Source organism: Caulobacter sp. GW456-12-1-14-TSB4 (assembly GCF_059424195.1).
Genome location: NZ_JBWKZF010000005.1, coordinates 108,548 through 161,307, shown reverse-complemented (window position 1 = coordinate 161,307; position 52,760 = coordinate 108,548). Strand labels below are relative to the sequence as shown.

Annotated in this window: 60 protein-coding genes, 1 tRNA gene and 1 pseudogene (1 of these 62 cut by a window edge); 34 read left to right on the top strand and 28 right to left on the bottom strand. The window is 68.1% G+C overall.

The window, feature by feature from the left end:
• Window positions 1-74 precede the first annotated feature (74 nt).
• The 10 genes from AC07YH_RS06800 (at window position 75) to AC07YH_RS06755 (ending at window position 10,341) form a co-directional block, all read left to right on the top strand.
• Complete coding sequence (locus AC07YH_RS06800) at window positions 75-2,309, top strand: TonB-dependent receptor (RefSeq protein WP_494746234.1); 2,235 nt, start codon at window positions 75-77, stop codon at window positions 2,307-2,309.
• Entirely contained in the window at window positions 2,309-3,106 is a 798-nt protein-coding gene (locus tag AC07YH_RS06795) for a DUF1868 domain-containing protein (RefSeq protein ID WP_494746233.1), read from the top strand. The genes AC07YH_RS06800 and AC07YH_RS06795 overlap by 1 nt, the downstream gene beginning before the upstream one ends.
• 59 nt (window positions 3,107-3,165) lie before the next feature.
• Complete coding sequence (locus AC07YH_RS06790) at window positions 3,166-3,660, top strand: GAF domain-containing protein (RefSeq protein WP_494746232.1); 495 nt, start codon at window positions 3,166-3,168, stop codon at window positions 3,658-3,660.
• Window positions 3,661-3,757: 97 nt separating this feature from the next.
• Window positions 3,758-4,909: a GNAT family N-acetyltransferase gene (locus tag AC07YH_RS06785; RefSeq protein ID WP_494746330.1), complete on the top strand. Its 1,152-nt coding sequence runs from the start codon at window positions 3,758-3,760 to the stop codon at window positions 4,907-4,909.
• The gene (locus tag AC07YH_RS06780) at window positions 4,909-5,832 is read left to right on the top strand and encodes a glycosyltransferase family 2 protein (protein WP_494746231.1); all 924 of its coding nucleotides are present in this window, start codon (window positions 4,909-4,911) and stop codon (window positions 5,830-5,832) included. Before AC07YH_RS06785 ends, AC07YH_RS06780 begins: the two co-directional genes overlap by 1 nt.
• Window positions 5,715-6,752, top strand: coding sequence for a hypothetical protein (locus AC07YH_RS06775; protein ID WP_494746230.1), 1,038 nt, complete (start codon window positions 5,715-5,717; stop codon window positions 6,750-6,752). The genes AC07YH_RS06780 and AC07YH_RS06775 overlap by 118 nt, the downstream gene beginning before the upstream one ends.
• Window positions 6,753-6,791: 39 nt before the next feature.
• Window positions 6,792-7,316, top strand: coding sequence for a flavin reductase family protein (locus AC07YH_RS06770; RefSeq protein WP_494746229.1), 525 nt, complete (start codon window positions 6,792-6,794; stop codon window positions 7,314-7,316).
• A gap of 66 nt (window positions 7,317-7,382) precedes the next feature.
• Window positions 7,383-8,879, top strand: coding sequence for a CoA-acylating methylmalonate-semialdehyde dehydrogenase (locus tag AC07YH_RS06765; RefSeq protein ID WP_494746228.1), 1,497 nt, complete (start codon window positions 7,383-7,385; stop codon window positions 8,877-8,879).
• A 16-nt stretch (window positions 8,880-8,895) separates the two neighbouring features.
• The gene (locus tag AC07YH_RS06760) at window positions 8,896-9,867 is read left to right on the top strand and encodes a M15 family metallopeptidase (protein ID WP_494746227.1); all 972 of its coding nucleotides are present in this window, start codon (window positions 8,896-8,898) and stop codon (window positions 9,865-9,867) included.
• A 3-nt stretch (window positions 9,868-9,870) separates the two neighbouring features.
• The gene (locus tag AC07YH_RS06755) at window positions 9,871-10,341 is read left to right on the top strand and encodes a hypothetical protein (protein WP_494746226.1); all 471 of its coding nucleotides are present in this window, start codon (window positions 9,871-9,873) and stop codon (window positions 10,339-10,341) included.
• Here AC07YH_RS06755 and AC07YH_RS06750 read toward each other — a convergent pair.
• From AC07YH_RS06750 to AC07YH_RS06730, 5 genes and pseudogenes are all read right to left on the bottom strand, one after another.
• Entirely contained in the window at window positions 10,338-10,751 is a 414-nt protein-coding gene (locus tag AC07YH_RS06750) for a Cif family virulence factor (RefSeq protein ID WP_494746225.1), read from the bottom strand. The two genes, AC07YH_RS06755 and AC07YH_RS06750, sit on opposite strands and share 4 nt — an antisense overlap.
• 27 nt (window positions 10,752-10,778) lie before the next feature.
• Window positions 10,779-10,871: pseudogene (locus AC07YH_RS06745) on the bottom strand (hypothetical protein); the annotation flags it as partial.
• Entirely contained in the window at window positions 10,852-11,565 is a 714-nt protein-coding gene (locus tag AC07YH_RS06740) for a DUF72 domain-containing protein (RefSeq protein ID WP_494746224.1), read from the bottom strand. The pseudogene AC07YH_RS06745 and the gene AC07YH_RS06740, both read right to left, overlap by 20 nt.
• A gap of 31 nt (window positions 11,566-11,596) precedes the next feature.
• Window positions 11,597-12,322 carry an endonuclease III domain-containing protein gene (locus AC07YH_RS06735; RefSeq protein ID WP_494746223.1) on the bottom strand — a complete coding sequence of 242 codons (726 nt, stop codon included), beginning with the start codon at window positions 12,320-12,322 and terminating at the stop codon, window positions 11,597-11,599.
• Window positions 12,323-12,393: 71 nt separating this feature from the next.
• Window positions 12,394-12,960, bottom strand: coding sequence for an NUDIX hydrolase (locus AC07YH_RS06730; protein WP_494746222.1), 567 nt, complete (start codon window positions 12,958-12,960; stop codon window positions 12,394-12,396).
• Window positions 12,961-13,248: 288 nt separating this feature from the next.
• Here AC07YH_RS06730 and upp point away from each other — a divergent pair, with 288 nt between their 5' ends.
• Window positions 13,249-13,878 (top strand): uracil phosphoribosyltransferase, encoded by a 630-nt coding sequence (gene upp, locus AC07YH_RS06725; RefSeq protein WP_494746221.1) that lies wholly within the window; start codon window positions 13,249-13,251, stop codon window positions 13,876-13,878.
• On the opposite strand, the gene AC07YH_RS06720 is transcribed toward upp, so the two are convergent.
• Together AC07YH_RS06720 and AC07YH_RS06715 are read right to left on the bottom strand one after the other, a co-directional pair.
• Complete coding sequence (locus AC07YH_RS06720; protein WP_494746220.1) at window positions 13,875-15,071, bottom strand: tetratricopeptide repeat protein; 1,197 nt, start codon at window positions 15,069-15,071, stop codon at window positions 13,875-13,877. The two genes, upp and AC07YH_RS06720, sit on opposite strands and share 4 nt — an antisense overlap.
• Window positions 15,072-15,085: 14 nt before the next feature.
• The gene (locus AC07YH_RS06715) at window positions 15,086-15,988 is read right to left on the bottom strand and encodes a 5'-methylthioadenosine/S-adenosylhomocysteine nucleosidase (protein ID WP_494746219.1); all 903 of its coding nucleotides are present in this window, start codon (window positions 15,986-15,988) and stop codon (window positions 15,086-15,088) included.
• A gap of 121 nt (window positions 15,989-16,109) precedes the next feature.
• On the opposite strand from AC07YH_RS06715, the gene AC07YH_RS06710 reads away from it, so the two are divergent.
• Window positions 16,110-16,487, top strand: coding sequence for a response regulator (locus AC07YH_RS06710; protein WP_494746218.1), 378 nt, complete (start codon window positions 16,110-16,112; stop codon window positions 16,485-16,487).
• On the opposite strand, the gene AC07YH_RS06705 is transcribed toward AC07YH_RS06710, so the two are convergent.
• Genes AC07YH_RS06705 through AC07YH_RS06695 form a run of 3 tightly spaced genes read right to left on the bottom strand, consistent with a single transcriptional unit; the run spans window position 16,484 to window position 18,887 of the window.
• Window positions 16,484-17,113 carry a hypothetical protein gene (locus tag AC07YH_RS06705; protein WP_494746217.1) on the bottom strand — a complete coding sequence of 210 codons (630 nt, stop codon included), beginning with the start codon at window positions 17,111-17,113 and terminating at the stop codon, window positions 16,484-16,486. The two genes, AC07YH_RS06710 and AC07YH_RS06705, sit on opposite strands and share 4 nt — an antisense overlap.
• Window positions 17,113-18,390 (bottom strand): metal-dependent hydrolase family protein, encoded by a 1,278-nt coding sequence (locus AC07YH_RS06700; protein ID WP_494746216.1) that lies wholly within the window; start codon window positions 18,388-18,390, stop codon window positions 17,113-17,115. Before AC07YH_RS06700 ends, AC07YH_RS06705 begins: the two co-directional genes overlap by 1 nt.
• A gap of 59 nt (window positions 18,391-18,449) precedes the next feature.
• Window positions 18,450-18,887 (bottom strand): acetyltransferase, encoded by a 438-nt coding sequence (locus tag AC07YH_RS06695; RefSeq protein ID WP_494746215.1) that lies wholly within the window; start codon window positions 18,885-18,887, stop codon window positions 18,450-18,452.
• A 142-nt stretch (window positions 18,888-19,029) separates the two neighbouring features.
• On the opposite strand from AC07YH_RS06695, the gene AC07YH_RS06690 reads away from it, so the two are divergent.
• A complete protein-coding gene (locus AC07YH_RS06690) occupies window positions 19,030-20,376 on the top strand; it encodes an alpha/beta hydrolase family protein (RefSeq protein ID WP_494746214.1) in 1,347 nt (448 codons plus the stop codon).
• A 57-nt stretch (window positions 20,377-20,433) separates the two neighbouring features.
• Here AC07YH_RS06690 and AC07YH_RS06685 read toward each other — a convergent pair whose 3' ends face one another.
• Genes AC07YH_RS06685 through AC07YH_RS06675 form a run of 3 tightly spaced genes read right to left on the bottom strand, consistent with a single transcriptional unit; the run spans window position 20,434 to window position 23,162 of the window.
• Window positions 20,434-21,930, bottom strand: a complete 1,497-nt coding sequence (locus tag AC07YH_RS06685) for a phosphomannomutase/phosphoglucomutase (protein WP_494746213.1) — start codon at window positions 21,928-21,930, stop codon at window positions 20,434-20,436.
• 27 nt (window positions 21,931-21,957) lie between these two features.
• Complete coding sequence (locus AC07YH_RS06680; RefSeq protein ID WP_494746212.1) at window positions 21,958-22,914, bottom strand: KpsF/GutQ family sugar-phosphate isomerase; 957 nt, start codon at window positions 22,912-22,914, stop codon at window positions 21,958-21,960.
• On the bottom strand, window positions 22,911-23,162 hold the full coding sequence (locus AC07YH_RS06675; protein ID WP_494746329.1) for a hypothetical protein: 252 nt from the start codon (window positions 23,160-23,162) through the stop codon (window positions 22,911-22,913). Before AC07YH_RS06675 ends, AC07YH_RS06680 begins: the two co-directional genes overlap by 4 nt.
• A gap of 152 nt (window positions 23,163-23,314) precedes the next feature.
• Here AC07YH_RS06675 and gpmA point away from each other — a divergent pair, with 152 nt between their 5' ends.
• The 3 genes from gpmA to AC07YH_RS06660 all read left to right on the top strand — a co-directional run bounded on the left by gpmA (window position 23,315) and on the right by AC07YH_RS06660 (window position 26,743).
• The gene (gene gpmA, locus AC07YH_RS06670; RefSeq protein WP_494746211.1) at window positions 23,315-24,028 is read left to right on the top strand and encodes a 2,3-diphosphoglycerate-dependent phosphoglycerate mutase; all 714 of its coding nucleotides are present in this window, start codon (window positions 23,315-23,317) and stop codon (window positions 24,026-24,028) included.
• A gap of 91 nt (window positions 24,029-24,119) precedes the next feature.
• Complete coding sequence (locus tag AC07YH_RS06665) at window positions 24,120-25,379, top strand: pentapeptide repeat-containing protein (RefSeq protein WP_494746210.1); 1,260 nt, start codon at window positions 24,120-24,122, stop codon at window positions 25,377-25,379.
• Window positions 25,380-25,480: 101 nt separating this feature from the next.
• Entirely contained in the window at window positions 25,481-26,743 is a 1,263-nt protein-coding gene (locus AC07YH_RS06660; protein ID WP_494746209.1) for a pentapeptide repeat-containing protein, read from the top strand.
• Window positions 26,744-26,821: 78 nt separating this feature from the next.
• Here AC07YH_RS06660 and AC07YH_RS06655 read toward each other — a convergent pair whose 3' ends face one another.
• Window positions 26,822-27,283 carry an Hsp20 family protein gene (locus AC07YH_RS06655; RefSeq protein WP_492919905.1) on the bottom strand — a complete coding sequence of 154 codons (462 nt, stop codon included), beginning with the start codon at window positions 27,281-27,283 and terminating at the stop codon, window positions 26,822-26,824.
• Between the two features lie 234 nt (window positions 27,284-27,517).
• Between AC07YH_RS06655 and AC07YH_RS06650 the strand changes: the two genes are divergently transcribed.
• The 5 genes from AC07YH_RS06650 to AC07YH_RS06630 all read left to right on the top strand — a co-directional run bounded on the left by AC07YH_RS06650 (window position 27,518) and on the right by AC07YH_RS06630 (window position 31,336).
• Window positions 27,518-28,360, top strand: coding sequence for a class I SAM-dependent methyltransferase (locus AC07YH_RS06650; RefSeq protein WP_494746208.1), 843 nt, complete (start codon window positions 27,518-27,520; stop codon window positions 28,358-28,360).
• A 59-nt stretch (window positions 28,361-28,419) separates the two neighbouring features.
• Window positions 28,420-29,316, top strand: a complete 897-nt coding sequence (locus AC07YH_RS06645; RefSeq protein WP_494746207.1) for a class I SAM-dependent methyltransferase — start codon at window positions 28,420-28,422, stop codon at window positions 29,314-29,316.
• Window positions 29,313-29,963 (top strand): DUF2987 domain-containing protein, encoded by a 651-nt coding sequence (locus AC07YH_RS06640; RefSeq protein ID WP_494746206.1) that lies wholly within the window; start codon window positions 29,313-29,315, stop codon window positions 29,961-29,963. Before AC07YH_RS06645 ends, AC07YH_RS06640 begins: the two co-directional genes overlap by 4 nt.
• Window positions 29,964-30,053: 90 nt before the next feature.
• Complete coding sequence (locus tag AC07YH_RS06635) at window positions 30,054-30,362, top strand: SCP2 sterol-binding domain-containing protein (RefSeq protein ID WP_125158677.1); 309 nt, start codon at window positions 30,054-30,056, stop codon at window positions 30,360-30,362.
• Between the two features lie 5 nt (window positions 30,363-30,367).
• Window positions 30,368-31,336 carry an alpha/beta fold hydrolase gene (locus AC07YH_RS06630; protein ID WP_494746205.1) on the top strand — a complete coding sequence of 323 codons (969 nt, stop codon included), beginning with the start codon at window positions 30,368-30,370 and terminating at the stop codon, window positions 31,334-31,336.
• A 70-nt stretch (window positions 31,337-31,406) separates the two neighbouring features.
• On the opposite strand, the gene hisN is transcribed toward AC07YH_RS06630, so the two are convergent.
• Together hisN and AC07YH_RS06620 are read right to left on the bottom strand one after the other, a co-directional pair.
• Window positions 31,407-32,243 (bottom strand): histidinol-phosphatase, encoded by an 837-nt coding sequence (gene hisN, locus AC07YH_RS06625; protein WP_494746204.1) that lies wholly within the window; start codon window positions 32,241-32,243, stop codon window positions 31,407-31,409.
• Between the two features lie 42 nt (window positions 32,244-32,285).
• Window positions 32,286-32,684 (bottom strand): helix-turn-helix domain-containing protein, encoded by a 399-nt coding sequence (locus AC07YH_RS06620; RefSeq protein ID WP_494746203.1) that lies wholly within the window; start codon window positions 32,682-32,684, stop codon window positions 32,286-32,288.
• Window positions 32,685-32,885: 201 nt separating this feature from the next.
• Here AC07YH_RS06620 and AC07YH_RS06615 point away from each other — a divergent pair, with 201 nt between their 5' ends.
• The gene (locus AC07YH_RS06615; protein ID WP_494746202.1) at window positions 32,886-33,833 is read left to right on the top strand and encodes a lysophospholipid acyltransferase family protein; all 948 of its coding nucleotides are present in this window, start codon (window positions 32,886-32,888) and stop codon (window positions 33,831-33,833) included.
• On the opposite strand, the gene AC07YH_RS06610 is transcribed toward AC07YH_RS06615, so the two are convergent.
• The 5 genes from AC07YH_RS06610 to gcrA all read right to left on the bottom strand — a co-directional run bounded on the left by AC07YH_RS06610 (window position 33,830) and on the right by gcrA (window position 37,709).
• Entirely contained in the window at window positions 33,830-34,357 is a 528-nt protein-coding gene (locus AC07YH_RS06610) for a response regulator (protein ID WP_494746201.1), read from the bottom strand. The genes AC07YH_RS06615 and AC07YH_RS06610 overlap by 4 nt on opposite strands.
• Before the next feature lie 135 nt (window positions 34,358-34,492).
• The gene (locus AC07YH_RS06605; RefSeq protein ID WP_494746200.1) at window positions 34,493-35,341 is read right to left on the bottom strand and encodes a M23 family metallopeptidase; all 849 of its coding nucleotides are present in this window, start codon (window positions 35,339-35,341) and stop codon (window positions 34,493-34,495) included.
• Entirely contained in the window at window positions 35,326-35,538 is a 213-nt protein-coding gene (locus AC07YH_RS06600) for a DUF2093 domain-containing protein (protein ID WP_494615484.1), read from the bottom strand. Before AC07YH_RS06600 ends, AC07YH_RS06605 begins: the two co-directional genes overlap by 16 nt.
• A 27-nt stretch (window positions 35,539-35,565) precedes the next feature.
• Entirely contained in the window at window positions 35,566-37,092 is a 1,527-nt protein-coding gene (gene xseA / locus AC07YH_RS06595; protein ID WP_494746199.1) for an exodeoxyribonuclease VII large subunit, read from the bottom strand.
• A gap of 92 nt (window positions 37,093-37,184) precedes the next feature.
• Window positions 37,185-37,709 (bottom strand): cell cycle sigma 70 cofactor GcrA, encoded by a 525-nt coding sequence (gene gcrA / locus AC07YH_RS06590; protein ID WP_494615492.1) that lies wholly within the window; start codon window positions 37,707-37,709, stop codon window positions 37,185-37,187.
• Window positions 37,710-37,948: 239 nt separating this feature from the next.
• On the opposite strand from gcrA, the gene AC07YH_RS06585 reads away from it, so the two are divergent.
• The 4 genes from AC07YH_RS06585 to AC07YH_RS06570 all read left to right on the top strand — a co-directional run bounded on the left by AC07YH_RS06585 (window position 37,949) and on the right by AC07YH_RS06570 (window position 42,124).
• Window positions 37,949-38,770 (top strand): ABC transporter permease, encoded by an 822-nt coding sequence (locus AC07YH_RS06585; RefSeq protein WP_494746198.1) that lies wholly within the window; start codon window positions 37,949-37,951, stop codon window positions 38,768-38,770.
• Window positions 38,771-38,925: 155 nt separating this feature from the next.
• Window positions 38,926-40,140 carry an aspartate aminotransferase family protein gene (locus AC07YH_RS06580; protein ID WP_494746197.1) on the top strand — a complete coding sequence of 405 codons (1,215 nt, stop codon included), beginning with the start codon at window positions 38,926-38,928 and terminating at the stop codon, window positions 40,138-40,140.
• Between the two features lie 69 nt (window positions 40,141-40,209).
• A complete protein-coding gene (gene argF, locus AC07YH_RS06575) occupies window positions 40,210-41,145 on the top strand; it encodes an ornithine carbamoyltransferase (protein WP_494746196.1) in 936 nt (311 codons plus the stop codon).
• Window positions 41,146-41,200: 55 nt separating this feature from the next.
• Entirely contained in the window at window positions 41,201-42,124 is a 924-nt protein-coding gene (locus tag AC07YH_RS06570) for an Hsp33 family molecular chaperone (protein ID WP_494746195.1), read from the top strand.
• 21 nt (window positions 42,125-42,145) lie between these two features.
• On the opposite strand, the gene AC07YH_RS06565 is transcribed toward AC07YH_RS06570, so the two are convergent.
• The 3 genes from AC07YH_RS06565 to metZ form a co-directional block, all read right to left on the bottom strand.
• Window positions 42,146-42,781 (bottom strand): RhiA family protein, encoded by a 636-nt coding sequence (locus AC07YH_RS06565; protein WP_494746194.1) that lies wholly within the window; start codon window positions 42,779-42,781, stop codon window positions 42,146-42,148.
• 150 nt (window positions 42,782-42,931) lie between these two features.
• A complete protein-coding gene (apaG, locus tag AC07YH_RS06560; protein ID WP_494746193.1) occupies window positions 42,932-43,396 on the bottom strand; it encodes a Co2+/Mg2+ efflux facilitator ApaG/CorD in 465 nt (154 codons plus the stop codon).
• Window positions 43,377-44,561, bottom strand: a complete 1,185-nt coding sequence (metZ, locus tag AC07YH_RS06555) for an O-succinylhomoserine sulfhydrylase (protein WP_494746192.1) — start codon at window positions 44,559-44,561, stop codon at window positions 43,377-43,379. The genes apaG and metZ overlap by 20 nt, the downstream gene beginning before the upstream one ends.
• Window positions 44,562-44,740: 179 nt before the next feature.
• On the opposite strand from metZ, the gene AC07YH_RS06550 reads away from it, so the two are divergent.
• The 7 genes from AC07YH_RS06550 to AC07YH_RS06520 all read left to right on the top strand — a co-directional run bounded on the left by AC07YH_RS06550 (window position 44,741) and on the right by AC07YH_RS06520 (window position 50,030).
• A complete protein-coding gene (locus tag AC07YH_RS06550; RefSeq protein ID WP_494746191.1) occupies window positions 44,741-45,766 on the top strand; it encodes a 2'-deoxycytidine 5'-triphosphate deaminase in 1,026 nt (341 codons plus the stop codon).
• Window positions 45,767-45,882: 116 nt separating this feature from the next.
• Window positions 45,883-46,758 (top strand): TraB/GumN family protein, encoded by an 876-nt coding sequence (locus AC07YH_RS06545; RefSeq protein WP_494746190.1) that lies wholly within the window; start codon window positions 45,883-45,885, stop codon window positions 46,756-46,758.
• Between the two features lie 152 nt (window positions 46,759-46,910).
• On the top strand, window positions 46,911-47,213 hold the full coding sequence (locus tag AC07YH_RS06540; RefSeq protein WP_494746189.1) for a hypothetical protein: 303 nt from the start codon (window positions 46,911-46,913) through the stop codon (window positions 47,211-47,213).
• A 128-nt stretch (window positions 47,214-47,341) separates the two neighbouring features.
• Window positions 47,342-47,938 (top strand): hypothetical protein, encoded by a 597-nt coding sequence (locus AC07YH_RS06535; protein ID WP_494746188.1) that lies wholly within the window; start codon window positions 47,342-47,344, stop codon window positions 47,936-47,938.
• The gene (locus AC07YH_RS06530; protein WP_494746187.1) at window positions 47,935-48,129 is read left to right on the top strand and encodes a helix-turn-helix transcriptional regulator; all 195 of its coding nucleotides are present in this window, start codon (window positions 47,935-47,937) and stop codon (window positions 48,127-48,129) included. Before AC07YH_RS06535 ends, AC07YH_RS06530 begins: the two co-directional genes overlap by 4 nt.
• 84 nt (window positions 48,130-48,213) lie before the next feature.
• Window positions 48,214-49,104 carry an alpha/beta fold hydrolase gene (locus tag AC07YH_RS06525; RefSeq protein WP_494746186.1) on the top strand — a complete coding sequence of 297 codons (891 nt, stop codon included), beginning with the start codon at window positions 48,214-48,216 and terminating at the stop codon, window positions 49,102-49,104.
• 47 nt (window positions 49,105-49,151) lie between these two features.
• On the top strand, window positions 49,152-50,030 hold the full coding sequence (locus AC07YH_RS06520; protein ID WP_494746185.1) for a TraB/GumN family protein: 879 nt from the start codon (window positions 49,152-49,154) through the stop codon (window positions 50,028-50,030).
• Between the two features lie 16 nt (window positions 50,031-50,046).
• Here the strand turns inward: AC07YH_RS06520 and AC07YH_RS06515 are convergent.
• Window positions 50,047-50,121: transfer RNA gene (locus tag AC07YH_RS06515), tRNA-Gly, on the bottom strand.
• 246 nt (window positions 50,122-50,367) lie between these two features.
• Here AC07YH_RS06515 and AC07YH_RS06510 point away from each other — a divergent pair.
• On the top strand, window positions 50,368-50,700 hold the full coding sequence (locus AC07YH_RS06510; protein WP_494746184.1) for a winged helix-turn-helix domain-containing protein: 333 nt from the start codon (window positions 50,368-50,370) through the stop codon (window positions 50,698-50,700).
• A gap of 55 nt (window positions 50,701-50,755) precedes the next feature.
• Here AC07YH_RS06510 and AC07YH_RS06505 read toward each other — a convergent pair whose 3' ends face one another.
• From AC07YH_RS06505 to AC07YH_RS06495, 3 genes are all read right to left on the bottom strand, one after another.
• Complete coding sequence (locus tag AC07YH_RS06505; protein WP_494746328.1) at window positions 50,756-51,592, bottom strand: alpha/beta fold hydrolase; 837 nt, start codon at window positions 51,590-51,592, stop codon at window positions 50,756-50,758.
• A gap of 343 nt (window positions 51,593-51,935) precedes the next feature.
• The gene (locus AC07YH_RS06500; RefSeq protein WP_494746183.1) at window positions 51,936-52,265 is read right to left on the bottom strand and encodes an EF-hand domain-containing protein; all 330 of its coding nucleotides are present in this window, start codon (window positions 52,263-52,265) and stop codon (window positions 51,936-51,938) included.
• A 109-nt stretch (window positions 52,266-52,374) separates the two neighbouring features.
• Window positions 52,375-52,760 carry the 3' portion of a hypothetical protein gene (locus AC07YH_RS06495; protein WP_494746182.1) on the bottom strand. The gene runs 1,186 nt beyond the window's last position, so 386 of the gene's 1,572 nt are visible here — the last part of the coding sequence; its start codon lies beyond the right edge, outside the window; it ends in the stop codon at window positions 52,375-52,377.

Sequence of the window (52,760 nt, the reverse complement as noted above, 5' to 3'; positions counted from 1 at the left end):
GGCTCGTTCTAGGTTGCATTGCACCTGCGGCGAGTGAATTTAAGCCGCGCCACGGGCGCTTCGGGGATTTCGTCATGCGACTGCGCATCCGCCTTTGTTCGTCCGCCGCTCTCGCCCTCGCCCTGACGAGCGTCGCCATCGATGCAGCTCATGCTCAGGCGGATGGCGCGATCGCCGAGATCATCGTCACCGCCACGCGCCGGCCGGAGAAGCTGCAGGACGTGCCGGTGGCGGTCACCGTCGTTGACGGCGAGCGGCTGGCGCGATCGAACCTCAACACCCTGCGCGACATCGCCACGATCGTGCCGACCCTGAACTTCCGCACGGCGGCCTCGAACAAGGATCAGGCGCTGTTCATCCGGGGCCTCGGCACCGTCTCGACCTCGCCCGGCGTCGAGCCGACCGTCTCGACCGTGGTCGATGGCGTGGTGCTGGCGCGGCAGGGCCAGGCGACGCTGGACCTGCTGGATGTCGATCACATCGAGGTGCTGCGCGGGCCGCAGGGCACGCTGTTCGGCAAGAACGCCTCGGGCGGCGTGGTCAACATCGTCACCAAGGACCCCGGCAACGAGCTTCACGCCTTCGGTGAGGCCTTCTACGGCACGGGCGGCGACGAGCGGCGGTTCAAGGCCGGGATCTCGGGCCCGATCGTGGCCGGCAAACTGGCCGGATCGCTGAACCTCTTCACCGGCAAGTACGACGGCAACGTCACCAACATCTTCAACGGCGAGACGGTCAACGGTTACGCGCGGACAGGCGCGCGGGGCAAGCTGGTCTACACGCCGAACGAGGACCTTACCCTGCGGCTGGTCGCCGACTACATGGCCTCGCGCGACACCGCCCCGACCGGCGTGGTGCGGCGCACCTTCCTGACCGCCTATCCGACCGGCGTGGTCAGCAACTTCCCGGCCTTCGCCGCCGCCCTGGGGGCGGTCGTCCCCGGCGACGACAACCGCCAGGTCAACAGCAACCTCGACACCCACGCCCGCGACTTCAACAGCGGCCTGTCGCTGCAGGCCGATTGGACCCTGGGCGGCCACACCCTGACCAGCGTCACCGCCTTCCGCCGCTGGGACAATATCCAGTTCCAGGACCAGGACCGTTTGCCGGGCGTGATCGCCGGCTTTCCGCAGCAGCACGATCGCGGCGACCTCGGCTTCGAGCAGCTGTCGCAGGAAATCCGTCTGGCCTCGCCGAAGGGCGGCCTGATCGAATATGTGGTCGGGGCCTATTTCATGCGGTCCAGCGACGACGAACTCTATCGCCGTGAGACCACCACCCTGACCGGCGCCGCCCGCGCGGTGTTCAACGGCCTGGCCGACTACGGCGTCACCGACAACAACACCTCGCTGTTCGGCGAGGCAACGATCAACGCCTCGGACCGCCTGCGCCTGATCGCCGGCCTGCGCGGCGTGCGCGACGAACTCAGCTACCGCTTCCAGCGCGTCTCCTCGTCGCCGACGCCGGTCGCGGGCATCCAGACCAGCTTCGCCAGCGCCGGCTCGACCGACAAGGACGGCTATGCCGCCCGTCTGGGCGCGCAATACGATCTGACGGGGTCGAGCATGGCCTACGCCACCTATTCGCGCGGCTACAAGGGCCCAGCCTACAACGTCGCCTTCAGCATGCTGCCGCAGGACACCGGGGTGCTGAAGCCCGAGACCAACGACGCCTATGAGGTGGGCCTGAAGTCGCGGCTGTTCGACGGTCGGCTGCAAGCCAACCTGGCCGGCTTCGTCACCGACTTCACCAACTACCAGGTCAATTTCTACGACGTGTACAACGGCTCGCCGGTCACCCGCCTGATCAACGCCGGCAAGGTCTCGACGCGCGGGATCGAGGCCGATCTGGCGGCCAAGCCCGTCCGGGGCCTGACCCTGACCGGAGCCGCGGCCTATATCCACGCCCGCATCGACGACTTCAAATGCCCGACCGGCACCGCGGCCTCGTGCCAGGTCAACGGCAAGCCGCTGCCGTTCTCGCCGGACTGGAAGCTGAACGCCCGCGCTGACTACCGCCTGCCGCTGGAGGGCGCCTTCGCCGTCGAGCTGACGACCGAGTACAGCTGGCAGAGCAAGACGCAGTACAGCATCAACCAGACCCCCGACACGGTGCAGGACGCCTACGGCATCTGGAACGCCGGCGTGACCGTGACGGCGCCGGGGGACTGGCGCTTCACGGTGCTGGCCAAAAACATCGCCAACACCCACTATTCGTCGATGATGTCGACCTTCGGCAGCGGCGTGGTGCGGTTCGTGCCGCGCGACGACCGCCGCTACTTCGGCTTCGACCTGCGCAAGGACTTCTGATGCGGCGGGAACCCCTGGTTTCGGAAGGCCGTCGCACGCTGTTGCGAGCGGCGGCGGGCATGGCGGTCGTGGGAACGGCGGCGAGGGCGATCGCGCAAGGTCGCCCGGCCTATCCGCCGGACGTCTTCAGCAAGTTCTATCCCGACGGGCGGCCCTGTCCGTTCGCCGGCAATACGGTCGTCTGCCACCTGGACCAGCAAGGCGAGCGGGCGGCGGCGTTCGACGCGCTGCTCGACATCTATCGCGAGATCCAGACCCTGCCGTTCGCCCGCAAGGTCGCATGGCTGCCGCCGTCCAGCTATCACGTCACCCTCTTCGGCGGGGCCAACGACCGGCCGCGCCTGAAGACGAGCTGGCCGGCGGACCTGTCGCTCGACCTGCCGATGGCCGAGTGCGACCGGCTGCTGGGCGAGCGGTTGAAGGGGTTCGACCTGGACTGCGCGCTGCCGCTGCGCCTGAAGGTCGACCTGACCCAGGTCCAGGATCCGGCGAAGCCCCTGACCCTGCTGCTCCTGCCCGTCGACGCCGCCGAGGAGACCAAGCTGCGCGACCTGCGCGATCGCCTGTCCCGACGCCTGGCCATCCGCTCGCCCAACCACGACGCCTACAGGTTCCACGTCTCGCTCGGCTATCCGATCGCCTGGTTCACCAAGGGCGAGGTCGCCGCCTTCCAGGCCGTCTGGGGGCGCTGGGCTGGCAAGGTCGCCGCTAAGTCGCCCGTGGTCGAGCTGGGCGCGCCGGAATACTGCCTGTTCGACGACATGTTCGCCTTCCGTCGCCAGTTCTACCTGCGCTAAGGCGCCGGCCAGCAGCCTTTCCCCTCGCATCCCACGCCAGCCGCGCTATATCCCCCGCCATGGCCGAAGCGTTCAACGACATCACCCTCTCCGCCGACAAGGCGACCCGCTATGCCGAGGTCGCCGAGGAGATCGCGTCCGTGCTGGACGGCGAGCCCAATGTCACCGCCCGCATGGCGACGGTGGCCTCGATGCTGGCGAGCAGCTTCGACTACTATTTCTGGACCGGCTTCTACGTCGTCGATCCCACGAAAGAGCGCGAGCTGGTGGTCGGCCCATACCAGGGCACGCTGGGCTGCCTGCGCATCGCCTACGGGCGCGGTGTGTGTGGCACTGCGGCGGCGACCGGCCAGACCCAGCTTGTGCCAGATGTGCACGCCTTTCCCGGCCACATCGCCTGCGACAGCCGTTCGGAGAGCGAGATCGTGGTGCCGGTCTTCGGTCCCGACGGCCAGCTGATCGCGGTGTTCGACGTCGATTCAGACAAGCCCGCCTCGTTCGACGCGACCGACCAGCTGTGGCTGGAAACCATCCTCAAGACGACGTTTGCATAAAATGGGTACAACCCAGTCGGGTACCCTACATATGGCCCGCTGATTGCAGGCCTTGGTCCATCTTTCCCTAACCCGAGCCGGAGTAGGACAGGTGGATATGTTGGACGTCGAGACCCTGCACCCGAGCCTGCTGAGCGCGCAAGACGTGGCGCTGTGGCGGAGCCTCGCCGCCGATCAGGCGGGGTTCGGCAATCCCCTGCTGGGCCCCGATTTCGCGCAAGCTGTTGGAAAAGTTCGTGAAGATGCACGCGTTGCGGTGGTTCGCCGCGACGGCGTGACCCTGGGCTTCCTGCCGTTCCACCGCCGTCCGGGCGGCCTGGCGCGGCCGATCGGTTCGCCGCTGTCGGACTATCATGGCCTGGTCGCCCGTCCCGATGCGGGACTTGATCTGGCACAGGTGCTGCGCGCGGCCGACGTCTCGGTGTTTCGCTACACCGGCCTGATCGACCCGAACGGCGTTTTCCCGGCCTCGCCCGAAACCGACCGCACCGCCTATGTCATCGACCTGGCCGAGACGTCCGCTGCGGACTATCTCGAGGCCGTCCGGGCCGCGAGCCCCAAGAAGATCAAGAACTACCGCCGCCTGGACAACAAGCTGGACCGCGAAGTCGGGCCGGTGCGCCTGGTGGCCGGTGACGTCAGCCGTGAGGCCTTCAACCAACTGATCGACTGGAAGCGCGAGCAGCTGCTGCGCACCGGCATGCACGATTTCCTGCGCGCCGACTGGACGCGCGAGCTGATGGCCGACCTGTTCTCGGTCCGCGATAGCGACTTCCGCGGTCTGATGATCAACCTCTATGCCGGCGACACGCTGGTCGGCGGTCACTTCGGCATCCGCCAGGGCGCGACCTATCACCCGTGGCTCGCCTCTATGAACCCCGAGCACGCCGCTTGGTCGCCGGGGCAGATCTTCTTCCTGCGCGCCATCGCCGCCATGCCGGCGCTGGGCCTGGACCGCTATGACCTCGGTCCCGGCCACGACCACTACAAGCGGTCCTACGCCCTGAAGAGCATCACGATAGGTGAGGGGGCCGCGACGGCCTCCGGCATCGGCGGGCGTGTGGCGTCGTCGATGGAGAGCGTCTGGAGCATGGCCGGCGCGCACGGCGCGGGGCCGGTCGGCCAGCTGCGCCGGCGGATGGACGCCATCGCCAGCAGCGAGCTGACCATGTCCGGCCGCGTGCGCGACTTCGTCGAGGCCGTGGCCTCGAAGGCCCAGCGCCGTGGCGGAGAGCATCCGGAGGCCTGATGGCGCGCGTGACGATCATGATCCCGACGCAGCGACGTCCCGACGGCCTGGCTGTCGCGGCGCGCTCGGTGTTCGGCCAGACCGGCGTCGATCTCGGCGAGCTGGAACTGGTGATCGTCGACAACGACCAGGTCCCGTCCGCCAAGCCGGTGGTCGACGACCTGGCCAAGACCGCGCCGTTCCCGGTGATCTATGTCAACGAGCAGCGCCCCGGCGTCGCCTTCGCCCGCAACGCCGGCATGGCCCGCGCCTCGGGCGAGCTGATCGCCTTCCTGGACGATGACGAGGAAGCCCCGGCTGGCTGGCTGGCCGCGCTGCTGGCCGCCCAGGTCCGCTACGACGCCGACGCGGTGTTCGGGCCGGTGAAGACCCGCGCGCCCGACCACATCGTCGAGCACCGCGACTATCTCGAGCGCTTCTTCTCGCGGGTAGGCCCCGCCGAGGCCGGCGTGCTGGACCACTACTACGGCTGCGGCGACAGCCTGATCCGCCGCTCCGCGCTGCCGGATCCGGTCTCGCCGTTCGCGGTCGAGCGCAACCATATCGGCGGCGAGGACGACATGCTGTTCGGCCACATGCAGGTCGCCGGCGCGCGCTTCGCCTGGGAGCCCGCGGCCTGGGTCTGGGAAGAGCCCGTGCCCAGCCGCATGAACCTTCGCTACACGATCGCCCGCGCCTTCGCCTACGGCCAGGGCCCGACCTCGCACTGCGCCGTGGCCAGCCCGCGCGACAATCTGGGCGTTGCCCGCTGGATGATCATTGGCCTGGGCCAAGCCGCCGTCTTCGGCGTCGTCGCCGGCTTCAAGTGGCTGACCCGCGCCAAGGACCGCGCCGAATGGCTGGACCGCGCCGCGCGGGGCCTGGGCAAGACCTTCTGGTGGGGCCCCTTCAAGATCCATTTCTACGGGAGGACCGCGACATGAGCGTGATCACCGACTGGACGGCGGACAAGGCCAAGGCCTTCGGCCGTGAGAACCTGATGTTCAAGCACGCCCTGCATGAGCGTCCGATGTTCGACGACGAAGGCTTGGCGCGCCTGCTGGACCTCTATCCGCGCGACAAGCTGGGCGTCTTCACCATGGGCGAGGACCCGAAGGCCTGGACCACCTGGCGCAAGGGCTCGCCCGGCAACCTGACAGGCGACCAGTTGCTGGACGGCGCCAAGAGCGGCCGCATCTGGCTGAACCTGCGCCAGACCAACGACCACGTTCCGGAATACGCCGCGCTCAGCGACGAGATCTTCGCCGACAAGGAGGCCCACGTCCCGGGCCTGAAGACCTTCAAGCGCGACGTCGGCATGCTGATCTCCAGCGCCAACGCCCAGGTGTTCTATCACCTCGACGTGCCGCTGGTGTCGCTGTGGCAGATCCGCGGCGAGAAGAAGGTGTGGGTTTATCCGGTGGCCGACCCCTATGTCGGCGACCTGGCCCTGGAGAAGATCGTGCTGCGCGAGACCGCTGAGCAGTTCGCCTTCGAGCCCGAATGGGACAAGGGCGCGCAGGAGGTGACGCTGACGCCCGGGAACATGGTGACCTGGAAGCAGAACGCCCCGCACCGGATCGAGAACGGCCCGATGCTGAACGTCTCGATCTCGATCGAATTCATGACTCCGCCGGCCTTGATGCGGGCCAATGTCATCTACGCCAACGGCGTGCTGCGTCGGCGCATGGGCATGAACCCGCGCGTGCAGGACGGCTTTGGCCCGACCGCGCTCAGCAAGCTGGCCGTGGCGCGCGGGGCCAAGGCCCTGGGCCTGCAGACCCCGCATGTGCGCCACCTGCCGGTCACCTTCGGCCTGGATGCCACGCGACCGGGCGTTTTGGTCGAGAGCCCCCGCGCCTAACGCTTGCCGACCGCCGATCTTTGCCGCACTGCTTAGGCAATGAGTAAAGCGGTCACGATTGAACTGGGGGAGGGCGCCGAGCACGACGCCCGGGCCCTGCGCGACGCGTTCGGGTGTTTCACGACCGGGGTGACGGTGATCACCACCGTCTGCGAGGACGGACGCAAGGTCGGACTGACCGCCAATTCCTTCACTTCGGTGTCACTGGACCCACCGCTGGCCCTGGTCTGCGTCGACCTGAAGTCGTCCAGCCTGTCGTCGCTGGACGCCGCCGGACGCTGGGCGGTCAACGTCCTGCACGCCGAGCACCAGGCCCTGGCCCGGCAGTTCGTCCAGAAGGACACCGACCGCTTCGCCGGGATCGAGACCGAGACCTGGAAGACCGGCGTGCCGATCCTTCCGAACTGCATGGCCAATTTCGAGTGCGAGACCCACCACGTCTTCGACGCCGGCGACCACCGGATCTATGTCGGGCGGGTGGTCAAGCTGCGCTACGACCCCGACCACGAGCCGCTGGTCTATCTGCAGGGCCGGTTCCGCCGCGTCCATGTGGATGCGGAATAACTTCGCGCGATACGGCGCGAACCTTGGATGCTATTGACGCCAAAAAACAGCGTTAGGGAGCGCATCATGCGAGACATCGCCCATTTCGTGAACGGTCAGACCCTGGCTGGTTCCTCCGGCCGCTTCGGCGACGTCTTCAATCCCAATACCGGCGAGGTCCAGGCCCGCGTCCAGTTCGCCAGCGACGCGGAGATGGACGCCGCCGTCCAGGCCGCCGCCAAGGCGCAGATCGGCTGGGCCGCGACCAACCCGCAGCGCCGCGCCCGGGTGATGTTCGAGTTCAAGCGCCTGATCGAGCGCGACATGAACGGCCTGGCCGAGATCCTGTCGTCCGAGCACGGCAAGGTCATCGCCGACAGCAAGGGCGACATCCAGCGCGGCCTGGAAGTCATCGAGTTCGCCTGCGGCATCCCCCACATCCTGAAGGGCGAATATACCGAAGGCGCCGGCCCTGGCATCGACGTCTATTCGATGCGCCAGCCGCTGGGCGTCTGCGCGGGCATCACGCCGTTCAACTTTCCGGCCATGATCCCGATGTGGATGTTCGGCATCAGCATCGCGGTCGGCAACAGCTTCATCCTCAAGCCGTCGGAGAAGGATCCGACCGTGCCGGTCAAGCTGGCCGAGCTGATGATGGAAGCCGGCGCCCCGGCCGGCGTGCTGAACGTGGTCCATGGCGACAAGAGCGCCGTCGACGCCATCCTGACCCATCCGCTGATCCGCGCGGTCAGCTTCGTCGGCAGCTCCGACATCGCCCACTATGTCTACCAGACCGGCACGGCGCACGGGAAACGCGTCCAGGCCATGGGCGGCGCCAAGAACCACGGCATCGTCCTGCCCGACGCCGACCTGGACCAGGTGGTGAAGGATCTCTCGGGCGCGGCCTTCGGCTCGGCTGGCGAGCGCTGCATGGCCCTGCCGGTGGTGGTGCCGGTCGGCAAGGCCACCGCCGACGAACTGCGCGAGCGCATGGTCGCCGAGATCGCGTCCTTGAAGGTCGGGGTTTCCACCGATCTGGACGCCCACTACGGCCCGGTGGTCAGCGCCGCGCATCGCGACAAGATCGCCGACTACATCCGCATCGGCCAGGAAGAGGGCGCCGAGCTGGTGGTCGACGGCCGCGACTTTGCGCTGCAAGGCTTCGAGAAGGGCTTCTTCATCGGCCCGTCGCTGTTCGACGGCGTCAAGAAGGGCATGAAGACCTATCAGGAGGAGATCTTCGGCCCGGTGCTGCAGATCGTCCGCGCCGAGAGCTTCGAGGAGGCCGTGGCCCTGCCGTCCGAGCACCAGTACGGCAACGGCGTCGCCATCTTCACCCGCAACGGCCGCGCGGCCCGCGAGTTCGCCGCCAGCGTCAATGTCGGCATGGTCGGCATCAACGTGCCGATCCCGGTGCCGGTGGCCTATCACACCTTCGGCGGCTGGAAGCGTTCGGCCTTTGGCGACACCAACCAGCACGGCGTCGAAGGCGTGAAGTTCTACACCAAGGTCAAGACGGTGACCGCCCGCTGGCCCGAGGGCGAAGTCGGCGACAGCAGCTTCGTCATCCCGACGATGAAATAACGCCAAGGGGGCGGCGATGCGTGGTTTGGTTCGACGATCCTTCCTGTCCATCGCCGCCGCGGGGCTGCTGGCCCCGGCCGCCCTCGCGCAGACCAAGGCTGAGTGGTCCGCCATCGGCCAGTACGGCGATAAGGCCGCGCCGTTCACGGTCTTCGAGAAGGACGGCGCGCTGCACATCGACGGCGAGGGCTTCAAGTCCGCGCGGCTGACGGCCTCGGGCGGTGGTCGCTACGCCATCGCTGGCGGCGGCGAGCTGACGCTGGAGAAGGGCGCGGTGCGCCTGAACGGCAAGACCCTGGCCTTCCACGACTTTGGGGCCGAGACGCGCGAGCGCATCCATAAGGCTGTCCGCGCCGATCCGGTCGCCCTGCGCCAGCGCGCCTTGGCCGCGACGCCGCCGGTGGAAAAGGACGAGCATCTGCCGTCCGACCTCGTCGACGTGACGACCATCGATCCGGGCATCAAGCTCGACATCTGGTACGCCACGCCGGACAACTTCATGGGCATCCCGCTCTACGAGAAACCGGCCGCCTACATGCAGCGTCCGGCCGCGCAGGCGCTGGGCCGCATCCACAAGGCGCTGGCGGCCAAGGGCTATGGCCTGCTGATCCACGACGCCTACAGGCCCTGGTACGTCACCTGGATGTTCTGGGACGCCACCCCGCCCGAGGACCACGTCTTCGTCGCCGACCCGGCCGAGGGCTCGCGCCACAACCGCGGCTGCGCGGTGGACCTGACCCTGTACGACCTCAAGACCGGCAGGGCCGTCGAAATGCCCGGCCGCTACGACGAGTTCTCGACCCGCTCCTACGCCGACTTCGTGGGCGGCACGACGGCGCAGCGCGCGCGGCGGCTGGTGCTGCGCCAGGCGATGGAGGCGGAGGGCTTTACCGTCTATCCGGAAGAGTGGTGGCACTTCGACTTCAACGACTACCGCCGCTACCCGATCGGGACGAAGACGTTTACGGAACTGGCGGGCAGGATCTAGCCGATGCTCGCTGTCCTGCTGCTAGCCGCCAGCCTCGCCAACTGCCCGATCGAAGACGCGCGATACGCGCTGCGCACCGAACCGACGGTCGTCGCGCGTTTCCTGGCGGTGGAGAGCGGGCCGGACTGGCCACAGGGGCTCGCCCTGCGGCTCGATTTCCACGGCCGCCGCGAATGGTTTCTGCCTTGGAACGGCGGCACGGATGGGCGGCAGAACATCTCGTCGATCCTGGACCCGACGCGGCCCGGCTGGACCCCGCCCAGCCCGGACGGTGGGCCACGGCCGCTGGGCGACTTCGAATATGTCGGCTTGGACGAGACCTATCTTCTCCTGGAGGCGGCCCCAAAGCGCGGAGGCAAGGCGCCGGCGCACTTCCTGTTGCCGCACTTGGATGACGTTCTGCGGCATCCGAGCGGCGACAAGCCTCGCGACAGCATCCCGCGGCAGTTCTTCGACCTCGTCGCGTGCGGCTAGGCCTGCCAGGCGAAGTCCACGACCGCCCAGCCGTACGAACGAATCCGCCAGCGCTCGCCCTCGCGGACCTGCACGAAGGTCCAGCCGCCCAGCTCGCTGAACGGCTTGCCGTCGCGCACGCCGCGCCAGCGTGTGGGCAGGGTGAAGTGGACGGTGTCGCCGGAGAGGCCGAAGTCCTGCGGCGGTTCGAACGTGTGGCGCAGGTCGTCGATCGCCCCCACGTGCTGCGCCATCAGGGCCTTCCACTGGGCGAGACCCGATTGGCCCGTGAAGACGTGCGGCGGGAAGTTTTCGAGGATGACGACCTCGCCGTCGGAGAAGACGCCGTCCAGCAGGGCCGCGTCGCCGGTTTCGAGGAAGCGGGCCAGCGCCTCGGGGGCGGCCAGCATTTCGGTGTTCGGACCGTTCATCGACATCCCCCAACTTGTCATCCCGGAAGCGCGTAGCGCTATCCGGGACCCAGGGGCAAGCGACGGAGCGGTGGCCCCTGGGTCCCGGCTCTCCGCTTCGCTACGGCCGGGATGACAAGATTTGGAGCATCGCCAGCCCGTCCCGCGTCGCCGCGCCGAACTTGGTGTTGTCGAAGACGCACCAGGTCTCTGGCTCCTCGACCAGCCGCGCAGCCAGCGCCTCCAGCACCTCAGTCGGATAGGCGCTCTCGTAGATCACCGGCGAACCGTGCCAGCGGCGGTAGACGAGGCCGCGCCAGCCGCCGGGCTCGGCCGCCTGCGGAACCACGGCCGGATCGGCGGCGACCCTGGCGATCTGGACGGCCGCCAGCATCCGGTCCGTCGTCGCCTCGAACCAGCTCACATGGCGAGGCTCCAGCACGGTCGGCGCATCGGTCCGCCCGCGCCAGGCTTTCAGGAATGTCTCCACCACACCCGCCTCGAACCGCAGGCTCGGCGGCAGTTGCACCAGCAGCGGCCCACGCTTGCCGCCCAGGCCGTCGGTCTCGTCGAGGAACCGCGCCAGCAGGTCTTCAATCCCGACCAGTCGCCGCTCGTGGGTGATTGTCCTCGGGACCTTCACCGCGAACCGGAAATCCTCCGGCGTCGTCGCGGCCCAGCGCTCGTAGGTTTTCCGCTGATGCGGCCGATAGAATGAAGAGTTGATCTCGACGCAGTCGAACCGCGCCGCGTAGCGCTCCAGTCCCGCGCCCTCGACGGGAAAGTCGAGATCACGCGGAAAGCTCCAGCCGGCCGTGCCGATGCGGATGGTCATCACCGCTCAGCGCGCGAGGCGCCGTCCGGGTTCAGCCGCGCGGCCGCCAGGCCAGCACGTCCGCGCTGCGGCCGACCCCCGACTTGGCGCACATCGACTTGACCGGGCAGGCCCCGCACTTGGGTCCTTCGTGCGGGCAGAGCATCTGGCCCAGGCCGCGCTTCAGCAGCCAGTGCAGTTCAAAGAGGTCGTCGGCCGTCCAGGTGTCCGGCGCCAGGCCCATCAGCGTGTGGTAGGTGTGGGTCGTATCCCCCGAGCCCACCAGGCCGATGCGTTTGGCGACGCGATCGACATGCGTGTCCACGACCAGCGACCGCATGGCCAGGTCGCTGAAGTTCAGAACGCAAGCGGCGACCTTGACGCCGACGCCGGGCAGGGCCTGCAGCTCCCAACGGGCTTGGTCGACGTCCAGCGTCTTCAAGTGGCTCAGCGACAGCCAGCCGACCTTGGCCTCGATCATCTTCAGGGCGGTGGTCAGGTGGCGGGCCTTGTCGCCGGGGAAGGTGACGTCGTCGATGATCCGGGCCACGGCGGCCACCGGGGCGCGGGCCAGGTCCTCCCAGCACTTGAACTCGGCCCGCAGGCGCAGGAACGCCGCCCACGAGACGGCGTCCTGGGTGCGGCCGCTGATCGACGACTTCACCAACTGCGAGATCGGGTCCATCCGCGCCACCGGCCGCTGCGGGCCGAACTCGCAGAGCAGGGCGTCGCGCACGCTTTCCAGCGGCGATCGCGCCAAGCCTAGGGACAGCTGCATGAAACCTCGTCGCGCAAGAACATAATGGGAACATTATGCGCGTCGAACGACGTTGTCCACAGGCGTTTGGATCAGCGGCGATAGCGACCCCAGAGCGTGGTCACGCGACGGCGCAGGCGCTGGAAGGCCACGCGCACCGGTGTCGGGGCCTTGGCCGGCGCGGGGCGTTCCTCTTCCGGCAGGGTGACGCCGGCGAAGCGGGCGATCAGGTCGCGCAGTTCGGGCTCCTGGACGGCGAGGGCGGCCTCGACCGGGGTCATCCACTCCAGCGTCCGCTGGCCCTGCTCGGGCCAGGCCTCGCGGCAGCCGGTGACGTGCAGCGGGAAGACATCGACCTTGACCAGCCGCGCAGCGCCGCTCTTCAGCCGCTTGAGGTACTCGTATTCGCCGATCGACTGCGGGGAGATCACCCCGTCCAGCCCGGCTTCCTCGTAGGCCTCCTGGGCTGCGGCCTCGAAGTCGGTCTTGCCCTTCATCGGCCAGCCCTTGGGGATCACCCAGCGGCGGGTCTCGCGCGACGAGACCAGCAGGACGCGCAGGGCGTCGCCCTCGCCCCGCCAGGGCAGGGCCGCGACCTGGCGGCGCTTGCCGCCGTCGCCCGCCTTGCGCGTTCCCGTCTTGCCGCTCGCCCTCGCCACGTCACCCCAATCTCAAGTTCAGACCCAGCCAGCAGGATAGTGGCTGCTTCCCTCTGAGTCGTCGCGTTGAACGTCTGTGCGACAACTCGCGCGCGTTCCGCGTGCGGAACCGCTGGGCGCGAATATCGTCTGTGAACGGATCGACTCCCGGGGGCGAGGTGAAGACCACGCGCGGGCGCGGGTGTCAAATTGGTTTGCCGGCGCCGCCATCGGCAGGCGCATCCGCGGCTTGCCGATCGGCGACCAACTGGCTTAAGCCCGGAGGGTATTTCTCAGCAGGGCTGTCCCATGTCGCAGGTCACCGTCGTCGATCATCCGCTCGTCCAGCACAAGCTGACCAAGATGCGCGACAAGCAGACCTCGACGAAGACCTTCCGCGCCCTGATGCGCGAGGTCGCGACCCTGATCTGCTACGAGATCACCCGCGACCTGCCGATGGATCCCGTTCAGATCGAGACCCCGGTCGCCCCGACCACGGCCTATGAGATCGCCGGCAAGAAGCTGGTCTTCGCCCCCATCCTGCGCGCGGGGTTGGGGATGTGCGAGGGGATGCTGGACCTGGTGCCGTCGGCGCGCGTGGCCCACATCGGCCTCTATCGCGACCACGATACGCTGGAGGCGGTCGAGTACTACTTCAAGGCGCCCGAGGACATCGCCGGCCGCCTCGTCATCGTGGTCGATCCGATGCTGGCCACCGGCCACTCGGCCATCGCGGCGATCACGCGGCTGAAGGAGAAGGGCGTCGCCAATCTGCGCTTCGTCTGTCTGCTGGCGGCTCAGCCTGGCGTGAACGCCTTGCGCGAGGCCCACCCCGACGTGCCGATCTGGACGGCGGCCGTGGACGCGACGCTGAACGAGCACGGCTACATCGTCCCGGGCCTGGGCGACGCCGGCGACCGGACGTTCGGCACGCGCTAGAGCTTGGGCGCGACGCCGAAACCCGCGAACTGTTTCTCGATCCCGGGATCAAGGGTGCGGGCCTTGTCCAGATCGGCGGCCGCGCCGGCCTCGTCGCCCGCCCAGGACTTGGCCACGCCGCGCCCGAACAGCGGGGAGGCGAACTCGGGATCCTGCTTCAGCGCCGCGTCATAGTCCGCGATCGCGCCCTTCAGGTCGCCCAGGCGCAGCTTGACCAGGCCACGGCTGTCGAGGGCCTCGGGGCGATCGGGCTCCCACCCCAGCACGGCGTCGCAGTCGGCCAGCGCCTGCGACAGGGCCACGCCCGCCACGGCCCGGGCCCAGCAGCGGCCATTGACCAGGTCGGGCCAGCCCGGCTGAAGCGCGATCAACGCGTCGAACTCCGCGATCGCGGCGGCCGTATGCCCGGTGTTGCTGTTGATCTGGGCCCGCAGCTGGCGGAGACGGAAGCTGTCAGGCGCGTATTGCTGGGCCTTGGCGATGTCGGCCAGCGCGAGGTCGGCCTGCCCCCATTCCCAACGCCTCTGAGCCCGCCAGTGATAGATGCGCGCCTCGCCGCCGCCGATGGCCAGCGCCTTGTCGACGTCGGCCAAGATGTCGTCCGGTCCGGCTTGGGACAGCATGGCTTTCAGGACATAGGCGGCGGAGGTGGGGGCCAGCGCCAGGGAGCGGTCCAGCTCGGCGGCGGCTTCGGGCGCACGGCCGAGACGGCCCAGCGCGAGCGCGTAGGACAGATGGGCTTTCGCGTCATTGGGCGCGGCGGCGAGCCAGGCCCGGTAGGTCTGATCCACACCCGCGGCGTCGCCCTCGTTGCTGAGCAGTTCGCCCAGCAGGCCGTAGGCGCGGAGCAGCTTGGGATCGAGGCGCAGGGCGGTTTCGTACTCGCTGCGGATCAGCGGCACGGCTCGGGGCGTGGCCAGCCGGGTCGCCAGGCCTAGCCGCAGGTGCGCCTCGGCGCTGTTCGGGTCGGCCGCGACGGCGGCTTGGGCGGTGTCCAGCGGTTCTGGCAGGTCATCGGATCCCATGGTCCAGAGCGCGTCGGACAGGATCGAATATTGCGAGGCCTCGCTGGAGATGCTGTCCAGGTCGGCGGTCTTGGGCGCGGGCTGGGCGAGCGCGACCGACGCGCCGAATGCCAGCGCGCAGAGGGCGAGGGTCGAGGTCCGCAAACCCTTGGAGACGAACGTGCGCACGGGGGCCTCCAAACCTAGTCCGCCAAGGCTTTGACGAACGCCTTCACCACGGTGGCGGAGTTGTCCGAAGCCAGGGCCATGAAGGTCCCCATCTCGTTGGCGCCCGCGCCGCCGCCGGCCAGGTCCGAGAGGCTGCGGAAGGCGATGAAGGGGGTGTTGCTGACCAAAGCGACATGGGCGACGGCGGCGCTTTCCATGTCCACCACCCGGGCCTGGAAGGTCGCGCGCAGGTATTTGCGGTAGCCCGCGTTGTCGAGGAAGACCGGGGCCGAGGCGCCGTTGCCGCCGACGACGACTTTCGGAGGATGCGCCAGGCACTTGTCGGCGGCGCAGCGTTGCAGGGTGACCTGGGCGGCGACCTTGCGGGCGGTCTCGAGCAGGACCGGATCGGCTGGGAACCAGACGCGGGCCGGGGCGCCCAGGGCGTCGCCGGGTAGAACGATCCCGCGCGGATAGATCATGCCGTAGTTGGCCAGGTCGCTGTTGCGGATGAACGACTGGACCTCGAAGCCCTTGTCGGTCTCGCGGGCGAAGGCGCTTTCCAGGTTCTGGACCCACTGGTCGGCGACCACGACATCGCCGATGTCCAGGCCTTCGTCGACGCCGCCGGCGATGCCGGAGAAGACGATGCGGGTGATGTTGAAGCGGTCCAGCGCCATCTGGGTGGTCATGGCCGCGTTGACCATCGACACGCCGCTGAGGAACACCACGACCGGCTTGCCTTCCAGCTTGCCGGTCATGAAGCGCACGCCGTGGACGTCGAAGGCCTTCTGCTCGCTGGTCGCGGCGTTCAGCGCGCCGATCTCCGGCGGGAAGGCCGAGATCACCGCCACGCGCGGGGTGTCGTCCAGGCGCTGGGCCAGAGCGGGCGAGACGACGAGGAACAGGCAGGCCAGGACGAGGGCAGGCAGGCGCATGGCGACTCCGAGGCGGGACAATGCCTGCTTAGCGGTCAAGTCGCGCGGTCCCAAGCGCGCAGGGCGGTTCCCACGGGAAAGTCTTTCGAACGCCATCAAAACCGCGTAGGCGGTGGCCTCGATGTCCAGACGCGTTCCTCTGATCTATGTCGCCGATGACGACGAGCCGACCCTTGAGCTGGTCGAGGCCTATCTGGCCCGTGACGGGCTGGAGGTCGTGGGCTTTCCCGCCCCCGATCGGCTGATGGCGGCGATCCCTGTGCGGCGGCCCGACGCGATCCTGCTGGACGTGCGTATCCCGGGCCAGAGCGGGCTCGACGCCCTGAAGGCGCTGAAGGAGTCGGAACACGCCGACATCCCGGTGCTGATGCTGACCGGCGACGGTCGCCTGGACCGCATCGTCCAGGCCATGCAGCTGGGCGCCAAGGGTTATGTGATGAAGCCGTTCGACGGCCCCAAGCTGGTGGCCGAGGTGCTGGCGCTGTTCAAGTCCGCCTAGCCGATCAGGCTCTTGAACCAGGCGATGACCTTGCCGCACCAGGCCAGGAAGTTCTCGAACACGCTGACCGGTTTGGGCGGGGACGGCGGCTTGATCTCGACCGGGACGAACCAGCTGGGCGCGGCTGGCGGGGCGCAGTTCATCCGCATGCCGACGCCCTTGAGATAGCCGCGCCGCACGCCGCCGGACTGGATCGCCTTGGCGATGGCCTTGTCGTGCTTGGCAGCCCCGGTCAGGCGGCGAATCCAGCCTCGGAAGGGCAAAAGATCGTGGGTGGTGTCGCGCACGCCGGTGACCCCGGCGCTGTAGGCCGCGTCCGCGACCTTCTTGCCCTTCGAGCGATTGTCGGGCGGCGGGGCTTCGTCGAGGTCGGGACCCAGGGCCGCGTCCAGTCGCCCGATCTCGGCGGCGATCGGCTCGCAGCGGGTCAAGTCCGTCAGGTCGTAGGGATTCTCGACCGCGCGGATCAGCACCGGCGGGATCGACTTCTGCTTGAGGTTCAGGTCCTCCAGCGGCGCGGTCGCTGCGTCGCGGAAGGTGTCGTGCTGCTGCAGCGTGCCCTGGTCGGTCTCGGCGAGCGCCGGGCTGGCGAGGGTGAGCAGCAGAAGGGCAGGCGCAACCCGCATCACGGCCGCTTCACCACCTGGCCGCCCTTCATGACGAAGACGACGTCCTTGGTCGCCTCGATCGCTTGGGTCGGGTCGCCCTGCACGGCGACGATGTCGGCCAGGTAGCCGGGCTTCAGCTGGCCCAGGTCGCCTGCGCGGCCCAGCACCTTGGCGTCCACGGCCGTGGCGGCCAGCAGGGCCTGGGTCGGCGTCATGCCCTCCTTGACCAGCCAGACGATCTCGCGGGCGTTGTCGCCGTGCCTGAAGACGCCGACATCGCTGCCCATGCCGATGGTGACGCCGTTCTTCACGGCCAGCTTGAAGGCGCGGTCGGCATTGACCATCGCGGCCGTCGGCGGCGTCTTGCCGGCGACATAGCCGCCGAAATAGGTCGAGGTGCTCTCGACAGCCGTCAGGGTCGGGAAGAACACCACGCCCTTCTCGGCCATCAGCTTGAAGGTCGCATCCGAGCCGCCGTAGCCATGCTCGATGGTGTCGACGCCGGCCACGACCGCACGGCGCATGCCCTCGTCGCTGGAGGCGTGGGCCGAGACCGGCCGGCCGCTAGAATGGGCGGCGTCGACCAGGGCCTTCAGCTCCTCGATCGAGAAGGTCGGCTGCGTGGAGCCATCAGGGCCAATTCGATAATCGGCGTAGACCTTGATCCAGTCCGCGCCGGCGCCGGCCTGCTCGCGCACGGCCTTGATCACCTCGGGCACGCCGCTGGCTTCCTGGGCGCCCTGGGGCAGGTCGGCCTCGGGATTGTAGTTCTTGCGGGCCGGACCGTAGGAGCCGGTGGCCACGATCGCCTTGGTCGCCACGAACAGGCGAGGGCCGGGGATCAGGCCGTCATTGATCGCCTTGCGCAGCGGCACGTCGGCCGCGCCGACGCCCTCAGTGCCCAGGTCGCGCAGGGTGGTGAAGCCGGCCTCCAGCGTCGCCTTGGCCTGCACCGCCGCCCGCAAGGTGCGGTAGGTCGGCGTCTCCTTCAGCACCTGATCGTCCCACAGGGTCTCGTTGTAGGGATGCAGGAAGAGGTGGCTGTGCAGGTCCATCAGGCCCGGGATCACCGTCGCGCCGGGCAGGTCGACGATCTCGGCTCCGGTCGCATCGATCTGGGCGACGGGACCCACGGCGGCGATCTTGCCGTCCTTGACCAGCACGGCCCAGCCCTCGTGCGGCGGGCCGGCATTCTCGGCGGTCCAGACCCGGGCGGGCTTGAGCAGCACCGGCTGGGCCGCGGCCGCGAGGCCGGGCGCCAGGATCAGGGCGAGGGCGGTGAGCAGACGGCGCATGAGGTGACTCGCGTTGGACGCCGTGCAGCTAAGCCGAAATCGGCGCGCCGCCATAGTGATCAGGCGCCAAAGCGCAGATGGATCAGCGGATAGGGCCGGCCCTGGCCGTCGGTCGCCGACCAGCCGGCGCGCTCGAAGCCCATGTGCTCATAGAAGCCGACGGCCTGGCCGTTCTGCTCGTTGACGTCGGTGGTCAGCATCGGGTGAACGGCCAGGGCGTAGTCGATCATGATCGCGCCGACGCCTGCGCCGCGATGGGCGGGATCGATGAACAGCGCCTCCATGTGACCGTCGACGATCAGCATGAAGCCCAGCGGTCGGTCGCGGTCGTCCACGGCCAGGGTCATCGCGGCGTAGGGCAAAAAGCCTTCGACCTCGCGGCCGATCGCGACGCGGTCCTCGGGCGACAGGAAATCGTGCGTGGCGTCCACGGCGGCGGCCCAGATCTCGACGACGCGAGGGCCGTCTTCGAGGCGGGAAGGGCGGAGCTTGATCATGGGCGGGGTCTAGCCCGGGGACACGCCTCGCGCCAGATCGGCGCCGGTCGCGAAATATCGCTCGCCGGCGCCTCCAAAACCCCGCTTCGACGCCCCTAGTGGGTGAGGGCCTCTCCCGTGCGCCCGGTCGGGAAGTAAAAGCATGACGATGATGATGGCAGCTCTGCTTTCGGCGGCGCTGGTGGTTGGGCAGAGCGCGCCCACGCTGGACGCGGTGGTGAAGACCCGGCTCGACGCCGACCTGCAATGCCACCTGGGCGCCTACGCCCTGCCGGGCGGGCGCTATCTGACGATCACCGGCAGCCAGGGCCATCCGCGCAATCTGAGCTATGGGCGTTCGGAAGGTGGTCTTGGGCGGCTGGAGGCCAAGGCGGACGGTGGTTATGCCGCGACGGCGCCAAACGGTCCCAAGTTGCGCTTCGAGGCCTGCGCGTCGGGTGTGGTGCGGCTGGAGGAAGGCGGCGCGACGGTGGCCGGTCGTCAAATCCCCCTGGTCGTGCGCGAGACGCGGTTCCAGAACGGCGACGTCAGCCTGCGCGGCAAGCTCGTCCTACCGCCCGGCGGCAAGGCCAAGGCGCTGGCCGTCTGGATCGGCGGCTCCAACAACGATCCGGACACAGACGACGTGGCTTGGCAGTATGAGCTCGCGCGGCGGGGCGTCGGCGTTTTCGTCTACGACAAGCGCGGTACGGGCGGTTCGGGCGGCGAGCTCTCCTCCAACTTCGATGTCCGCGCCGCCGATACCGCGGCCGCTGTGGCCGAAGCGCGCCGTCTGGCCCCCAAGGTCGCCAAGGTCGGGGTGATCGGGGCCAGCCAGGGCGGCTGGGTCGCGCCCCTGACGGCGACCCTGACGCCGCTGGACTTCGTGGTTCCGGCCTTCGCCATGGCTGAGGGCGTTCCGGGCCAGGACAAGGCGGTGGTCGAAGCGCAGTTGCGAAACGCGGGCCAGGGCGAGGACGCCCAGCTCAAGGCGGCCGAGCTGGCCGCCGCCGCCGAGGTCGTGGTGCGCTCCAACTTCACGGAAGGCTATGACGCTCTCGAGGCGCTGAAGGCGAAATACCAGGGCGAGGCCTGGTACGCGGCGATCCAGCCACGCTCCTACACCGGCGTCTTGATGCACATCACGCCCGATCAGGCGCGGGCCGACGGGGCTCGATTGTCCCAGGGGCTGAGCTTCGACTACGAGCCGCGTCCGGTGATCGAGACGATCAAGTCGCGGCAGCTGTGGCTGCTGGGCGGCAGCGACCGCCAGGCTCCGAGCGCAGGCACCGTTCAAATCCTCCAGGAGGTCCAGCGCAAGCGCGCCGATCTCGACGTGGTGGTGTTCCCGGCCGCCGACCACGGCCTGACCGAGCGGTTCAAGGGACCGGGCGGCGAGACTTCTGCCTATTCGAAGGGGCTGTTCGACCTGCTGGCCAGCTGGATTCTGACGGGACGCCCGACGGCTCCGGACACGACGGCGACGGTCATACCCGGTCGCAAGTCCTAGAAACGAGAAGGGCCGGAGCATCGGCTCCGGCCCTCCATCCGGTCGGCGTGAGCCCGATCAGATTTCCTGATTATACTTGCCGACCCGATCGCCCAGGCGCGGCTTCACTTCCTGGCGGAAGAGGGCGCGCATGTCGTCCTCGGACTGGGTGCTCTCGACCACCACAACCACCTCGGGCTTGTTCGACGAGGCGCGGACCAGCACCCACGAGCCGTCTTCCAGGTGGACGCGTACGCCGTTGACGGTGATCACCTCGGTGATCTTGCGGCCCAGGATCGAACCGCCGGCGGCGAACAGGTCCTGGTATTCCTTCACCACGTCATCGACGACGCCGTACTTCAGCTCGTCGGCGCACTTGGGGCTCATGGTCAGCGAGGTGAAGGCGACGGGGAGGGCCTTGCGCATGTCCGACAGCTTCACGCCCGGATTGCGGTCCAGCATGGACAGGATGGCGGCCGCGGCGGTCAGGCCGCAGTCGTAGCCGTAGCCCAGCTCGCCGTTCATGAAGAAGTGGCCGCTCTTCTCGAAGCCGGCCAAGGCGCCCAGCTCGGCGCTCTTGCGCTTGATGTAGCTGTGGCCGGTCTTCCAGTAGACGACCTTGCAGCCGTACTGGGCCAGGATCGGGTCGGTAGCGTAGAGGCCCGTGGATTTCACATCGACCACGAAGGTCGCGCCCGGGTTCAGCGGCGCCAGGTCGCGGGCCAGCATCAGGCCGATCTTGTCGGCGAAGATCTCCTCGCCCTCGTCGTCCACGACGCCGCAGCGGTCGCCGTCGCCGTCGAAGCCGAAAGCCAGGTCGGCGCCGGTCTCACGCACGGTGTGCGCCATCGCGTGCAGCATCTCGGCGTCTTCCGGGTTGGGATTGTACTTCGGGAACGTGAAGTCGAGGTCGGTGTCCATCGGCACGACGTCGCTCACGCCCATCTTCCGCAGGGCCTCGACCACGAAGGCGCCGGCCGTGCCGTTGCCGCAGGCGGCCACGACCTTGAGCGGGCGGGTGATGCTGGCGCGCTTGGCGACATCGTCGATATAGCGCTGGGCCTGCCCTTGCACGCGGATCAGCTTGCCGCCGTCGCGCTCGACGAACTCAGCGCCCAGCACGATCGCCTTCAGGCGGCTCATCTCGTCGGGGCCGAAGGTCAGGGGCTTCTGGGCGCCCATCTTCACGCCGGTCCAGCCGTTCTCGTTATGGCTGGCGGTGACCATGGCCACGCACGGGATGTCGAGGTCGAACTGGGCGAAATAGGCGGTCGGCGACAAAGCGAGGCCGATGTCGTGGACTTCGCAGCCGGCGCTGATCAGGCCCAGGATCAGGGCGTTCTTGATCGAGGTCGAATAGGAGCGGAAGTCGTGGCCGACCACGATCTTCGACTGGCTCAGCTCATGGATGTAGGTCCCGAGACCCAGGCCCAGCGCCTGGACGCCCAGCAGGTTGATCTCGGGGCCGAACAGCCAGCGCGCGTCGTATTCGCGGAAGCCGGTCGCCTTGACCAGCGGCTCGTTTTCATAGGCGGCGGTATTGGCGACCAGATCGGCGCGCGGCGCGGAGAACATCGGAAGCTCGCTTTGACTCTGTAGGCTTTAGATCACGCCGGCGCGGAGCAGGTCGTGGACATGCAGCACGCCGACGGGGCGTCCGTCGTCGACCACGAACAGCACGGTGATCCGGCGCTCGTTCATGATCTTCAGGGCTTCGGCCGCCAGGGCGCCGGGAGCAATGGTCAGTGGGCCGAGGGTCATGACCTGGCCGGCGCTGTGCTGCAGAAGACCGTCCATATGTCGGCGCAGGTCGCCGTCGGTGATCAGGCCGATCAACCCGCCCGTGCCGTCGACCACACCGACCGCGCCGAAGCGCTTCTCGCTCATCACCAGCAGGGCGTCCGGCATGGGCGCGTCCAGCTGGACCAGCGGCAGCTCGTCGCCGCCGTGCATCAGGTCGGCGACCGTGCGCAGCATGGCCCCCAGCTTGCCGCCCGGATGGAAGACGCGGAAGTCGCTGGCCGTGAAGCCGCGCCGCTCCAGCAGGGCCACGGCCAGGGCGTCGCCCAACGCGATCTGCAGGGTCGTGGAGGTGGTCGGCGCATTGACCTCGGCCGTGCCTTCCGGCGCGTCGGGCAACAGCAGCAGGATGTCGGCGGCCTGGCCCAGCGGGCTGTCGGCCACCGCGGTCATGGCGATCAGCGGGATCGAGAAGCGCTTGGCGTAGGCCAGGGTGTCGGAAAGCTCGCGTCCCGCGCCCGACTTCGACAGCGCCAGGATGACGTCGTCGGGGCCGATCATGCCGAGATCGCCGTGGCTGGCCTCGGCCGGGTGGACGAACATGGCCGACGTGCCGGTCGAGGCCAGGGTGGCGGCGATCTTGCGCGCCACGTGGCCGGACTTGCCCATGCCGGTGCAGACGACCCGGCCCTTGGCGTCGAACACAGTCTCGACCGTGCGGACGAAGGTCTCGCCCAGCGACTCGGCCATGGTCTTCAGCGCGTCGGCCTCGATGTTCAGCACACGGCGGCCGACGGCGACGGCGTCGTAGCCGCTCATTGCGAGACCTGGGGCGGCGCCTCGGGAGGAGCCTGGGTCGGCATCTGGCCCACGGCCTCGACGGCCTTCTTGGCGGCCTCGTCGCGGCGGATGGCGGCGTCCTTTTCCTTCTGGATCCGGGCCTTCATCTCGGGCGTCTGCTGTACGGGCGTATGGCCGAACGGGCCCCAGGAGCGGTCGCCCTGGCCTTGCGGCCAGACGAGGGAGAGGGTGATCAGCGCGGCGGCGACCAGCCCCATCAGCGGCATGAAAATGCGATCAGGCATGGCTCGCCTATAGCATGCGTCGCGGCGTGGGGGAGGGGCGGCAATAAGGCAAAGGTCGGTTCGATGCTTGACGCTGGGGGCGTGGAGCCTTAGCCCGCGCTCATATCTCCCCGATCTGCGAAGGAAGCCGCCTGATGCCGACCCTCGTCCTGCTCCGCCACGGCCAGAGCCAGTGGAACCTGGAAAACCGCTTCACGGGCTGGGTCGATGTCGACCTGACCGCCGAGGGCGAGGCCCAAGCCAAGAAGGGCGGCGAGCTGATCAAGGCCGCCGGCATCCAGATCGACCACGCCTTCACCTCGGTCCAGACCCGCGCCATCCGCACCGGCAACCTGGCTTTGGATGCTGCTCAGCAGAGCTTCGTGCCGGTGACCAAGGACTGGCGCCTGAACGAGCGCCACTACGGCGGCCTGACCGGCCTGAACAAGGCCGAGACCGCCGAGAAGCACGGCGTCGAGCAGGTCACCATCTGGCGCCGCTCGTACGACATCCCGCCGCCGGAACTGGCCCCGGGCGGCGAGTACGACTTCAGCAAGGACCGTCGCTACAAGGGCGCGAACCTGCCCTCGACCGAGAGCCTGGCCACCACCCTGGTCCGCGTGCTGCCGTACTGGGAGAGCGACATCGCTCCGCACCTGAAGGCCGGCGAGACCCTGCTGATCGCCGCGCACGGCAATTCGCTGCGCGCCATCGTCAAGCACCTGTTCAACGTGCCGGACGACAAGATCGTCGGCGTCGAGATTCCGACGGGCAATCCGCTGGTCATCGAGCTGGACGCCGACCTGAAGCCGACCAGCGCGCGCTACCTTGACGAAAGCCGCGCCGAAGCTCTGCCTTCGGTGGACTAGCCTAAGGTCAAGCTTCGCGGAAGCCGTTGGAAACACGGCGTTAATTTTGGTCTGCGCATGGTGATCCCGTATCCGGGATTCCATGCCAGACATGAGCGCCGCCGCCACCACGACACAGGAGTACAAGCGTCTTACGCAGCACGACGTTGACGTCATCTGCGCTAAGCACGATCGCCTGTGGTCGGCCCGTCTGGGGGGCGCGCGCGCCGTATTCGCGTTCTGCGATCTGTCGGGCCTGGCGCTGCCGGGCCGCAATCTCTGCGACGCGGACTTCACCGGCGCGCTGATGGTCGGCTGCGACCTGCGCCGGACCAAGCTGGACAACGCCAACCTCTATGGCGCGGACATGCAGGGCGCGGACCTGACCGACGCGAGCCTGCGCCGCGCCGACCTGCGCGGCTCCAGCCTGCGCGGCGCCAACCTGACCGGCGCCGACATGTTCGAGGCCGACCTGCGCGAGGGCACGATCGCCGCCGCCGACCGCAAGGAAGGCTATCGCGTCATCGAGGCCGTCCAGCGCGACGCTTATGCCAAAGGAGCGAACCTGTCGGGCGCCAATCTGGAGCGCTCGCGGCTGTCGGGCATCGTCGCCACCAAGGCCGACTTCAGCGACGCGATCCTCAAGGACGCCAAGCTGGTCCGCGCCAACCTCAAGCAGGCCAATTTCAACGGGGCCAATCTGGCCGGCGCCGATCTGTCGGGCGCCAACCTGGCCGGGGCCGATCTGCGCAACACCGTGCTGGTCGGCGCCAAGACCATGTCGTGGAACATCAACGACACCAATCTGGACGGGGCCCTGACCGACAAGCCGTCGGGCACCAGCGTCTCGGACATGCCCTACGAGCAGATGATCGCCGACCACGCCAAGTGGATCGAGACCGGCGGCGCGGAGGGCAAGCCCTCGGTGTTCGACAAGGCCGATCTGCGTAACCTGCGCTCGATCCGCGGCTTCAACCTGACGGCCCTCTCGGCCAAGGGCGCGGTGTTCTACGGCCTCGACATGGAAGGCGCGCAGATGCAGGGCGCGCAGCTGGACGGGGCGGACATGCGGGCCTGCAACCTGCGCCGGGCCGACCTGCGCGGCGCGCGTCTGAAGGGGGCCAAGCTGACGGGCTCGGACCTGCGCGACGCCCAGCTGGGCCCGCTGCTGATCGCCGCCGACCGCGTGCTGCCGGTGGACCTGACGGGCGCCATCCTGGCCAATGCCGATCTTGCCCGCGCCGATCTTCGCCAGGCCCGCATGGCCGGCGCGGACGTGTCGCGCGCCAACTTCACCGGATCCAATCTCAAGGACATCGACCTGACCGGCGCGATCCGCCTGGCGGCGCGCGGCCTGGACGATGTGATTTGAGTACATTTCGCGACAAACGGACGCAGGCTTAACGGTTCGCTCGTCCCTCGCCGCTACAGTGCGCGTAACTCAAAAAAGAAACCTAACGGGGAACCATCGTTATGAACGCCGCGCAAAGCGTGGCCGGGCGTCGTCGCCTGAGCCAAGCCGAGCTCGACATGATCGTAACGGCGCACGAGAAATTCGTTACCGGCAAGCAGGGCGGCAAACGCGCCTCCCTACGCTTCGTGCAGCTGTCGGGCCTAGATCTGTCGTTTCGGAACCTGACGGACGCGGACTTCACCGCCTCCGTCCTCGAAGGCTGCCGCCTTGTCCGCACCAAGCTCGATCGCGCCAGCCTGTTCGGCTGTGACCTGCGAACCAGCGACATGCGACAAGCCTCGCTGGTGCGCGCCGACCTGCGCGGCGCCTGCCTGCGCGGCGCGAACCTGGCCCAGGCCGACCTGACCCAGGCCGACTTCCGCGAAGGCCAGGTCGCCATCCCACATCCCCGCAAGGGGCTGGACACCCTGCGCCACGAGACGCGCCAGGGCGAGGTGGACGAGGTCAACTTCTCGGGCGCCACCCTGGACGGCTCGCAGTTCGAGGGCGTCTCGGCGTTCAAGGCCGACTTCAGCGACTGCTCGCTGAGGGGCGCCAAGCTGTCGGGCGCGAACCTCAAGGAAGCCAACCTGGCCGGGGCCATCCTGGACGGCGCCGACGTGAAGGGGGCCAATCTCGAAGGGGCCAATTTCACGGGCGCGGTGATGACCGGCGTCGACACCTCGTCGGCCCGGGTCAGTGGCGCCAGCATGGCCGGCGTGCTGCAAGCCTCGACCCGCGAGGCCGTGGCCAAGGCCGAGGAACTCTACAAGCGCTGCCTCGACAACCAACGCTGGTGTCAGACCGGCGGCAAGGAAGGCTCACCCGCGCGTCTCGACGGCGAAGACCTGCGTCCGTTGGGCGACAGGCTCAAGGGCCTGCGCATGACGGCCATGAGCGCCAAGGGCGCTTGCCTGGTGGGGCTGGACCTGTCCGGCGTCCAGCTGCAGGGCGCGAACCTGCAGAACGCCGACCTGCGCGGCGCCAATCTGCGCGGCGCCGACCTGCGTGGGGCCCGTCTGACGGGCGCCAACCTGACCAAGGCCGATCTGCGCCAAGCGGTGCTGTCGCCGCTGCCGCTGGGTCCGGATCGCCAGACCCCGGCGAACCTACAAGCGGCCCGTTTGCGCTATGCCATGGCGCAATCGGCCGATCTCAGCGAGGCGGTGTTCGACGACGCCGACCTGCGCGGCGCGGACCTGACCGGCGCCCGCGTGGCCAAGACCAGCTTCCGCCAGGTGGACCTCACGCGGGTCCACGGCCTGGACCTCTCCGGGCGCTGAACATGAAAAAGGCGGCGTCTTACGACGCCGCCCAAGTTCAGAGGGGATTAGAGGGGAGACTTAAGGAGAGGCTGCCGGTTAGGCGGCCTTTTCGCCTTCGATCAGGGTCGAAGCCGCGGTCGTCTTGATCTCCACCGTGCGGGGCTTGAGGGCTTCCGGCAGTTCACGCTTCAGCGCGATCGACAGCAGGCCGTTCGACAGATCGGCGTCTTCGACGATCAGGTAGTCGGTCAGCTGGAACTTGCGCTCGAAATTGCGCTCGGCCAGGCCGCGATGCAGGTACTGCTTGGCGTCGCCGTCATTGGCCGCCTTGCGACCGGTCACGGTCAGCAGGTTTTCCTTCACCTCGACGGTCAGTTCTTCCGGCTTGAAACCGGCCACCGCGATCTCGATGCGGTAGTCGTTCTCGCCGGTGCGTTCGATGTTGTAGGGGGGATAGCCCGAGGCCGCTTCGGTGCGGGCGGCGGCGTCCAGCTGGTCGGCGAGGCGGTCGAAGCCGACGAGCGAGCGGTACAGGGGCGAAAGGTCGATCGTACGCATAGGTTCAGATCCTTCTTATCAAGCAAGGTCTTTGATGTTCGTCCCGTCGGCGACCCGAGTTCGGCATCGCCAGGTGGTCCGGAAGGCCCGGGTTTCCAGCGCCTTCGTGAAACTAGTTGGTGAGCGGATTTTCCGGTTCAAGGGGCGTCCAACTCGAAGAACGTGAATCGTTTGACGCATCGGTTCCCCCGGCTAAGGTCCCCGCACTTCCAACCCGTCGAAGGACACGACCCCATGCCGCTTCGCCGCCAAGTCCTGCTGCTCGCCGCCGCGCTGAGCCTTTCCACGACCGCCGCCTTCGCCGCGCCCGACGCGGCGCTGAAGGCCGCCGTCGCCTCGTCGACCCGCCCCGCCGGCGATGTCGCCCGCGACGGAGCGCGCCATCCCTATGACAGCCTGTCGTTCTGGGGCGTGAAGCCCAAGCAGACGATTATCGAGATCACGCCCGGCGGCGGCTACTGGACCGAAATCCTGGCCCCGTACGCCAAGGCCACGGGCGGCACGTACGTGGCCGCCGTCGCCGATCTGTCCAACCCGAAGATCTCGGAAGGAGCCAAGAAGGGCCGCGCCGACTTCGAGGCCCGCTTCGCCGACGCGGCCAAGTATGGCAAGCCGCAGTACGCCAATTTCGGCGCCGTCTCAGGCCCGCTGGGCGCGCCCGGCTCGGCAGACATCGTGTTGACCGCCCGCAACGTCCACAACTGGACGCAGGCGCCGGGCATGGCCGACAAGGTGTTCGCCGACTTCTTCGCCGTGCTGAAGCCGGGCGGCGTGCTGGCGATCGAGGATCACCGCGCCGACCCGCGCTCGGAAAAGGAAGCCGGCGCCGATGGCTATCTGAACACCGCCACGGTGGTCGCTCTGGCCGAGAAGGCCGGCTTCAAGCTGGACGCCAAGTCCGAGATCAACGCCAACCCCAAGGACACCAAGGACCATCCCTTCGGCGTCTGGACCCTGCCGCCCGTCAAGCGCACCGCGCCGGGCGGCCAGCCGGCCAATCCGAACTTCGACCGCGCCAAGTACGACGCGATCGGCGAGAGCGACCGCATGACCCTGCGCTTCAAGAAGCCGGCCTGAGTTTGACTGGCCCGACTTTGGTCAAGGTCGGCGCCTAGGCTGGTGTGCGTTACGGGGGAATGATGCTTCCAGCTCGGTATTGGTCGCGGCGAGGGGTCTTGGCGAGCGTTGGCGCGCTGGGCCTCTCGGCCTGCGGCAAGAAGAATGATCCAGCCAAGGCCGAGGCCAAGGCGGCGCAGAAGGCCGGGCCGGCGACCCTCGAGTCGGCCGTGGCTGGCGACTGGCGCCTGCCCGCCGACCGCGCCCGCGACCTGTGGCGCCATCCGGTCGAGACCCTGAAGTTCTGGGGCCTGCAACCCGGCCAGACCGTGGTCGAGTTCTGGCCCGGCGCGGGCTGGTACACCGACATCCTCGGGCCGTATCTGGCCGACACCCACGGCAAGCTCTACGAGGCCGAACTTCAGACCGATGACCCGTCGGATGCTTCCGCCGCCGAGATCGTCGAGGCTTACCGCCGCAAGCTGGCCGAGAAGAAAAAGATCTATGGCGAGGTGACCTTCACCGCCTTCGGACCGACCAGCGGCCCGGTGGCGCCGGCGGGCACGGCGGACTTGGTCCTGTTCCTGCGCAACCTGCACAACTGGATGGCCGGCGGCATCGCCGAGAAGGCCTTCAAGGACGCCCTGGCGGCGCTGAAGCCCGGCGGCGTCCTGGGCGTCGAGGAGCATCGCGGCGAGCCGGGCCGGGTGCAGGACGTGCTGGCCGCCGACGGCTATGTCCAGCAGGACTACGTGATCCAGATGGCCAAGGAGGCCGGCTTCGTCCTGGCCGGGTCCAGCGAGATCAACGCCAATCCCAAGGACACCAAGGATCATCCGTTCGGCGTCTGGACCTTGCCGCCGACGCGCCTTTCCGCCCCTCGTGGGGAGCCGGCCGAGCCCGGTTTCGACCACGCCAAATATGACGCCATCGGCGAAAGCGACCGCATGACCCTGAAGTTCGTGAAGCCCAAATGAAGCGTATCCTGATGCTGGCCGCCGCCCTGGCGGTAGTCTCCGCCACGCCTGCCTTGGCCGAGAAGACCGCGCCGGCCGACAAGGTCCTGCCGTACCTTGAGAAGTTCCTGAAGGTCCCACCCGCCGAGCGCTCGCGCGTCAAGCTGGCCTACGCGCTGCGCCATGAAGGCAAGCCGGCCGCGAACCTGAAGGTGACCCTGGTGGAGAAGAACGGGACGCGCACGCCGCTGCCGGTCAATGCCGACGGCTATTTCGAGCGCTTGCCGACCGCGGCCCAGATAGGCGGCGATCCGACCCTGGTCTTCGACGTCCCGCCGGACTGGAAGATGGGCACGGTCATGGACTTCGGCACGCAGCTGAAGCCGGCGACGGAGTACGACGTCCGCGACCTGGCGGCGACCATCGACGAGGCCAACGGCCTGATCGGCCGCCTTGCCGGCGTGGCCAGCTTCATGGCCCCGAAGATGTCCGGGATCACCTTCCTGAAGGCCGAAAGCGGGGTCGTGGTGTTTGCCGACGGGCATACGGCGCCGCTTCCGGAGGCGAAGGAGATGCCGTACTTCCGTCCCGACGATCACAAGGGCGCCGTGCGGGTAAAGTTGACAAAAACGCCGACTAAGGTCGCTTTCTATGTGGGGAAAAATTAGACCCTGGGTCGTCTGAACGGTGTTTACTTAACCGGACGGCCCGGTCTAGCTATCCGTAGTCGATACAACGCGCAGAGGGAGATCGCGCTCATGGCCACGCTTCAGGAAATCACCGATCGCATCAAGGGCGCCGTGGGCGACGACAGCGGTCTCGGCAAGAGCCTCAAGTTCGACCTGAAGGACGCTGGCGTCATCCACATCGATGGCGGCTCGGTCACCAACGAGGACAAGCCGGCCGACCTGACCATGACGCTGAGCCTGGACGACCTGCTGGCCATCGGCGCCGGCTCGCTGGACCCGACCATGGCGGTCATGACCGGCAAGCTGAAGCTGTCGGACATGGGCACGGCCATGGCCCTGCAGCCGAAGATGGGCGCCCTGTTCGCCAAGATGCGCTAAGCCGAATGGGAGAGGAACCGCGTCTCGTCTCGATTCCAGACGCTCCGGTTCCCGCCCAAGGTAAGGCTGAATGGTTTAGCGGCGCGGATGGGGCGACCCTCCGCGCCGCGACCTTTTTCCCGGAAGGCTCTCCCCGGGGTTCGGTGGTGCTCAGCCCCGGACGCAGCGAGCCGATCGAGAAGTATTTCGAGGTCGTCGAAGACCTTCTGAAGCGCGGTTTCGCCGTGTTGCTGCATGACTGGCGAGGGCAGGGGCTGTCGGCCCGCGGCCTGCCGGATCGCCTCAAGGGCCACGCCCGGGGCTTCAAGACCTTCGTCTCGGACTACACCGCGCTGCTCGACACGTTCGAGGCGCGGATGCCCAAGCCTTGGATCGCCATGGCCCACTCGATGGGCGGCTGCCTGACCATGCTGGCCCTGGCCCACGGTGAGTCGCGCTTTGCCGCCGCCGTGCTGTCCGCGCCGATGCTGGGCCTGAACACGGCCGGCGTACCGCCGTGGCTGGCCAAGCCTTTGGCCTGGACGATGTCGCGGGTCGGTAGGGCAGGCGACTACGTGTCCGCGCCCTACGACCCGCTGACCCAGACCTTCCAGGGCGATGGTCTGACCCATGACGAGACACGCTACGACCGCTACCAGAACCAGCTGAGGGCTGATCCGGAGATCGCACTGGGCGGCATGACCTGGGGCTGGGCGGATTTCGCCATCTCGGCCTGCGCCTGGCTGCGGGCCAGCAAGGGTGTCGAGAAGATCGCAATCCCGGTGACCATCGCCGGCGCCGAGCTCGATAACCGCGTGCTCAATGCCGACGCGGAGTCGATCGCCAAGCGTATCGCCAAGGGGCGCTATGTCGAGGTGCCCGGGGCCTTCCACGAAATCCTGGTCGAGACCGACGCCCGCCGCGCGATCTTCTGGCAGGCCTTCGACGAGACGGTCGATCCCGTCGCGCCGCACGGGCCTGCCGACTTTGGATGATCTCATCCAAAGTCGATAAGCAGGCTCGCCATCGCAAGTAAGAGCGTGATGGCTATCACGCTCTGGCCGCTTATTTCGCTGAACGCTTCAGACTGACCAGCGCCTCGTCCAGCGGACGGCGGTCGCCGGAGATGACCATCTGGCCGCCGTTCGGGCCGACGGGTTCGCCGCGCCAGTTGGTGACCAGGCCGCCGGCGCCTTCGATCAGGGGGATGGCGGCCTCGATGTCCCAGGACTTCAGGCCGGCCTCGATGACCATGTCCATCTTGCCCATGGCGACCATGGCGTAGGCGTAGGCGTCGCAGCCCAGGCGGGCCAGCTTGGACGCCGCGCGCACCTGCAGCCAGGCGCCGCGCTCGGCCCCGTCGAAGCAGGCGTCGGGATCGGTGGTGGCGATGACGGCGTCGGTCAGGTCGGCGCATTCGCGGACCTTGATCGCCGTCTCCTGGCCACGCGCCAGCAGGCGCGAGCCGCCGGCGTGGCCGATGAAGACCTCGCCGACATAGGGCTGGCCGATCGAGCCCAGCACGGGACGGCCCTGATGGCGCAGGCCGATCAGGGTGGTCCACAGCGGCAGGCCGGAAATGAAGGCGCGCGTGCCGTCGATCGGGTCCAGCACCCAGACGAACTCGGCGTCCGGGCGGTCCTCGCCATATTCCTCGCCGATCACGCCGTGCTCGGGATAGCGCTCCGAGATCAGCTTGCGGATCGCCGCTTCCGCGCCACGGTCGGCCTCCGTCACCGGATCGAACGCGGCGTGGCTGTCGCGCGGCAGGTTCTTGCCGGCCCCCTTGTCCTCGAGCCCATGGTCGGCCCGGAACAACGGCAGGATCACCTGCGCGGATGCGCGGTTCAGATCGATGATGAAGGCGTCGAGCGCCGCGAGCTGGTCAGCGGAGAGCGTCATGCGGCGGGGTTTAGCCTCCCCGCCTCCGACGCGCCACCGTTGTTAAGCGTCGGCGTGCTCGGGACCACCGCCGTTCAGCGACTTGGCCAGGTCCAGCAGACGACGGCGCGGACGCTCGCCCAGCAGGTAGTAGGCGCGGATCAGGTCCAGCGTCTCCTTGCGGGCGAACATCTCGCCGCCTTCGTTCGCCTCGCTGGCGGCCTCGCGGCGCACGTCCGACAGGCCGTCGTAGAAGTAGCCGACCGGCACTTCCAGGGCCTCGGACAGTTGCCACAGGCGCGCGGCCGAGATGCGGTTGGCGCCGCACTCGTACTTCTGGATTTGCTGGAAGCGCACGCCGACCGTGCCGGCCAGTTGTTGCTGGGTCAGACCCAGCAGACGACGGCGGCGGCGCAGGCGCTTGCCCAGATGGGTATCGATGTCGTTGCCCATGGAAACCATGCCCTAGTTTTCCCGACCCGTCCCGAAACGGAACGGCCTGGGCTGACAGCCGCAAGTCGCGTGCCGAGCGAGCGCGTTAGGCGAAAGTGTGCGCGGTTTCGCCGGTTAACGCGCTCTCAGCCAGGAACCGGAGTCGATCTGTTTCAGATCGACTCTGGAGTGACGTTGCGTGTTGCGTGCGGGCGAGCCTACTAAGAGCGCATGTCGGATAAGCGTCAGCCCTGGGTTCAGGACCTTCTTTGGCGGTTGGAGGCCCTGGGCTTCGACCTCTTCATCGGCGCGGTGCGCCTGATGGGCGTGGACCGCGCCTCGGACTTCGGCGGCTGGCTGGGCCGCACGTTCGGGCCGATGAGCGGCGCGCACAAGGTCGCGACCCGCAATCTGAAGCTGGCCTTCCCGGAAAAGGACGCCGCCTGGCACGCCCGCATCCTGGATGAGCAGTGGGAGGGCCTGGGCCGCTCGTTCGCCGAATTCCCGTTGATGGACAAGCTGCTGCCGTCCACCGGCCGGGTCGAGGTGATCAACAAGGAGCGTCTGGTCGAGATCGCCCAGGGTGATGTCCCGGTGGTGTTCGTCTCGGGCCACCTGTCGAACTGGGAGATCATGCCGGCGGCCATCGTCGACAGCGGCGTGGCCTGCGAGATGACCTATCGCGCGGCCAACAACCCCTATGTCGACAAGCGCATCCGCGACAGCCGCTTCCGCTACGGCGTGCGGCTGTTCGCGCCGAAGGGCGGCGACGGCTCGCGTGAGCTTCTGCGCGGCATGAACCAGGGCCGGTCCGTCGCCCTGATGAACGACCAGAAGTTCAACAGCGGCGTGGCGGCCCCGTTCTTCGGCCACGACGCCCGCACCGCGCCGGCCCCGACGCGCATGGCGATCCGTTTTGGCACGGTCCTGCAGACGATGTCGGTGCAGCGGGTGAAGGGGGCCTATTTCCGGGCGGTGGTCCACGATCCGATCGTCCCGCCCAACACCGGCGACCGCACGGCCGACATCGAGGCCGGCGTGCGGATGATCAACGCCTTCCTGGAAGAGCGCATTCGCGAGCGGCCGGCCGAGTGGTTCTGGGTCCACCGGCGCTGGCCAAGCGAGGTCTATGCGGAGCTGGCCGAGCGCGAACGCGCGGCGGCGGGGCAGGCCGGTTAGATTTCCAGCGTATCGGTCGTGTCGCCGCCCGCGTCCTTCTCGCCGGCGCGGCGGAAGGGGCCGGTGTGGTGCGGATCGACGCGGCGGCGGCGGCAGGGGCCGAAATAGTCCGCCGAGCGGATGAACGGCCGCTGGTGGTAGATCACGGTGTTGATCCGATCCAGCAGCGAGCGGGCCGTCACCGGCTTGACCACCACCTCGGTGACGCCGGCGTCGCGGGCCTCGAACACGCGATGGCGCTCGGCGAAGCCGGTCAGCATGATGATCGGCAGGAACGGATCGACGCTGTCGGGCGAGTTGCGGACCAGCTGGGTGAACTGCACGCCGTCCAGGGGACTCATCTTGAAGTCGACGATGGCGATATCGGTCTGCCAGTCGCGCAGGATCTGCAGGCCCTCGGCCCCGTCCATCGCTTCGCGGATTTGCCGAACGCCCACGCCCTTGAGGATCGCCGAGACGATCGACCGGATATGCTGGTTGTCGTCCACCAACAGAAAACGCAGCTTTTCAAGGGCCGCCGACATGCGGACGCCGCCTCCTCAAGACCAAGCAGGAAGACGGGCCCCCTGAAGTCGCTCCCCCTGCGCCCCCATGTCCCGTATGGCGGCTTTGCTACATAAGGTTTGAAATTCGCGCCAGGGGCGAAAGGGCAGAATTTTTCAGGCGCGGAACGGACCCGCGCCGACCAGCATCGACGGATCGAGGTTGCGGCCCCGCCACTTCATGCGCCAGCACAGGTGCGGTCCGGTGGCCCGGCCTTCCTTGCCGGTCTGGGCGATCAACTGACCCTGAGTCACACAAGTCCCCACCGGGACTAGGATTTTGGACAGGTGCAGGTAGGCGGTGACCAAGCCTTGGCCGTGATCGACCAGGACGAGACCGCCTTCGTAATGCAATCCCGTCTCGGCGAAACAGACCACGCCCGCAGCCGGAGCGCGAACCGGCGTACCCACCGGCGTCGCCAGATCAACCCCATAATGGGGACGCTTGGGTTCGCCGTTCAGGATACGTTGCCCGCCGAAGCGCGCTGAACGGCGAGCGCCCACAACCGGGAGTATGAAGCCATCGCGGAATCCCTCGAGGTCGGCCTGGCTGGCGAAGCCGGCGACCTTGCGGACGTTCTCGGCGGTGATCCGCGCCAGCAGCGCGGGATCGGTCGGCGTCACCTGTTCGGGCGGCAGGCCATCGATGCGCTGGATGTCGAAGTCGCCGACCGCGATGGTCCGCTCGTCGATGGACGAACCGTCCGGCGTGGTCACGGTCAGCTTGCTGGTCGGGGCCGCGTCGCGGTCGAAGCCGATCACGAACCAGCCGTTGGCCGAGGCGGTGCTCAGCACCTGGCCGTCGAGATCGATCATCGCGCGCGGCGTGGTGCGGCCGACGGCGTAGCCGCCTTGGACGAACTTGCCGGTCATCGATAGGCCCGGCGCAGCGGCGCGGGTCGCTCCGGCGAGCGTGGTCAGCGGCAGCGCGGCGAGGACCGCGCGGCGGCTCAGGCCCCCTGCCAACGCTTCAGCGCTTCGGCGGGACCGGCATAGGCTTCCTGGTGCTCGGGGCTCCAGTAGCGCAGGGCGTCCAGGGGGATCTGCTTGTTGGTGATGGCGCACAGCACGAAGCGGCCGGGGCTGAGCACGGCGAATTCGCCGTCGCCATAGTGCAGGACGGCCAGGCCGTCCTTGCCGAGATCACGATCAAAAGCGTTCATGGGCTCACTCTAAGCCAAACAGGCGTCTCAGAACAGATCGCCCTGGTCGGCCGGCGGCGCGGCCGGCTTGGGGCGGGGCTTGGGCGCGGGTGCGGCTACGGGCGCCGGCGGCGGGACGAACCCGCCTTCGCCGTCGATGACCGCATCGCGGTCGCCGCTCTTGAACTTCAGGTTCACGCGCTCGCCGGAAACCAGGTCGGCCGCCGAGCGGGCCAGGGTCCCGTCGCCCTTGCGGACAAGGGCGAAGCCCAGCTCCAGCGGACGCTCGGGGTTCAGCGACTGACGCAGCTTCTCCAGGCCGGCCAGGCGGTCAGCGTCGCGTTGCAGGCGGCGATCGCCCGCCGCGTTCAGGCGCTGCCACAGGGCGGGCAGACGGGCGTGCTGGGCGACACGGTCCGGGGCGCGGCGGGCGGCCAGGTCCAGGCGCTTGCCAAGGTCGCCCAGGCGGTCGGCCTTGATCGCGCGCTGGCGGGTCAGCACCTCCGGCGTCAGGCGCGCGGTGACCTTCAGCAGCGCCTGGGCGTGGACGGTGGTATTGCGATGGAGCGCGGCGTCCAGGCGTCCGGAGGCGATGTCGAACCGCTGCTGGGCCAGGGCCAGAATGTCGTCGGGACGGGGCAGGCCGCGCGCGGCGCTGACCAGGCGGGTGCGGCGATCCTCGATCAGCCGCGCGCCCGTGCGGTTCAGGCGGCGATCGAAGTCCGAGATCAGGGCGCGCAGCTCGGCCAGCACTGGCGTCGCCATCTCGGCGGCGGCGGTGGGCGTGGGGGCGCGGCGGTCGGAGACGAAGTCGATCAGGGTGGTGTCGGTCTCGTGGCCGACGGCCGAGATCAGCGGGATGGTCCCCTCGAAGACCGTGCGGGCCAAGCCTTCGTCGTTGAAGGCCCAGAGGTCCTCAACCGAGCCGCCGCCGCGCGCGACGATCAGGATGTCGGGGCGCGGCACCGGGCCGCCGGGTTCGATGGCGTTGAAGCCGCGGATCGCCGCGCTGACCTGGGCCGGGGCGGCGTCGCCCTGGACGACGCACGGCCAGACCAACACTTGGCAAGGCCAGCGGTCGCGGATGCGGTGCAGGATGTCGCGGATCACCGCGCCAGTGGGGCTGGTGATGACGCCGATCACGGCCGGCATCGAGGGCAGGGGCTGCTTGCGCTCGGGGGCGAACAGGCCCTCGGCGGCCAGCTTGGCCTTCAGGCGTTCCAGCTGGGCGAGGAGCGCGCCGACGCCGGCGGCCTCCATGCTGTCGATGACGATCTGGTAGCGCGAGCCGGCCGGATAGGTGGTGATCTTGCCGGTGACGATGACCTCGAGCCCGTGCTCGGGCCGCACGCCCAGGCCGCGGACATTGCCCTTCCACACGACGCCGTCGATCGCGGACTTGTCGTCCTTGATGGTCAGATAGACGTGGCCGTTGGAGTGGTGCGTGACCTTGCTGAGCTCGCCGCGCAGCCGCACGAAGCCGTACCGGTCCTCCAGAGTCCGCTTCAGGGCGAAGGCCAGCTCGGAGACCGAATAGGGCGGGGCGTTGGAATCGTTCGGCGCGAGGTCCGTCATGCGCCCTTACTTAGAGCGATCCCCCAAAATGGAAAATCCCGGGCAGTCGTGAGACTGCCCGGGACCCGCCGCCTGAGAGACTTTTGTTCTTCTTAGATGTAGCGGCGAAGCGAACGGGCGAGCTCGGTGGCGCCGCCCTTCTTCTTGGTCTGCTGCGGCTGGTACGCCACGCGGGCGTGCTCGACGCAGTAGGGGCCTTCCGACGAGCGGCGGCCACAGAAGGTGAAGCCGTCGGTCGACGGATCGCCGATCGGCCACTTGCACATGTGCGCGCCCAGGGTCAGCACGGTGGCCGAACCCGGCTCTTCATGACGGAAAGCCGGCAGCGACGGCGGGGCCGAGGCCACCGGAACCGACGAGGTCGGCGCCTCGACCGGCGTCACGCGACGCGGGGCCGACGGCATGGCCTGGGCGGCCGGACGCGCCGGGCGCGGAGCCTTGAAAGCCGGACGCGCGGGCTGCGAGGGGGCCGCGCGGCCCGAGAGGCCCAGGCGGTGCACCTTGCCGATGACGGCGTTGCGCGTGACGCCGCCCAGCTGTTTGGCGATCTGGCTGGCCGACAGGCCGTCCAGCCAAAGCTTCTTCAAGGTCGAGACTCGTTCGTCGGTCCAGCTCATAACCCGTCTCCGCCGTTACCTAGGAGAGACGGGCGCCCCAACGCCCATCACCCCTATATGTGGTGATCAAGCCGCCCCGCCGGCGGCTGTCCTACTACATATCGTAAAGAAAGCGTTAAAAGGTACAATGGGCGGTAACGACTCTGTCCACAGAAACAAGATGTTGATTCAGGCAAGCCCAAGCTTGCGGAAAGGCGCCCCAGGGCGCACATGGCCAAGCAACACAACGGGTTGAGCGTATGAGAGACATGGCCAACAGCGTCATTCCGCCGCAGCCGCGCGACTACCACGGCTGGAACTGGTCCGGGTTCGTCACGCTGTATCAGCGCGAAATCCGCCGATTCTGGAAGGTCGGCACCCAGACGGTGGCCGCGCCGGTGGTCACCACGCTGCTCTACATGCTGGTCTTCGTGGTCGCCGTGGGCGCCAGCCGGCCGGCCGTGGGCGGGATCACCTTCGGCCATTTCGTGGCCCCGGGGCTGATCATGATGGCGATCCTCAACAACGCCTTCGCCAATTCGTCGTCCTCGCTGATCCAGGCCAAGATGATGGGCCTGACGCCGGACTTCCTGACCCCGCCGCTGTCGGCGCTGGAGCAGGTGCTGGGCTTCACCCTCGGCGCGGCGACGCGCGGTGTGGTGGTCGGCGCGGTCACCGCCCTGGTCATCGGCGTGCTGCCGGGCGCGGGCCTGTCGGTCGCCCATCCCTGGGCCATCGCCTACTTCGCCGTGACGGCGTCGCTGATCCTGGGCCTAGCCGGCGTGCTGGCGGGTCTGTGGGCCGAGAAGTTCGACCAGCTGGCGGCCGTGACCAACTTCCTGATCATGCCCATGACCTTCCTGTCGGGCACCTTCTATCTGGTCGACAAGCTGCCCGAGCCGTTCCGCTCGGCCAGCCACTTCAACCCGTTCTTCTACCTGATCGACGGCTTCCGCTACGGCTTCATCGGCCATGCCGATGGCTCGATCCTGATCGGCGTGATCAGCATGGGCGTGCTGACCACGGGCATGTTCCTGTGGTGCTGGCGTCTGTTCGTCACCGGTTACCGTCTGAAGAGCTGACGCAACGGCCGCTGGGAAACGCGGAAATTCGTCGGTTTTTCAGCGACCTTCACAGTCCCTTGATTGACACGACGTCGTTCCACGGCGACAACCTGCGGCCTTCCGGTCCCCGTGCTCACGCGCGGGGGCTTCTTTCCTTTTAAGGAGGGCCGGTCTTGAGCACCGCGACGTCGTCCAACCCCGCACAACACCACATCATGGGCGTCTACAACCGCGCCCCGCTGGCGTTCGAGCGAGGCCGAGGCGCGCGCCTGTTCTCGACCACGGGCGACGAATATCTGGACTGCGTGGCCGGCATCGCCACCTGCGGCCTGGGCCACGCCCACCCGGTCCTCGTGGATGCGCTGAAGACCCAGGGCGAGAAGCTCTGGCACGTCTCCAACATCTACACGATCCCCGAGCAGGAAGTGCTGGCCGACAAGCTGTGCGCGGCCACCTTCGCCGACGTGGTGTTCTTCACCAACTCGGGCACCGAGGCGATCGAGTGCGCCCTGAAGGCCGCCCGCCGCTATCACGTGATGAACGGCCAGTCTGAGCGCATCGACATCATCGGCTTCGACGGCTCGTTCCACGGCCGCTCGTACGCCGCCGTCAACGCCTCGGGCAACGCCGGCTATCTGGACGGTTTCGGCCCGCGTCTGCCGGGCTTCGTCCAGCTGCCGTTCGGCGACTTCGACGCCCTGAAGGCGGCGATCGGCCCGACCACGGCCGGCGTCATCATCGAGCCGGTGCAGGGTGAGGGCGGCGCGCGCGCCCTGACCGAAGCCCAGCTGCTGGAGCTGCGTCAGATCACCCGCGACGCCGGCGTCCTGCTGATCTACGACGAGGTCCAGAGCGGCATGGGCCGGACCGGCAAGCTCTTCGCCTACGAGTGGGCGCCGGGCAGCGAGCCGGACATCATGTGCGTGGCCAAGGCCCTGGGCGGCGGCTTCCCGGTCGGCGCGTGCCTCGCCACCAACGAAGCGGCCAAGGGCATGACCCCGGGCACCCACGGCTCGACCTACGGCGGCAATCCGCTGGCCATGGCGGTCGGCAACGCGGCCTTCGACGCGATCAACAGTGAAGAGCTGCTGGACAACGTCAAGACCGTCGGCGGCTACTTCACCCAGCAGCTGAACGGCCTGAAGGATCGCTTCCCGGACGTCATCGTCGACATCCGCGGCAAGGGCCTGCTAGTCGGCATCAAGGTCGTGCCGAACAACCGCGAATTCATGGTCATGGCCCGCGACGAGAAGCTGCTGATTGCCGGCGGCGGCGACAACTGCGTGCGCCTGCTGCCGCCGCTGAACCTGACCGTCGAGGAAGCCAGCGAAGCGATCGCCAAGCTGGAAAAGGCCTGCGAAACCGCGCGCGCCAAGGCCTCGGCTTAAAACAACAACAAGCACTAGCCGCCCGCTCCGATCAACGGGGCGGGCGGAACCGTTAGGGACATGGCCAAGATGACCACCCCCCGGCACTTCATCGACCTGTGGAAGCTGGACGGCGCGACCCTGCGCCTGATGCTGGACGACGCCCACGCCCGCAAGGCCGCCCGCAAGGGCTGGCCGCAGGGCAAGGTCGACGCCGACGCGCCCGCCAAGGACCGCGTGCTGTCGATGATCTTCCAGAAGAACTCGACCCGCACCCGCTTCTCGTTCGACGCGGCCATGCGCCAGCTGGGCGGCAGCGCCATCATCTCGACCTCGTCGGACATGCAGCTGGGCCGAGGCGAGACCATCGAGGACACCGCCAAGGTGCTGTCGCGTATGGTCGACGCCGTGATGATCCGCGCCAACAGCCACGCCGACGTCGAGCGCTTCGCCCAGGTCTCGTCGGTGCCGGTGATCAACGGCCTGACCGACAAGAGCCATCCCTGCCAGATCATGGCCGACATCCTCACCATCGAGGAGCATCGCGGCCCGATCGCCGGCAAGACCATCGCCTGGGTCGGCGACGGCAACAATGTCTGCTCCAGCTTCATCCACGCCGCCCCGCTGCTGGGCTTCGAGCTGAAGATCGCCTGCCCGGCGGTCTATCACGCCGACCTGCACGACCTGGCCCGCGCCGAGGGCCTGCAGGGCAAGGTCAGCATGACCACCGACGCCAAGGCCGCCGTGGCCGGCGCCGACGTCGTCGTGGCCGACACCTGGGTCTCGATGGGCGACACCGACCACGACGAACGCCTGGCCGCCCTGGAGCCCTATCAGGTCGACGACAAGCTGATGGACCTGGCCGCCGGCAACGGCGTCTTCCTCCACTGCCTGCCGGCGCACCGCGGCGAGGAAGTCACCGACGCCGTCCTGGACGGCCCGCGCTCGCTGGTCTGGGACGAGGCCGAGAACCGCATCCACGCCCAGAAGTCGGTCCTGGCCTGGGCGTTCGGGGCGATCGGGTAGGTCGGAAAGGCGGGGGCCTCGCAATTCCTACCCCGCTATCCTATCTAGCCTCCCCATGACCGACATCGCTCCCAATCCCGGCGTCCTCGACGACGTCGTTTCCGCGTTTCAGATCGAGGGCCTGCCCGTGCGCGGCCGCATGGTCCGCCTCGGCGACGCCGTCGACGAGGTGCTGACCCGTCACGACTATCCCGAGGCCGTCGCCAACCTGCTGGGCGAGGCGTGCGCGCTGGCCGCCCTGGTCGGCTCCAGCCTGAAGTTCGAGGGTCGCCTGATCGTCCAAGCCCAGGGCGACGGCCCGGTGCGCTATGTCGTGGTCGACTACGACACCAGCGGCGGCCTGCGCGGCTACTGCCGGTTCGATCCGGAAGAGGTCGCCAAGGTCTCGGAAGGCTTCACCCGTCCGGGCGCCAAGACCCTGCTGGGCGGCGGCGTGTTCATCATGACCCTGGACCAGGGCGCGGACATGGACCGCTATCAGGGCGTCACGCCGATCGAGGGCGAGACCCTGGCCCTGTGCGCCGAGCAGTACTTCCAGCAGTCGGAACAGACCCCGACCCGCGTGCGCCTGGCCGTCGGCCAGGTGGACACGGGCGAGGGCCCCAAGTGGCGCGCCGGCGGTATCCTGATCCAGGTCATCGCGGGCGACCAGGCGCGCGGCGACACCCAGGACGCCTGGACCCACGTCCAGGCCCTGTTCGAAACCACGGGCGAGGACGAGCTGATCGATCCGACCGTCACGACCCCGACCCTGCTGTGGCGGCTGTTCAACGAGGACGGCGTGCGTCTCCTCGAGGAGAAGCCGCTGCGCGCTTTCTGCCGCTGCTCGGACGAGCGGATCGGCGTGGTGATGGACTCGTTCTCGGCCGAGGAAGTCGCCGACATGGTCGAGCCGGACGGCAAGATCCACGTGACCTGCGAGTACTGCTCGCGCGTCTACAAGCTGGACCCGCCGAAGACTGAAACGCCGGCGGCGTGATGTCCGTGGGGGCGTCGCGCCCTAGTCGAACGTCACCGTGAAGGCTCCATTGGCCCCCTGGACAACCGTCGCGGTGGTCTGGGCGCGGCCGGTGAAGTCGACGACGGCGCCCGAGGTCGACAGGTCCGAGACGTTCACGACCTCGCCGGGCGTGTAGTCGCCGTCAGCGACATAGAACTTCACGACCGGCGCGATGTTGTAGGTCTCGTTCGGCAGCGCCTTGAACGACGACACGGGCGTGGGCATCCCGGCCGGACCCGAGTGGGCGAGGCCGAAGACGAACCCGTTCAGAGGCGTGAAATCGGTCCCGGTGACGATCGAGAACGACCCGCTGCTGGCATGGCCGGGGCTGACGCGCTCCTTGAAGCCGGTCGCTCCGGTGTTGGTGAAGACCACCGTGTCGCAGCTGGCGACGTTGACGGCCATGAAGCCGCCGGCGGCCAAGGGGGCTTCAGGGGCGAGCCAATAGGCATAGGTGATGTCGGTGTAGATGCCGGTAACCCAGCTGTCGTGGGCCAGGTCGGGGAAATTCATCAAGGCGTTGGTGAAGACCTCCGGCTGGCTGCCAGAGGCGCCGACCTGCGGCGGCTCCATGAAGATCACGTAGGTCTTGGGGGCGAGGGACTGGTTGAGGATCTTGATGGTGTAGGTCGTCATGGCGCGCTCCCAAGACCTGGTCGAGCGCTCCCGCCCTTCGCCACCCACTGGCGTCGCGCCGCTCCCCCAAGCGGCGCCATTAGGCGCGAAAACCAGTGTTATGCAATCTTGAAGTTCGCGAAGCCGACCTGCGCGTCTGGCGCGTGGCTGCTAGTTCAGCTTCGACGCCGCGCCCGGCAGGTGCAGCGAGAACTCCGGGATCTCGACCTCGAACACGTCGCCCTGGTCGTTGACCATCTGGTAGCTGCCCTTCATCGCGCCGGACGGCGTGGGCAGGGGGCAGTTGGAGACGTAGCGGAAGGCTTCGCGCGGTTTCAGTTCCGGCTGTTCGCCGACTACGCCCGAGCCCTCGACGTCATTGACGCGATTGAAGCCGTCGGTGATCGACCAGCGCCGCGAGATCAGGGTCACCGTCTCGCCGCCGTGGTTCTCGATCTCGACCGTATAGGACCACAGATACAGGCCCTGGTCGGGCGAGGACTCCTCAGCCGCGTAGACCGGGAAGACGCGCACGACGATGTCGCGCGTGCGGGCCTCGTAAGCCGCGCCGTCCTGGCCGCGACGGCGGCGCATCCGCTGCATCGGCGGAGAGGTTTCACGCCTGATCGAGCGCACGGGTCACATCTCGCTGAAGGTCGGCCAGGGCTTCCAGGCCCACGGACAGGCGCACGCCGCCTTCGGTCACGCCCAGGGACGGGCGCATCTCCTCGGGCACCGAGCGGTGGGTGGTGGTCGGCGGGTGGGTCGCCATCGACTTGGCGTCGCCCAGATTGTTGGAGATGTCGACGATCTCCAGCGCGTTCAGGAACTTGAAGGCCGCCTCGCGGGTGCCCAGGTCCATGGCGATGACGGTGCCGCCGCCGGTCATCTGCGCCTTGGCGACGTTGTGGCCGGGGTGATCGTTGCGGAACGGGTAGAGCACCCGCTGCACCTTCTTGTGCTCGCCGATGGTGTTGGACAGGGCGAAGGCGGTGTCGGCCTGGCGGCGCACGCGCAGGTCCAGGGTCTCGAGGCCCTTCAGCATCACCCAGGCGTTGAACGGCGACAGCGACGGGCCGGTGTGGCGCAGGCTGTCGCGGTAGAACTCCTCGTTGATCGCCTCGGTCGTCAGGATGGCCCCGCCCAGCACGCGGCCCTGGCCGTCGATGTGCTTGGTGGCCGAATAGACGACGACGTCGGCGCCCAGCTCCAGCGGCTTCTGGAAGATCGGGGTGGCGAAGACGTTGTCGACGATGACCTTGGCGCCGACCGCATGGGCCAGTTCCGACACCGCACGAATGTCGGTGATCTCCAGCACCGGGTTCGAGGGCGTCTCGATCAACACCGCCTTGGTGTTGGGGCGGATCGCCGCTTCCCATTCCTTCAGGTCGGTGGCGTCGACGAACGTGGTCTCGACGCCGAAGCGCGGCAGCCATTCGGACACGATCCAGCGGCACGAACCGAACAATGCCTTGCCGGCCACGACGTGATCACCGGCGCGGACCAGGCCCATCAGAGCGCTGTGGATCGAGGCCATGCCGGTGGCCTGGGCGCGACACACCTCGGCGCCTTCCAGCAGGGCCAGGCGGTCCTCGAACATCTTCACGGTCGGGTTGTTGAACCGCGAATAGACGAAGCCCGGGTCTTCGCCCGAGAAGCGGCGATCGGCGCCCTCGGCGCTGTCATAGGTGAAGCCTTGGGTCAGGTAGAGCGCCTCGGCGGTCTCCATGAACTGCGAGCGCGCGATCCCCCCACGAATGAGCTTCGTCGCGACGTCCCAGTCTTTTGGATCCTCGGCCACGGGCCTGCCTCTCTACGCTTGAAAACCGCCGGCATAAGGAGCGGCGAGGGGGTCTTGGTCAAGCGTGATCGCCCTATCCGCGATCGGAGAATTGTCACGCGCGAAAATCACATTGTCACGGGCGCGCCGGCGGCGGTCTCGCCTTGCCTTTACGGCCCGGTTTGGCGAGTGTCGCGCCGATGACCGACGCCCATGCCGCAGGGATTCTGCCCTGCCAGAATATCGAAGAGCTGATTGCCGAAGATGCGATCACCTCGGCCACGCCGTTCGACGCCGATCAGGTGCAGCCCGCCAGCCTGGACCTGCGGCTGGGCGCGCGCGCCTGGCGCATCCGCGCCTCGTTCCTGCCAGGCCTGGCCCGCAAGGTGCCCGAGCGCATGAAGGACGTGGCCATGCACGAGCTCGACCTGACCAAGGGCGCGGTGCTGGAGAAGGGCTGCGTCTATATCGCCGAGATCCAGGAGCGCCTGGCCTTGCCGATGACGGTGTCGGCGCGCGGCAATCCCAAGAGCTCGACCGGCCGGGTGGACGTGTTCGTGCGCCTGCTGACCGATCACAGCCGCGCTTTCGACGACGTGGACGCCGGCTATACGGGTCCGCTCTATATCGAGATCGCGCCGCAGACCTTCTCGGTGCTGGTCCGCGCCGGCACGCGCCTGAACCAGCTGCGCCTGAAGCGCGGCGAGCCGGCCAAGCTGGCCACCCGCAGCGTCGGCGTCGATCTGCTGTCGGACAACGGCATCGTCGGCTTCCGCGGTCGCCGCCACGCCGGCGTCGTCGATCTGGATCACGAGGACGGCCACGACCCGCGCGACTACTGGGAGCCGCTGGAGGCCCGCCACGGCGAGCTGCTGCTGGATCCGGGCGAGTTCTACATCCTGGCCTCCAAGGACGACATCGAGATCCCGGTGCTGGAAGCGGCCGAGATGACCCCGATCGATCCGTCGGTCGGCGAGTTCCGCGTCCACTATGCCGGCTTCTTCGATCCCGGCTTCGGCACCGAGGAGGCGCTGGCCCAGGGTTCCAAGGGCGTGCTGGAAGTGCGCAGCCACGAGACGCCGTTCCTGCTGGAGGACGGCCAGACGGTCGCCCGGCTGGTCTATGAGCCGCTGACCTCGCGTCCGGTGCGGCTGTACGGCGAGGGGGGCTCGCACTACCAGCGCCAGGGCCTGAAGTTGTCCAAGCATTTCAAGGCCTGGAGCTGATCAAGCGCCAGCGTGAGTCGTTATGTCGCGGTGGTCGTTGACTAACGGCTTAACCAACCCGCGCCTACCTTGAGGTCCAGTATCGGTCGGGCCTTTGCAGGATGTTGCGTAGAGTAGTGAAGCGTCTGTCGCGGGGCGTGATCGCGGCGGGTCTGGTGTGGACGGCCTGCACGGGCGTGGCCAACGCGGCCCCGGCCATGTGGGAAGTCCGCGACAAGGACAGCGTCGTCTACCTGTTCGGGTCGATGCACGTGCTGGCGCCGAAGGTGCGCTGGCGCACGCGGGCCTTCGACCACGCCTATGCCGCCGCCGACCGGGTATGGTTCGAGACGCGGGCCGATGTCGGTCCCGATCGGATCAAGGCCCTGGTTGATCGTTACGGCGTCGATCCCGACCGCTCCCTGACCGAGAAGCTCTCGCCCACGGCCCTGGCCACCCTGCGCCCGGTGCTGGATCGCGACGGCGTGCCGCTGGAGCGCGTCGAGCGTCTGCGCCCCTGGGCGGCGGCGATGATGCTGTCGGTCGCGCCGATGACGCAGGCTGGCGGTAAGGTCGAAAGCGGCGTCGATGTCGCCACCACCCAGCGCGCCCGCACCGCCGACAAGCCGATCGAGACCTTCGAGACGATCGAGCAGCAGCTGCGCATCTTCGCCGACCTGCCCGAGCAGGCCGAGCTGACCTATCTGGACGATGTCGCCCGCGAGCAGCTGTCGCCGCCGCGCGATGGTGTCGACCTGGAGCGCGCCTGGCTGAAGGGCGACATGAACCGCCTGGGCTCGGTCCTGGTCGACCACATGAAGACCGAGCGTCCGGAGCTCTACCAGGCCCTGCTGCTGCGCCGGAACCTGGCCTGGGCCGACCGGCTGGACGCGGTCATGCGGCAGGGGCGGGGGACTGATCTCGTGGTCGTCGGGGCCCTGCATATGGCTGGAAACCAAGGGCTTCCGGCCCTGATGAAGGCGCGCGGCTATGCCGTCCGCAGGCTCCAATGAGCCTGTCGCAGCCACGCCGCGCGGCAACGCGCCGCACCACATCTGGTGGACAGTCGGTGCGGTTACACAAATTCTAGCCCTCGTTCCCGTCCGGCGCGACTCACTGAGTCGGCAGCCCGACGGGGCCGGTGAAACGCTATACGGAGGCGGCCTTGGCCCGCATCGCATCTGATCCGTTCCTGATCCTGCAAGGCCGCGTCGAGGCCTGGGAGCGGTGCGCGCGTATCCCAGGATGCGACAAGGCCGTCTGGCGCCAGGACGCCGAGGGCCGGGTCATCCGCTGGTCCGATTTCAGCGACCGCTTCTCGCGCTATGGCTGGGAAGTGGTGAGCCGTCCGCATCCCGGCGTGCTGGGCCGGGCCCTGTCGGTCAAGCGCCTGGAAGCCATCCACTGGCGCGGCGTGACCCGCGACGCCGTCTCGACCGACCCGTTCCTGGACCGCAAGGCGGCCTAGTTCCCTTCCGAAAACATCAAGGTCCTCCGTCGTTTAGTCGTGCTCACATGACAAAATGACAACTTTCCTTGACATAACTGCGCTCCGATGTGACAAGTCTGCTTGTCAAATAGCGAGGGGTGCTTGTCATGTTGGCTCGGATGTCGACCCGCCTAAGGGCCGTGCTGTTCACCGTCGGGGTGGTGATCCTGACGGGCGCGCTCTTCCTCTTCGGTAAGATCAAGGCGTTCCACGGCGCGGGCAATCCGCTCGGCTATGTGGCGATCTTCATCTGGTTCGTGGTGTTCCTGGCCTACACCTATTTCGGCAGCGCCTGGATAGCGCCCGCCAAGGAGATGCGGCCGGCCATCAAGCGCTATCGCCGGCGCATGAGCATCTCCATGATGGCCTACTGCCTGACGCTGATGGGCTCGATCGCCCTGCTGAATCACGGCGGACTGTCGGGGCCGCTGCTGTGGCTGGTGGCCGCCGCGCCGGCCGGACCGATCCTGTGGGTGCTGGCCGTCATGGGCCTGTACCTCAAGGAGGAGGAGGACGAGCTGGAGCGCGCCATCCAGGTCGAGGCCATGCTTTGGGGCCTGGGCGTGCTGCTGGGCGTCTCGACCGTCTGGGGCTTCCTGGCCAACGCCAAGGTCGCGTCCGCGCCGCCGGTGTTCCTGTCCTTCGCCCTGTTCTGCGCCGCCTGGGGGATCAGCCAGATCTTCATCCGGAGGCGGTACCAATGAAGAACCGCCTGAAGGTGCTGCGCGCCGAGCGGGATTGGAGCCAGGCCTATCTGGCTGAGCAGCTCCAGGTCTCCCGCCAGACCATCAACGCCCTGGAGACGGGCAAGTACGACCCCAGCCTGCCGCTGGCCTTCAAGATCGCCCGTCTGTTCGAACAACCGATCGAAGCGATCTTCCAGGACGAGGCCTAGAGGGCCTCCCACCACTCGGACTTCAACCCAAAGCTCGGCGCGCCGCGCCGAACCCTTCCGCACGCCTGTGCCCAGGAGAAAACCATGCGCAAGCCCACCGTCCGTTTCCGCTTCCTGGTGATGTTCATCGCCATCATGGCCGCCTGCGGCGTGTTCGGCGGCAACCATGCCCACGCCGCTGACCGGATCACGGTCACGGTGACCGGCAAAGGTCCCGACGTCGTCCTGATCCCGGGCCTGGCCTCGTCCGGCGCGGTCTGGGACGAGACCGTCAAGCAGTTGGCCCCGACCCACCGCGTCCATGTCGTCCAGGTCGCGGGCTTCGCCGGCGCGCCGGTCGCCGGCAACGCCGAGGGCCCGGTCGTCGAGCCGCTGGTCGAGGCAGTCAATACCTACATCAAGGCCAACCATTTGAAGTCGCCGGCCGTGATCGGCCACTCGATGGGCGGCTTCACCGGCCTGATGCTGGCCCGTCGTCACCCGGAAGACCTCAGCCGCCTGATGATCGTTGATAGCCTGCCATTCTTCTCGGTGCTGTTCTCGCCGACCGCCACGGCCGACAGCATGAAGCCCCAGGCCGCCGCCATGCGTGACGCCACGACGGCCATGAGCGCCGACGCCTTCGCCAGCCAGCAGGCCATGACCATGCCGCGCTTCGTCAAGTCGCCGGAGGGGCAGAAGACCGCCCTGGCCTGGTCGGTCGCCTCATCGCAGTCGGTCGTGGCCCGCGCCCTGTACGACCTGTTGACCACCGACGCCCGCGCCGAGCTGCCGGCGATCAAGACGCCGACCACGCTGCTCTATCCCTACGACCAGGCGATGGGCGCGCCGACGGCGATGATCGACGCGACCTACGCCAACGCCTATGCCGGCCTGCCGGGCGTGACCCTCAAGCGCATCGACGACAGCCGCCACTTCATCATGCTCGATCAGCCCAAGGCCTTCGCCGACGCGGTCGACAGCTTCTTGAAGTAGGAGGCGACGCGGTCCAAGCATGGGGCCAACGTACGAGTGGGGTCCCCATGCTTCTCAATCTTCGTCGCCTCGCGGCCGGCCTGGCGTCGGCCCTGGCCCTGGGCTTCGCCGGGACCGCTCTGGCCGAGCCGGCGCTGTGGAAGATCCAGGACGCGGACTCCACCATCTATCTGTTCGGCACGATCCATGTGCTGAAGCCCACCACGGTCTGGCGCTCGCCCAAGATCGACAAGGCGCTGAAGGACAGCGGCGACCTGACCCTGGAGATCGTCGGCGCCGACGATCCGGCCGTGATGCAGCCGCTGGTGCTGAAATACGGCCTGGACCCGAACAACCCGCTGTCGGGCAAGATCGACGCCGCCGCTTTCCAGAAGGCCTCGACCCTGGCCCAGGAGGGCGGCGTGCCGCCCGCGCTGCTGAACGCCATGCGGCCCTGGCTGGCGGCGGTGCAGTTGTCGCTGATCCCGGTCATCAAGGCTGGCTACGACCCCAAGAGCGGCGTCGAGCCGATCCTGGCCGGCGAGATCAAGGCCGCCGGCAAGCCGGAGGGCGCGTTCGAGACCCCCGAGCAACAAATCCGTTTCTTCGCCGATCTGCCGGCCAAGACCGAGACCGACTTCCTCAAATCGACCCTCGACGAGGCCGATGAGGGCGTCGGCAAGATCGACAAGATGGTCGCCGCCTGGGCCGCCGGCGACACGCGTGAACTGGAGACCGAGTTCGTCACCGAGATGAAGGGCCAGTACCCCGAACTCTACGACCTGCTGATCACCAAGCGGAACCAGGACTGGGCGGGGCAACTGAAGACCAAGCTGGCCGGCAAGGGCGTCAGCTTCGTCGCGGTCGGCTCGGGCCACCTGGTGGGTCCCGACAGCGTCCAGGCGCAACTGGCCAAGCTCGGGATCAAGGCCGAGCGAGTCGAGTAGCGCTGGGGAGGGACCTTGGAGCGGGCGGGGGGAATCGAACCCCCGACATCAAGCTTGGGAAGCTTGCGTTCTACCTCTGAACTACGCCCGCCAAAGGGACGCTCCGTGTAGCCTGTGACGGACGCCTACTCAAGCCGCCTTCGCGCGGTCGGGCGCCGCTTGTGCGGGCAAACGCGCGACGGCGGGTTCCAGCCAAGCTGACCAAATTGCGCCGCACAATTCGTCTCCCTATCCCTGGATGTGAAGCAGGGGATTCGATCGACGCGTGGAAGTCCTGACCGAAAGCCCTGGGAAAGCGAAATTGCGCCGAGCCTCGTCTCGGATGGCGTTTGGTGACGTGACCATCGATACCGAAAGCCTGGAGCCACGGGCCCTCGACCTGTTGCTGACCCTCGCCGAGCGGCCGGGTTTGACCGCCTCGCGCGATCACCTGATCGAGACCGTGTGGAACAGGGATGTCGGTTCCGGCCTGGCGCTGGACCAGGCGGTGGTCGATCTGCGCCGGGCCCTGGGCGATGACGCCCGCGCGCCGCGCTTCATCGAAACCGTGCCCCGGATCGGCTATCGCTGGATTTTCGCGCCGCCGCCGGAGCCTTCGCCGTCGCGCTGGTCGCTGGGCGCGGCCCTGGCGGTGGTCGTGGGCGAGCTGCGCAGCTTCGTCGAGCGCTAGACACGGAAAAGGCGGACGCCGCGGCGCCCGCCTTCCACGTTCGATGCGCGCCGGATCAGGCCTTGATGAAGGCCAGCAGGTCCGGATTCACGATCTCCGGGTGGGTGGTGCACATGCCGTGCGGCAGGCCCGGATAGCTCTTTAGCGTGCCCTTCTTCAGCAGCTTGATGCCGATGCGGGCGCTGTCGTCGATCGGCACGATCTGGTCGTCCTCGCCGTGCATCAGGAACACCGGCACGTCGACCTTCTTCATGTCCTCGGTGAAGTCGGTCTCCGAGAAGGCCTTGATGCAGTCGTAGTGGGCCTTGGTCCCGCCCATCATGCCCTGGCGCCACCAGTTCTCGACCGTGGCCTGCGACACCTTCGCGCCGGGGCGGTTGAAGCCATAGAACGGGCCCGCCGCCACATCGTGGAAGAACTGGGCGCGGTTGGCGATCTGGGCGGCGCGGAAGCCGTCGAACACCTCGATCGGCAGGCCGCCCGGATTGGCGGCGGTCTTCAGCATGATCGGCGGCACGGCGCCGATCAGCACGGCCTTGGACACGCGGCCCGGCTTGGCGCGGGCGACGTAGTGGATGACCTCGCCGCCGCCGGTCGAGTGGCCGACGTGGACGGCGTTCTTCAGGTCCAGGTGATCGGTCAGGGTGGCGACGTCGGCGGCGTAGGTGTCCATCTCGTTGCCGGTGTCGGTCTGGGTCGAACGACCATGGCCCCGGCGGTCATGGGCGATGACGCGGAAGCCCTGACCCAGGAAGTACATCATCTGGTTGTCCCAGTCGTCGGCGCTCAGCGGCCAGCCGTGGTGGAACACGATCGGCTGGGCGGTCTTGGGGCCCCAGTCCTTGTAGAAGATCTGCGTGCCGTCCTTGGTGGTGACGAAACCGCTGCTCATGTTCGAAGCTCCTGGAGCGGCCATTGCGACGGCCGGGGTGGTGAGAGTGGGGAGGGCGGCCAGCGCGCCGAGCGCGAGCCCGCCGGCCAGCACGCCGCGACGCGAGGTTTCGGTAGGGTCGTTGGCGTCCATGGTTGTGCCCCTCGTGTTTGACGCCCGCGTGAAGCGGCGCGCCGTCGTTCCGCGAGGAGGACATTGGCCCGGCGGACCGGGCCGCGATTGGATGGCGTGGACGCGGTTTGAATGTTTGTGAGGCTTGTCGCCAAAAGCGTGCGAAGGCCTGGAATGCAAAACGCCGCCCGGCGGACCGGGCGGCGTTCGAAAGCGTCTCGGATGGAAACGCCTAGTTGCCTTGCGGCGGCTGGCCTTCCGGCGGCGGACCGGGAGGCGGGCCGCCGTCCTGGCCACGGCGCTGGCGCATCTTCTCGAAGGCGGCCTTCAGTTCGTCCAGGGTGACCTTGCCGTCCTTGTTGGCGTCGATCATGGCGAAGCGATCGGCCGGACGGCCCGTGGCGTCCCATTCGGCCTTGTCGACGGCGCCATCGCCATTGGCGTCCCAGCGCTTGAAGATGTCTTCCGGCGCCGGCATCTGGCGCGGGGCGTCCTGGGCCAGGGCGACGCCGCCGGCCAGGGTGGTGAGCGAAGCGAGCGCGACGAGAAGCGTGCGGCGCATGGTGGGTTTCCTTCCCCGATGAATGTCCCTGGTCATCGTGGATGAGCCGCGATTGTTGCGGCCTTATTTCGCAAAGTGGGCCGAAACCAGGTGCGGTTTCGGCCCTTGCCTAGTCCTGCTTGGGAAAGCGTCCGGCGATCAGGGCTTCGATCCGACCCGCGACCTCCGCGTCCGGCTCCTTGTCGAGCGCGACGCGCAGAAGCGCCTCGGCCTGGGGCGGCCATAGCGCGCGATCCCACGCGGCGAGCGCGCGATGGGCCATGTTGCGGGCCCGGATCGTGCGGCCGCGCAGGCCGACCTCGATCAGGGTCCAGCCCAGGCCCGGAAAGCGCCGCAGGTCCTGCAGGATGAAGTCGACGGCGCTGTCGTCGCTGTAGGCGAGGCCAAGGCCGAGGCTGGTTCCCGGACCCGATCCGACCAGGTCGAGGTCGAGCCGCTCCATGGCCAGGTCCAGGACCTGCAGGATCCGGTCCTCACGGTCGGTCTGCATCAGCT

What these genes read in the sequence shown, in the direction of transcription:
- AC07YH_RS06785 (WP_494746330.1), top strand. Translation starts at nt 3,758, where the DNA reads ATGTTGGACGTCGAGACCCTGCACCCGAGCCTGCTGAGCGCGCAAGAC.
- AC07YH_RS06600 (WP_494615484.1), bottom strand. Translation starts at nt 35,538, where the DNA reads ATGAACGCTTTTGATCGTGATCTCGGCAAGGACGGCCTGGCCGTCCTG.
- xseA (WP_494746199.1), bottom strand. Translation starts at nt 37,092, where the DNA reads ATGACGGACCTCGCGCCGAACGATTCCAACGCCCCGCCCTATTCGGTC.
- AC07YH_RS06585 (WP_494746198.1), top strand. Translation starts at nt 37,949, where the DNA reads ATGAGAGACATGGCCAACAGCGTCATTCCGCCGCAGCCGCGCGACTAC.
- AC07YH_RS06615 (WP_494746202.1), top strand. Translation starts at nt 32,886, where the DNA reads ATGTCGGATAAGCGTCAGCCCTGGGTTCAGGACCTTCTTTGGCGGTTG.
- AC07YH_RS06755 (WP_494746226.1), top strand. Translation starts at nt 9,871, where the DNA reads ATGCTCGCTGTCCTGCTGCTAGCCGCCAGCCTCGCCAACTGCCCGATC.
- AC07YH_RS06530 (WP_494746187.1), top strand. Translation starts at nt 47,935, where the DNA reads ATGAAGAACCGCCTGAAGGTGCTGCGCGCCGAGCGGGATTGGAGCCAG.
- AC07YH_RS06750 (WP_494746225.1), bottom strand. Translation starts at nt 10,751, where the DNA reads ATGAACGGTCCGAACACCGAAATGCTGGCCGCCCCCGAGGCGCTGGCC.
- AC07YH_RS06520 (WP_494746185.1), top strand. Translation starts at nt 49,152, where the DNA reads ATGCTTCTCAATCTTCGTCGCCTCGCGGCCGGCCTGGCGTCGGCCCTG.
- AC07YH_RS06620 (WP_494746203.1), bottom strand. Translation starts at nt 32,684, where the DNA reads ATGGTTTCCATGGGCAACGACATCGATACCCATCTGGGCAAGCGCCTG.
- AC07YH_RS06700 (WP_494746216.1), bottom strand. Translation starts at nt 18,390, where the DNA reads ATGCGCCGTCTGCTCACCGCCCTCGCCCTGATCCTGGCGCCCGGCCTC.
- AC07YH_RS06735 (WP_494746223.1), bottom strand. Translation starts at nt 12,322, where the DNA reads ATGCAGCTGTCCCTAGGCTTGGCGCGATCGCCGCTGGAAAGCGTGCGC.
- AC07YH_RS06790 (WP_494746232.1), top strand. Translation starts at nt 3,166, where the DNA reads ATGGCCGAAGCGTTCAACGACATCACCCTCTCCGCCGACAAGGCGACC.
- AC07YH_RS06610 (WP_494746201.1), bottom strand. Translation starts at nt 34,357, where the DNA reads ATGTCGGCGGCCCTTGAAAAGCTGCGTTTTCTGTTGGTGGACGACAAC.
- AC07YH_RS06760 (WP_494746227.1), top strand. Translation starts at nt 8,896, where the DNA reads ATGCGTGGTTTGGTTCGACGATCCTTCCTGTCCATCGCCGCCGCGGGG.
- AC07YH_RS06800 (WP_494746234.1), top strand. Translation starts at nt 75, where the DNA reads ATGCGACTGCGCATCCGCCTTTGTTCGTCCGCCGCTCTCGCCCTCGCC.
- AC07YH_RS06690 (WP_494746214.1), top strand. Translation starts at nt 19,030, where the DNA reads ATGACGATGATGATGGCAGCTCTGCTTTCGGCGGCGCTGGTGGTTGGG.
- AC07YH_RS06655 (WP_492919905.1), bottom strand. Translation starts at nt 27,283, where the DNA reads ATGCGTACGATCGACCTTTCGCCCCTGTACCGCTCGCTCGTCGGCTTC.
- AC07YH_RS06740 (WP_494746224.1), bottom strand. Translation starts at nt 11,565, where the DNA reads ATGACCATCCGCATCGGCACGGCCGGCTGGAGCTTTCCGCGTGATCTC.
- AC07YH_RS06795 (WP_494746233.1), top strand. Translation starts at nt 2,309, where the DNA reads ATGCGGCGGGAACCCCTGGTTTCGGAAGGCCGTCGCACGCTGTTGCGA.
- upp (WP_494746221.1), top strand. Translation starts at nt 13,249, where the DNA reads ATGTCGCAGGTCACCGTCGTCGATCATCCGCTCGTCCAGCACAAGCTG.
- AC07YH_RS06680 (WP_494746212.1), bottom strand. Translation starts at nt 22,914, where the DNA reads ATGAGCGGCTACGACGCCGTCGCCGTCGGCCGCCGTGTGCTGAACATC.
- AC07YH_RS06705 (WP_494746217.1), bottom strand. Translation starts at nt 17,113, where the DNA reads ATGCGGGTTGCGCCTGCCCTTCTGCTGCTCACCCTCGCCAGCCCGGCG.
- AC07YH_RS06525 (WP_494746186.1), top strand. Translation starts at nt 48,214, where the DNA reads ATGCGCAAGCCCACCGTCCGTTTCCGCTTCCTGGTGATGTTCATCGCC.
- AC07YH_RS06780 (WP_494746231.1), top strand. Translation starts at nt 4,909, where the DNA reads ATGGCGCGCGTGACGATCATGATCCCGACGCAGCGACGTCCCGACGGC.
- AC07YH_RS06660 (WP_494746209.1), top strand. Translation starts at nt 25,481, where the DNA reads ATGAACGCCGCGCAAAGCGTGGCCGGGCGTCGTCGCCTGAGCCAAGCC.
- AC07YH_RS06640 (WP_494746206.1), top strand. Translation starts at nt 29,313, where the DNA reads ATGAAGCGTATCCTGATGCTGGCCGCCGCCCTGGCGGTAGTCTCCGCC.
- AC07YH_RS06505 (WP_494746328.1), bottom strand. Translation starts at nt 51,592, where the DNA reads ATGAGCAGCGGTTTCGTCACCACCAAGGACGGCACGCAGATCTTCTAC.
- AC07YH_RS06570 (WP_494746195.1), top strand. Translation starts at nt 41,201, where the DNA reads ATGACCGACATCGCTCCCAATCCCGGCGTCCTCGACGACGTCGTTTCC.
- AC07YH_RS06535 (WP_494746188.1), top strand. Translation starts at nt 47,342, where the DNA reads ATGTTGGCTCGGATGTCGACCCGCCTAAGGGCCGTGCTGTTCACCGTC.
- AC07YH_RS06685 (WP_494746213.1), bottom strand. Translation starts at nt 21,930, where the DNA reads ATGTTCTCCGCGCCGCGCGCCGATCTGGTCGCCAATACCGCCGCCTAT.
- AC07YH_RS06500 (WP_494746183.1), bottom strand. Translation starts at nt 52,265, where the DNA reads ATGCGCCGCACGCTTCTCGTCGCGCTCGCTTCGCTCACCACCCTGGCC.
- AC07YH_RS06715 (WP_494746219.1), bottom strand. Translation starts at nt 15,988, where the DNA reads ATGCGCCTGCCTGCCCTCGTCCTGGCCTGCCTGTTCCTCGTCGTCTCG.
- gpmA (WP_494746211.1), top strand. Translation starts at nt 23,315, where the DNA reads ATGCCGACCCTCGTCCTGCTCCGCCACGGCCAGAGCCAGTGGAACCTG.
- gcrA (WP_494615492.1), bottom strand. Translation starts at nt 37,709, where the DNA reads ATGAGCTGGACCGACGAACGAGTCTCGACCTTGAAGAAGCTTTGGCTG.
- AC07YH_RS06550 (WP_494746191.1), top strand. Translation starts at nt 44,741, where the DNA reads ATGACCGACGCCCATGCCGCAGGGATTCTGCCCTGCCAGAATATCGAA.
- AC07YH_RS06710 (WP_494746218.1), top strand. Translation starts at nt 16,110, where the DNA reads ATGTCCAGACGCGTTCCTCTGATCTATGTCGCCGATGACGACGAGCCG.
- AC07YH_RS06765 (WP_494746228.1), top strand. Translation starts at nt 7,383, where the DNA reads ATGCGAGACATCGCCCATTTCGTGAACGGTCAGACCCTGGCTGGTTCC.
- hisN (WP_494746204.1), bottom strand. Translation starts at nt 32,243, where the DNA reads ATGACGCTCTCCGCTGACCAGCTCGCGGCGCTCGACGCCTTCATCATC.
- AC07YH_RS06770 (WP_494746229.1), top strand. Translation starts at nt 6,792, where the DNA reads ATGAGTAAAGCGGTCACGATTGAACTGGGGGAGGGCGCCGAGCACGAC.
- argF (WP_494746196.1), top strand. Translation starts at nt 40,210, where the DNA reads ATGACCACCCCCCGGCACTTCATCGACCTGTGGAAGCTGGACGGCGCG.
- AC07YH_RS06665 (WP_494746210.1), top strand. Translation starts at nt 24,120, where the DNA reads ATGAGCGCCGCCGCCACCACGACACAGGAGTACAAGCGTCTTACGCAG.
- AC07YH_RS06650 (WP_494746208.1), top strand. Translation starts at nt 27,518, where the DNA reads ATGCCGCTTCGCCGCCAAGTCCTGCTGCTCGCCGCCGCGCTGAGCCTT.
- AC07YH_RS06565 (WP_494746194.1), bottom strand. Translation starts at nt 42,781, where the DNA reads ATGACGACCTACACCATCAAGATCCTCAACCAGTCCCTCGCCCCCAAG.
- AC07YH_RS06630 (WP_494746205.1), top strand. Translation starts at nt 30,368, where the DNA reads ATGGGAGAGGAACCGCGTCTCGTCTCGATTCCAGACGCTCCGGTTCCC.
- AC07YH_RS06695 (WP_494746215.1), bottom strand. Translation starts at nt 18,887, where the DNA reads ATGATCAAGCTCCGCCCTTCCCGCCTCGAAGACGGCCCTCGCGTCGTC.
- AC07YH_RS06645 (WP_494746207.1), top strand. Translation starts at nt 28,420, where the DNA reads ATGATGCTTCCAGCTCGGTATTGGTCGCGGCGAGGGGTCTTGGCGAGC.
- AC07YH_RS06675 (WP_494746329.1), bottom strand. Translation starts at nt 23,162, where the DNA reads ATGCCGCTGATGGGGCTGGTCGCCGCCGCGCTGATCACCCTCTCCCTC.
- AC07YH_RS06635 (WP_125158677.1), top strand. Translation starts at nt 30,054, where the DNA reads ATGGCCACGCTTCAGGAAATCACCGATCGCATCAAGGGCGCCGTGGGC.